The sequence below is a fragment of the Tractidigestivibacter sp. genome (genome assembly GCF_050946515.1).
In the GTDB taxonomy this organism is placed as follows: domain Bacteria; phylum Actinomycetota; class Coriobacteriia; order Coriobacteriales; family Atopobiaceae; genus Tractidigestivibacter.
Window position 1 is genome coordinate 172292 of sequence record NZ_JBMNUX010000002.1, and the last position, 57671, is coordinate 229962.

General features: G+C 61.7%; 47 protein-coding genes and 1 riboswitch (2 of these 48 running past the window's edge). Of the genes, 7 read left to right on the forward strand and 40 right to left on the reverse strand.

Annotated features, from left to right (window positions below; translation table 11 throughout):
- The 8 genes from ileS to ACOYJL_RS02070 form a co-directional block, all read right to left on the reverse strand.
- Nucleotides 1–1268: the 5' portion of an isoleucine--tRNA ligase gene (gene ileS, locus ACOYJL_RS02035; protein WP_433568539.1), read on the reverse strand. It extends 1540 nt beyond the left edge of the window; only the first 1268 of its 2808 coding nucleotides appear in the window; its start codon is at nt 1266–1268; its stop codon lies beyond the left edge, outside the window.
- 391 nt (nt 1269–1659) lie between these two features.
- On the reverse strand, nt 1660–4926 hold the full coding sequence (locus ACOYJL_RS02040; RefSeq protein WP_433568540.1) for an RICIN domain-containing protein: 3267 nt from the start codon (nt 4924–4926) through the stop codon (nt 1660–1662).
- Between the two features lie 172 nt (nt 4927–5098).
- Nucleotides 5099–7003, reverse strand: coding sequence for an ATP-dependent zinc metalloprotease FtsH (gene ftsH / locus ACOYJL_RS02045; RefSeq protein ID WP_433568541.1), 1905 nt, complete (start codon nt 7001–7003; stop codon nt 5099–5101).
- Between the two features lie 106 nt (nt 7004–7109).
- Nucleotides 7110–9014 carry a fructose-1,6-bisphosphatase gene (locus ACOYJL_RS02050; protein WP_433568542.1) on the reverse strand — a complete coding sequence of 635 codons (1905 nt, stop codon included), beginning with the start codon at nt 9012–9014 and terminating at the stop codon, nt 7110–7112.
- A 127-nt stretch (nt 9015–9141) separates the two neighbouring features.
- Nucleotides 9142–10269 (reverse strand): GNAT family N-acetyltransferase, encoded by a 1128-nt coding sequence (locus ACOYJL_RS02055; RefSeq protein ID WP_433568543.1) that lies wholly within the window; start codon nt 10267–10269, stop codon nt 9142–9144.
- A 103-nt stretch (nt 10270–10372) separates the two neighbouring features.
- Nucleotides 10373–12139, reverse strand: a complete 1767-nt coding sequence (locus ACOYJL_RS02060; protein WP_433568544.1) for an ABC1 kinase family protein — start codon at nt 12137–12139, stop codon at nt 10373–10375.
- A 6-nt stretch (nt 12140–12145) separates the two neighbouring features.
- The gene (locus ACOYJL_RS02065) at nt 12146–12484 is read right to left on the reverse strand and encodes a phasin family protein (RefSeq protein WP_433568545.1); all 339 of its coding nucleotides are present in this window, start codon (nt 12482–12484) and stop codon (nt 12146–12148) included.
- A 180-nt stretch (nt 12485–12664) separates the two neighbouring features.
- A complete protein-coding gene (locus ACOYJL_RS02070) occupies nt 12665–13384 on the reverse strand; it encodes an HAD family hydrolase (RefSeq protein ID WP_433568546.1) in 720 nt (239 codons plus the stop codon).
- A gap of 130 nt (nt 13385–13514) precedes the next feature.
- On the opposite strand from ACOYJL_RS02070, the gene ACOYJL_RS02075 reads away from it, so the two are divergent.
- The 3 genes from ACOYJL_RS02075 to ACOYJL_RS02085 are packed head-to-tail and all read left to right on the forward strand — an operon-like array spanning nt 13515 to nt 17843.
- The gene (locus tag ACOYJL_RS02075) at nt 13515–14774 is read left to right on the forward strand and encodes a DUF1015 domain-containing protein (protein WP_433568547.1); all 1260 of its coding nucleotides are present in this window, start codon (nt 13515–13517) and stop codon (nt 14772–14774) included.
- Nucleotides 14775–14823: 49 nt separating this feature from the next.
- A complete protein-coding gene (locus ACOYJL_RS02080; RefSeq protein WP_433568548.1) occupies nt 14824–17148 on the forward strand; it encodes a tetratricopeptide repeat protein in 2325 nt (774 codons plus the stop codon).
- The gene (locus ACOYJL_RS02085; RefSeq protein WP_433568549.1) at nt 17145–17843 is read left to right on the forward strand and encodes an HAD family hydrolase; all 699 of its coding nucleotides are present in this window, start codon (nt 17145–17147) and stop codon (nt 17841–17843) included. The genes ACOYJL_RS02080 and ACOYJL_RS02085 overlap by 4 nt, the downstream gene beginning before the upstream one ends.
- Before the next feature lie 183 nt (nt 17844–18026).
- Here ACOYJL_RS02085 and ACOYJL_RS02090 read toward each other — a convergent pair whose 3' ends face one another.
- The 26 genes from ACOYJL_RS02090 to ACOYJL_RS02215 all read right to left on the reverse strand — a co-directional run bounded on the left by ACOYJL_RS02090 (nt 18027) and on the right by ACOYJL_RS02215 (nt 49419).
- Nucleotides 18027–18230 (reverse strand): cold-shock protein, encoded by a 204-nt coding sequence (locus tag ACOYJL_RS02090; RefSeq protein ID WP_433568550.1) that lies wholly within the window; start codon nt 18228–18230, stop codon nt 18027–18029.
- Between the two features lie 226 nt (nt 18231–18456).
- Entirely contained in the window at nt 18457–20235 is a 1779-nt protein-coding gene (locus ACOYJL_RS02095) for a DUF4012 domain-containing protein (protein WP_433568551.1), read from the reverse strand.
- Between the two features lie 340 nt (nt 20236–20575).
- Nucleotides 20576–21061: a PTS sugar transporter subunit IIA gene (locus tag ACOYJL_RS02100; RefSeq protein ID WP_433568552.1), complete on the reverse strand. Its 486-nt coding sequence runs from the start codon at nt 21059–21061 to the stop codon at nt 20576–20578.
- A 60-nt stretch (nt 21062–21121) separates the two neighbouring features.
- Nucleotides 21122–22009 carry a class II fructose-bisphosphate aldolase gene (locus tag ACOYJL_RS02105; protein ID WP_433568553.1) on the reverse strand — a complete coding sequence of 296 codons (888 nt, stop codon included), beginning with the start codon at nt 22007–22009 and terminating at the stop codon, nt 21122–21124.
- Nucleotides 22010–22057: 48 nt separating this feature from the next.
- Complete coding sequence (locus ACOYJL_RS02110; protein WP_433568554.1) at nt 22058–22576, reverse strand: hypothetical protein; 519 nt, start codon at nt 22574–22576, stop codon at nt 22058–22060.
- Nucleotides 22577–22656: 80 nt separating this feature from the next.
- A complete protein-coding gene (locus tag ACOYJL_RS02115; protein ID WP_433568555.1) occupies nt 22657–24069 on the reverse strand; it encodes a PTS galactitol transporter subunit IIC in 1413 nt (470 codons plus the stop codon).
- A gap of 106 nt (nt 24070–24175) precedes the next feature.
- Nucleotides 24176–24463, reverse strand: a complete 288-nt coding sequence (locus ACOYJL_RS02120) for a PTS sugar transporter subunit IIB (RefSeq protein ID WP_433568556.1) — start codon at nt 24461–24463, stop codon at nt 24176–24178.
- A gap of 122 nt (nt 24464–24585) precedes the next feature.
- Nucleotides 24586–25107, reverse strand: a complete 522-nt coding sequence (locus ACOYJL_RS02125) for a YjbQ family protein (RefSeq protein WP_433568557.1) — start codon at nt 25105–25107, stop codon at nt 24586–24588.
- Nucleotides 25108–25109: 2 nt separating this feature from the next.
- The gene (locus tag ACOYJL_RS02130; RefSeq protein WP_433568558.1) at nt 25110–25814 is read right to left on the reverse strand and encodes a triose-phosphate isomerase; all 705 of its coding nucleotides are present in this window, start codon (nt 25812–25814) and stop codon (nt 25110–25112) included.
- Nucleotides 25815–25992: 178 nt separating this feature from the next.
- On the reverse strand, nt 25993–26778 hold the full coding sequence (locus ACOYJL_RS02135) for a GntR family transcriptional regulator (protein WP_433568559.1): 786 nt from the start codon (nt 26776–26778) through the stop codon (nt 25993–25995).
- Nucleotides 26779–26893: 115 nt separating this feature from the next.
- Nucleotides 26894–27913 (reverse strand): dTDP-glucose 4,6-dehydratase, encoded by a 1020-nt coding sequence (rfbB, locus tag ACOYJL_RS02140; protein ID WP_433568560.1) that lies wholly within the window; start codon nt 27911–27913, stop codon nt 26894–26896.
- A 60-nt stretch (nt 27914–27973) separates the two neighbouring features.
- Complete coding sequence (locus ACOYJL_RS02145; RefSeq protein WP_433568561.1) at nt 27974–28387, reverse strand: hypothetical protein; 414 nt, start codon at nt 28385–28387, stop codon at nt 27974–27976.
- 72 nt (nt 28388–28459) lie between these two features.
- Nucleotides 28460–29524, reverse strand: coding sequence for a Holliday junction branch migration DNA helicase RuvB (ruvB, locus tag ACOYJL_RS02150; RefSeq protein ID WP_433568562.1), 1065 nt, complete (start codon nt 29522–29524; stop codon nt 28460–28462).
- The gene (ruvA, locus tag ACOYJL_RS02155; protein ID WP_433568563.1) at nt 29524–30156 is read right to left on the reverse strand and encodes a Holliday junction branch migration protein RuvA; all 633 of its coding nucleotides are present in this window, start codon (nt 30154–30156) and stop codon (nt 29524–29526) included. Before ruvA ends, ruvB begins: the two co-directional genes overlap by 1 nt.
- On the reverse strand, nt 30153–30797 hold the full coding sequence (ruvC, locus tag ACOYJL_RS02160; protein ID WP_433568596.1) for a crossover junction endodeoxyribonuclease RuvC: 645 nt from the start codon (nt 30795–30797) through the stop codon (nt 30153–30155). The genes ruvA and ruvC overlap by 4 nt, the downstream gene beginning before the upstream one ends.
- Nucleotides 30798–30893: 96 nt before the next feature.
- Nucleotides 30894–32768, reverse strand: a complete 1875-nt coding sequence (locus ACOYJL_RS02165) for a nitrilase-related carbon-nitrogen hydrolase (RefSeq protein ID WP_433568564.1) — start codon at nt 32766–32768, stop codon at nt 30894–30896.
- A 132-nt stretch (nt 32769–32900) separates the two neighbouring features.
- Nucleotides 32901–33278, reverse strand: a complete 378-nt coding sequence (locus ACOYJL_RS02170) for a desulfoferrodoxin family protein (RefSeq protein ID WP_433568565.1) — start codon at nt 33276–33278, stop codon at nt 32901–32903.
- Nucleotides 33279–33434: 156 nt separating this feature from the next.
- Nucleotides 33435–37337 carry a DNA polymerase III subunit alpha gene (dnaE, locus tag ACOYJL_RS02175; protein ID WP_433568566.1) on the reverse strand — a complete coding sequence of 1301 codons (3903 nt, stop codon included), beginning with the start codon at nt 37335–37337 and terminating at the stop codon, nt 33435–33437.
- A 170-nt stretch (nt 37338–37507) separates the two neighbouring features.
- Nucleotides 37508–41005 (reverse strand): UvrD-helicase domain-containing protein, encoded by a 3498-nt coding sequence (locus tag ACOYJL_RS02180; RefSeq protein WP_433568567.1) that lies wholly within the window; start codon nt 41003–41005, stop codon nt 37508–37510.
- Complete coding sequence (locus tag ACOYJL_RS02185; RefSeq protein WP_433568568.1) at nt 41002–44259, reverse strand: PD-(D/E)XK nuclease family protein; 3258 nt, start codon at nt 44257–44259, stop codon at nt 41002–41004. Before ACOYJL_RS02185 ends, ACOYJL_RS02180 begins: the two co-directional genes overlap by 4 nt.
- Nucleotides 44260–44336: 77 nt before the next feature.
- Nucleotides 44337–44639, reverse strand: coding sequence for a YerC/YecD family TrpR-related protein (locus tag ACOYJL_RS02190; RefSeq protein WP_433568569.1), 303 nt, complete (start codon nt 44637–44639; stop codon nt 44337–44339).
- 152 nt (nt 44640–44791) lie between these two features.
- Nucleotides 44792–45619: an HAD family hydrolase gene (locus ACOYJL_RS02195; protein WP_433568570.1), complete on the reverse strand. Its 828-nt coding sequence runs from the start codon at nt 45617–45619 to the stop codon at nt 44792–44794.
- A 162-nt stretch (nt 45620–45781) separates the two neighbouring features.
- A complete protein-coding gene (gene dapD, locus ACOYJL_RS02200) occupies nt 45782–46489 on the reverse strand; it encodes a 2,3,4,5-tetrahydropyridine-2,6-dicarboxylate N-acetyltransferase (RefSeq protein WP_433568571.1) in 708 nt (235 codons plus the stop codon).
- Between the two features lie 10 nt (nt 46490–46499).
- Nucleotides 46500–47222, reverse strand: coding sequence for a 4-hydroxy-tetrahydrodipicolinate reductase (dapB, locus tag ACOYJL_RS02205; protein WP_433568572.1), 723 nt, complete (start codon nt 47220–47222; stop codon nt 46500–46502).
- Nucleotides 47215–48105 carry a 4-hydroxy-tetrahydrodipicolinate synthase gene (dapA, locus tag ACOYJL_RS02210; protein WP_433568573.1) on the reverse strand — a complete coding sequence of 297 codons (891 nt, stop codon included), beginning with the start codon at nt 48103–48105 and terminating at the stop codon, nt 47215–47217. Before dapA ends, dapB begins: the two co-directional genes overlap by 8 nt.
- Before the next feature lie 12 nt (nt 48106–48117).
- The gene (locus tag ACOYJL_RS02215; protein WP_433568574.1) at nt 48118–49419 is read right to left on the reverse strand and encodes a diaminopimelate decarboxylase; all 1302 of its coding nucleotides are present in this window, start codon (nt 49417–49419) and stop codon (nt 48118–48120) included.
- Nucleotides 49420–49487: 68 nt separating this feature from the next.
- A riboswitch (Lysine riboswitch) is annotated at nt 49488–49661 on the reverse strand.
- A gap of 124 nt (nt 49662–49785) precedes the next feature.
- Here ACOYJL_RS02215 and ACOYJL_RS02220 point away from each other — a divergent pair.
- Nucleotides 49786–50964 (forward strand): M20/M25/M40 family metallo-hydrolase, encoded by a 1179-nt coding sequence (locus ACOYJL_RS02220; RefSeq protein WP_433568575.1) that lies wholly within the window; start codon nt 49786–49788, stop codon nt 50962–50964.
- A 9-nt stretch (nt 50965–50973) separates the two neighbouring features.
- On the opposite strand, the gene ACOYJL_RS02225 is transcribed toward ACOYJL_RS02220, so the two are convergent.
- The 3 genes from ACOYJL_RS02225 to ACOYJL_RS02235 form a co-directional block, all read right to left on the reverse strand.
- Nucleotides 50974–52113, reverse strand: coding sequence for a pyridoxal phosphate-dependent aminotransferase (locus ACOYJL_RS02225; RefSeq protein ID WP_433568576.1), 1140 nt, complete (start codon nt 52111–52113; stop codon nt 50974–50976).
- A 220-nt stretch (nt 52114–52333) separates the two neighbouring features.
- On the reverse strand, nt 52334–52561 hold the full coding sequence (locus ACOYJL_RS02230) for a hypothetical protein (protein WP_433568577.1): 228 nt from the start codon (nt 52559–52561) through the stop codon (nt 52334–52336).
- Between the two features lie 128 nt (nt 52562–52689).
- Nucleotides 52690–53145, reverse strand: coding sequence for a hypothetical protein (locus ACOYJL_RS02235; RefSeq protein WP_433568578.1), 456 nt, complete (start codon nt 53143–53145; stop codon nt 52690–52692).
- A gap of 157 nt (nt 53146–53302) precedes the next feature.
- Here ACOYJL_RS02235 and ACOYJL_RS02240 point away from each other — a divergent pair, with 157 nt between their 5' ends.
- Nucleotides 53303–54175 (forward strand): LysR family transcriptional regulator, encoded by an 873-nt coding sequence (locus ACOYJL_RS02240; protein WP_433568579.1) that lies wholly within the window; start codon nt 53303–53305, stop codon nt 54173–54175.
- A gap of 9 nt (nt 54176–54184) precedes the next feature.
- On the opposite strand, the gene tatA is transcribed toward ACOYJL_RS02240, so the two are convergent.
- Entirely contained in the window at nt 54185–54445 is a 261-nt protein-coding gene (gene tatA, locus ACOYJL_RS02245) for a twin-arginine translocase TatA/TatE family subunit (RefSeq protein ID WP_433568580.1), read from the reverse strand.
- Between the two features lie 251 nt (nt 54446–54696).
- Here tatA and mtnA point away from each other — a divergent pair, with 251 nt between their 5' ends.
- Together mtnA and deoD are read left to right on the forward strand one after the other, a co-directional pair.
- Nucleotides 54697–55776: an S-methyl-5-thioribose-1-phosphate isomerase gene (gene mtnA, locus ACOYJL_RS02250; RefSeq protein ID WP_433568581.1), complete on the forward strand. Its 1080-nt coding sequence runs from the start codon at nt 54697–54699 to the stop codon at nt 55774–55776.
- Between the two features lie 37 nt (nt 55777–55813).
- The gene (gene deoD / locus ACOYJL_RS02255) at nt 55814–56545 is read left to right on the forward strand and encodes a purine-nucleoside phosphorylase (protein WP_433568582.1); all 732 of its coding nucleotides are present in this window, start codon (nt 55814–55816) and stop codon (nt 56543–56545) included.
- A 172-nt stretch (nt 56546–56717) separates the two neighbouring features.
- On the opposite strand, the gene ACOYJL_RS02260 is transcribed toward deoD, so the two are convergent.
- Nucleotides 56718–57146 (reverse strand): ACT domain-containing protein, encoded by a 429-nt coding sequence (locus tag ACOYJL_RS02260; RefSeq protein ID WP_433568583.1) that lies wholly within the window; start codon nt 57144–57146, stop codon nt 56718–56720.
- On the reverse strand, nt 57146–57671 hold the 3' end of the coding sequence (locus ACOYJL_RS02265; protein WP_433568584.1) for a phenylacetate--CoA ligase family protein. 794 nt of this gene lie beyond the right edge of the window; 526 of the gene's 1320 nt are visible here — the last part of the coding sequence; the start codon falls outside the window, past its right edge; its stop codon occupies nt 57146–57148. The genes ACOYJL_RS02260 and ACOYJL_RS02265 overlap by 1 nt, the downstream gene beginning before the upstream one ends.

Sequence of the window (57671 nt, forward strand, 5' to 3'; positions counted from 1 at the left end):
GGCTGCTTGCAGCGCCAGCAGTGCGGGTAGCTGTGCGTGATGTCCTCGTGCAGGATCAGCGTGCCGCGCTCGTCGAGCCACTCGATGATCTTGGGATTGGCGTCGTTCACGTTCATGCCGCTCCACGGGCCGCCGGTGCCCATGCCGTCGCCCTTGTAGAAGTTGCCGTCGTCGTCGACGGGCATCACGATGGGGATGTCGAAGCGCATGCCGGCGTTGTAGTCGTCCACGCCGTGGCCTGGGGCGGAGTGCACGATGCCCGTGCCGTCCTCAAGCGTGACGTAGTCGGCGTAGATGAACTCGCCCTCCACGCCCTGGTCGCCAAAGATCGGCTGCTTGTAGCGGTTATGGGCGAGCTCGACTCCCGTCATCGTCCAGACGGTGCCGTCCTGGCGGGTTACGAGCGTGGCGTCGTCCCAGCCAAACTTGGCCGCGCACTTCTCCCAGAGGGCCTCCGCAAAGATTGCGGCGCGGCCGTCGTGCACGACCGCGACGTAGTTGGCCTCGGGGTGCAGGATCACGGCGTCGTCAGCGGGAAGGGTCCACGGCGTCGTGGTCCAGATGGCCACGTCAAGCTTGCCTTCCCAGGCCTCGAGGCCCTCGGGGACGGTCGTCATCTCGAAGCGGACGAAGATTGCCGGCGAGACCTCGTCGCCGTACTCGATCTCTGCCTCGGCGAGAGCCGTGTGGCAGTGGGTGCACCAGTGCACGGGCTTGCGGCCGCGATAGATGGCGCCCTTGTCGAAGATGGCCTTGAAGATCTCGACGTCGGTGGCGTCGTAGTCGTGGGTGTAGGTGAGGTAGGGGTTGTCCCACTCGCCCAGCACGCCCAGGCGCTTGAAGCCCTGGCGCTGGGTGTCAACCTGCTCGACGGCCAGCTTGTTGCAGAGCTCGCGAATCTTGACCGTGGGAAGCTGGTTGAACTTCTCGGTGCCCAGCATCTCCTCGACCTTGTGCTCGATTGGCTGGCCATGGCAGTCCCAGCCGGGGACGTAGGGAGTCTGGTAGCCGCGCATCGACCAATAGCGGTTGATGATGTCTTTTGAGATCTTGTTCTGCGCATGGCCCAGGTGGATGGGGCCGTTGGCATAGGGAGGGCCGTCGTGAAGCACGAACTTGTCATGGCCCTCATTCTTCTTCAGGAGCTGACCGTAGAGGTCATTGTCCTCCCACATCTGCAGCCGCTTGGGCTCGTTTGCCGCAAGCGAGGCGCGCATGGGGAACCCCGTCTTGGGGAGGTTCATCGACTTCTTGTACTGGTTTGCCACAAAAGACCCCTTCTCTTCGTCCGGGCGCTCAAAAAGCAAGAGGCGCCCGCCCCACGTGCTGGGACGAAGCGCCTCACGTGCGTTTCGATTCAGACCACCCAGCGTGCGGATTTCCGCGTTACTCGGCTGGCCTGTGACGGCGGCCACTCCGTCGACGCCTACTGACGCGGCACGCACACGCCGCGCGTTGGGGCCGAGGCTCTGGGGTGATCTTGCGACGGACGCCAAGGCGGGCTCTCACCATCCCCGCTCGCTCTCCATGGCGCTGCCCGAGGCTACCTGTCCCCTTCACAGCCTTTCGGAGCTGCATGATAGCACGTCTGCGGTCTCAATTGACCCGCCCGGCGATTTCTCACCAAGGCTTTCAGACGAACCGGCAAGGGCTGGCCCCCTACCCAAGCACAACGCCGCCAATCCAGCCCCAGCGCGGCGTGTCGATCTTGCTGTAAAACGCGAGCCAGTCAGAGAGGGTCGATGTGCGAATGTAGCCCGCGTTGTCGCGAACCTTGCCGCCTCCGATGTAGATGGCGACGTGGCCGTAGATCCTGCCCAACGTCGTGGGCGACTTCTCGACCGCGACGATCATGCCGGGCTTCAGGTATGAACGGCTGGTGGAGTGGCACCAGGCGCGGCACATGTCGTTCGCGTTTCCGTAGTAGTAGCCATACCCGGCGCGCTGGAACACCTGAGAGACCCACATCGCGCAATATCCCGAGCCTGGGGAAGCGACCACCTCGGTGGCGTGGATAACGCGCTTCTGCGCGGCAGAGAAGGTCTCGGTAGTCGTGCGCTCAAACGAGAAGAGCTGGCCGGAGCGCTCCACGTTTTTCGAGACTGAGACGTTCGCGCCGTTTTTCGCAGATCCGTTATTGGCACCCATGACCAAGCCCGTGCCAACATTCTTGATGACCGTCTTGCCGCCGTCGCCAATCTGAAAGTCCCAAAGCTCGCTCTTCGAGCCAGACCAGGCCTCCTGGCGCACGTTGCCCGTCGAAGTGTCGACGTCGAGCACCTTTCCCGAGGCCGCACAAATAAGGACCGCGTGGCCCGACCTTGCCTTGACGGTGAACTTCTGCGCCGCAGAGTCGTTGGACTCCCAAAGCTGAAGGTTGGCGCCATCGCTAGCAGACGCGCCGCTGATGTCGAGGACCGTGCCTGCGCTCGACCTCACGACGTAGGGCTTGCCCAGCTCCACGAGAGAGGTCACGATGGGCACGAGGTGCTGAGCGGCGGACTTCGAAGCGCGAGAGACGACCATTGCCGCTCCCTGCCCCACCTTGCCGCCCTTCGGCGAGAGCACGCTGCCCGAGCCGACGTTCTTGAACGAGAGGTAGGTGCCGTTCCAGACGGGAAGCCACGTGTTGGAATCGCTTGCGGCAGTGGCATGGTTGCCAGACTGCACGACCGAGCCGTTCTTTACCGTAAGCCAGCCTCCCGACGAGGCCGTGCGGATGCGATAGGAGCCTTTGCCCGCAGAGACGAGCTCGAACTTCTGAGCTCTGGTGCCATTTGAGCCCCACAGCTGCACGGTGGCGCCATTCTCGACGGATGCGCCCGAGACGTCCAGCACCTTGCCCTCGTCGCTCATGGCGGCAAGGCTATAGAGGCCGTCCTCAAGAGGCGCGCATGCCTTGAGCAGCCACTTCTGTGCCGTGGTGCCATTCTGCTTCCAGGCCTTCACAGCGGCGCCATTGGCGTCGGTGGCCCCGCTGACGTCGAGAGCCAGCCCGTTTGCCCGGCACACGATCGTGATTGTTCCGTCGGCGTTTTTCTTGAGCGCCCAGAGCTGGTTTTCGGTGGGAGAGGTCGCAGACCACTGCTGGACCGTGGTGCCCGAGACGAGGTTTCCAAGGTCTGCGTCAAGGACCTTGCCCGTATGCATGGCAGAGATTCGATAGAAGCCCTTGGACGAGCTGCCGCTCTCCCACGAGAAGCGCCAGCGCTGGTTGTTGTCGCCGTTGCGACGGTAGATGACCGTAACGCCGCCGTTGGCCCGCGAGGCGCCGCTCACGTCGAGTGCGCGACCGGAGCCGAGAGCGGAGACGATGGTGTAGTAGCCGTCAGAGACGAGGCGCTCTCCCGCGACCGCGGAGGCCGAGGGCTTCGAGAGCGTCTCGAAGGCTTGGGCAGCAGTGCCGTTAGACGCCCACAGCTGGACGTTCGTGCAGTTGCCGTCGGTAGCTCCGCTCACGTCGAGGCAAAGCCCGCGGGCGCTTGCGGGAGAAAGGCGGACGAGGCCGTCGGACTGCTTGGTAACGGACCAGAGCTGCGTGGCGATGCCCATCTGCGGACGGAGGCAGACGTTGGTGCCCGAGGCGGGCTCGAGCGCGTCGGCCGTCAGGGCGCTGGAGGAGCCGACAATGCTCACCTTGTAGCAGCGCGAGCTCTTGTCATAGGCAAAGTGCCAGCGTTGGGCACCCGTCATGTTGCTCTCATAGGTCTGGACGTTGGTGCCGCTGGCCCGCGATCCCCCCTCGGCGTCGACCACCTGCGTGGTGGAGACGGAGGATCGCAGGACGTAGTCGCCGTCCTTTATGGTCTGGCCGGCACCGCCGGAGGCGTCCATGCGCACGAGGTCGAAGAGCTGCGCAGCCGAGCCGTTGCATCGGTAGAGCCATACGTTCGCGCCATTCTCTTTGCTCGCGCCAGAAACGTCGAGTGCCAGGTCCCCGTTTGAGAGGGGCGAGAAGACTAGCCCGCTCCCCCGACGCTTGATGCGCCAGAGCTGGGAGGCTGACTCCTTGTTCTTGGCAGCGAGGCAGACGTTGGTCTGGGCTGACGGGGCAGCCGAGGCTGCGGAGAGCACGACTCCGCTCTTCTTGGTCGAGATCCGATAGGCCTTTGAGGCCTTGTCGTAAGAAAGGCACCAGAGCTGTGCCGCCGTGGCGTTCCAGTCATAGGACTGCACGTTGGTGCCCTTTCTGAGGTTGCAGCCAGCAACGTCGAGAACCTTGTCGTCAGACACATGCGCCTTGATGGCGTAGGTGCCGTCTGCAAACTCCTGGCTAGAGAGGGTGGCAGAGGTCTTGGCCCTTACGGCAGAAAAGCTCTTGGCTGCGATGCCGTTGGCGGCCGCGGCGTTTGAAGCAGCCTCTTCTGTCTCGCTGCCGCCCTCAGCGACGGCGCTCTCGCTGGCAGCGGAAGCGCCGTCGTCGGCATTGTTGGCTGCGCTGGCAGCGTGGGAGGAGGAGTCTTTGGTGGAGATGGTTGAATTGCCGGAAGCATTCTTCGTGGCCACGGTCTCGGAGGCGTCAGACGCCGTCACTCCCGTGCCCTGCGTGGCAGCGTCTTCGCTGGTGGCGTCGGCGCCATCCGTGGCAGCGGCACTGCCTTCGCTTGCGGCGTCAGCGCCATCCGTGGCAGCGTCTTCGCTGGCGGCGTCGGCGCCATCCACGGCGGCAGCGCCTTCCGAAGCTGCGGCAGCGGCATCGTCGCTGGAGACTCCGACGCTTTCCACGGTCGCAGACTCCGCAGCCGTGCCAGAGGAGGCAGGCGCTTCGTCTTTCTCCTGGGCGAGGGTGTCGGCCTCTTCCACGACCGCAACTGCCTCGTCGGGCTCTGTCGAAGGCTCTGCAGCAAGCCCCACTCCAGGAGCCGCAGTGGCCATCCCTAGCGCGAGCGCGATCGAGATTGCAATGCGAGAATGCTTCCTATACATCTAATCGGCTTTCTTGTCAGGATTGCTTAAGACTCATGAATTATAGAGCACAATGCCTCAAGAAAGAGCCTCGCAGGACACAGGCCTCCTCGCGGCAAGCTCCTCCCTGCCAAAAAAAATCCCCGTTTCCGCAGGAGGCGGAAACGGGGACCTTCGAGATGCGCGGGAACGTCTACTGCTGCTGGCTCTGATACGTGGGGGCAAAGCCGTCGTCGCGGTTCAGCATGTTCATGAACTCCTCGCCCGTAATGGTCTCCTTCTTCTGGAGGTAGTGGGCGATCTCATGCAGCTTGAAGCGGTTCGCCTTCAGCGTGTTGAGCGCCTGCTGATGCCCTTCTTCCACAAGGCGCTGCACCTCCTCGTCCACCTCGCGGGCAGTGCCCTCGGAGCAGGTGAGCTCCTCCCCGCCGCCCAGGTAGCGGCTGCGCTGCTGACCAAGCGCGACCATGCCGAACTTGTCGGACATGCCGTACTGGGTGACCATGGCGCGGGCGACCTGCGTGGCCTTCTCGATGTCGTTGGAGGCTCCGGTGGTCATCTCGCCAAAGATGAGCTCCTCGGCCGCGCGTCCGCCGCAGAGGACCGCGATCTTGTCCTTGGCCTCCTTGCGGGTGGTCAGGAAGTGCTCGTCCTCCTCTACCTGCATCGTGAAGCCAAGGGCACCAGAGGTGCGCGGCACGATCGTGATCTTGGAGACGGGCGCCGAGCCCTTCTGGGTGGCAGCGACGATGGCATGGCCGGTCTCGTGGTAGGCAACGACTTCCTTCTCGTGCTCGGAAAGCACTGTCGACTTCTTCTTCTCGCCGGCGATGACGACGTCCACGGATTCGACGAGGTCTTCCTGTGAGACGCGCCGACGGCCGTTGCGGACGGCGCGAAGGGCGGCCTCGTTGATGATGTTGGCGAGGTCGGCGCCCGAGGCGCCAGGAGTCGAGCGGGCGATGACGCCGAGGTCGATGCCCGGCTCCATCTTGACGTCGTTGGCGTGAATCTTGAGGATTGCCTCGCGGCCGGCGAGGTCGGGGAGCTCGACAGGGATTCGGCGGTCGAAGCGGCCGGGACGGAGAAGCGCCGGGTCAAGCGTCTCGGGGCGGTTGGTCGCAGCGAGGACGACGATGCCCTTGTGGTTGTCAAAGCCGTCCATCTCGGCAAGCAGCTGGTTCAGGGTCTGCTCGCGCTCGTCGTTGGAGTTGATGGACATGTCGCGCTTCTTGCCGACGGCATCGATCTCGTCGATGAACACGATGCAGGGAGCCTTCTCGTTGGCCTGCTTGAAGAGGTCGCGAACCTTGGCAGCGCCTCGGCCGACGAACATCTCCACGAACTCGGAGCCGGAGATCTGGAAGAACGGGACGCCAGCCTCGCCTGCAACGGCCTTGGCCATGAGGGTCTTGCCCGTGCCCGGAGGGCCGACGAGCAGCGCGCCGCGCGGGCAGCGAGCGCCTATCTCGGTGTACTTCTCGGGGTGCTTGAGGAAGGAGACGATCTCTTGCAGCGACTCCTTGGCCTCGTCCTGGCCAGCAACGTCCTTGAAGGTTACGCCGGTCTCCTCGCCCTTGACCTCCTTGGCGTTGGACTTCCCAAGCCCGCCGCTGCCAAAGCCGCCAAAGCCGCCCCCGCCGAAGTTCATGGACGGCTCGTCGCCCATCTGCTTCTTCATCTGGCGGTTGACCCACCAGCCAAGCAGGAACAGAAGCAGAAGCGGCAGGCCGTAGGAGATCAGCATGTAGACCCACAGGTTGCCAGAGGTGTCGGGGATGGACGCCGTCATCTCGACGTCGTTCTCGCGCAGCGTCTCGACGAGGCTGTCGTCGTTGGGCCACTCGTTCGTCTCGTAGATCTTGGCGTCAGACCCCTCGCCTTCGACGAACTGAATCTTGCTCTCGCTGGTATCAAGCGTCACGGAGTCAACCTTGCCCGCCTCGACGTCGTCGAGGAACTGCGAGTAGCTGACTTCAGTGATCTGAGTGCTCACGAGGCTTGGATAGAGCGTCTGGCTCACCGCAAGGTACACGATGATTGCTATGAGCACGTAAATCAACATCGATCTACGTCTCTTGTTGTCATCCATATCCATAGATGGTCCCTCCGTTTGGGGTGCCTAAAAATCTAGGACTAACGTACCCCATTGTGGTGGAATTAACATCTTCATTGCTTATACAGAAACACAGTAAGCTGATCGATTATTTTTTGCTGGCGCGTTCGGGGAGCTCGCCGGTGCGATAGGCGTCGAGAAGGGCGCGCAGGTCCGAGAGCTGCGCGCGGATCTGCTTGCCCGTGTCCGTGTCGTTTATCGTGAGCGGGGTCACCCTCACCTCAAAGCGGTCGTCGTCGCTCGTGATGTCGGCGTTCAGGTCTAGGACGTCCTCGATGGAGCCAAACGGGCGGTGAGCCTTGATGCGCATGCCTCGCGGGTCCGAGATCAGCGTGTAGCCGGCGATGCCGGTGGTCTTGCGATACGCCTGGCAGAACCCGCCGTCGATCACGATGAGCTTGCCCCCGCTCTTGAGCGGGCTCTCCCCCTCTGAGGCATGCACGGGCGTGTGGCCGTTGATGATGTGGCCACGCTCGGGGTCAAGTCCAAACTCCACCAAGATGCGCTTGCAGACCTCGGGATCCTCGATCAGGCCGAAGTAGGGATCGCGCGGCTCGACCCAGGTTGACTTGTCTTCAAGGTAGGTGCGCTCGAAGGTCTTGACCGTGCGGCCAGAGAGGGGCGAGAAGCGCCCGCACCACAGGTACCACATCCAGTCAAGCGACATCTGGTCGTGCTCGTGCCAGGCGCGGCGGGCCAAGCGGTCGGCGTAGTCGTAGTAGTTCTTTCCAGACAACAGCTTGTCCTGGTGGCGGACGGTCCTGAAGGTGCCGTCCTCGTTCATGGGCATGCAGGCGTGAAAGAGAAGGTTTCCGTTGGAGACCAGATACGTCGAGCCCTTCTCGTAGAGGAACCCGATGTGGGAGCGGAACTTCTGCGAGGAGCGCACAGACTGCATGAGGCCGTTCATGATCTGGCGCTCTTCGTCGCTGAGGGCATAGGGGTCAGACGCGTCGAGCGTCGGGAATTCGCTCGTGCGCATCTTGTAGTCCTTCTCGCCGATGCGCACCGTGCCTCGCGAGGCGTCCACCTTGTCAAGAAGGAGCCTGTCTTCCATGTGCCAGTTGGGATGGCGCATGATGACCTGCCCCTCAAGCTTGAAGAGGATGACCGAGATGGCCTTCTCCAGCGGCGTCATGCCATCTTGCTGGACGTAGGTGGACTCGGCAAAAAGAGCCAGCTCGCGGAGGCTCACGCCATAGGCGCTCTCGAGGATGTTCAGGCTGTCGTAGTGGATGTTGTTGCGGATGACGGCCGCAAGGCAGGCCTCTGAGCCGGCGGCGGCGCCCATCCAGACGATGTCGTGGTTGCCCCATTGCAGGTCAAGCGAGTGGTACTCCATCAGCCGGTCGATGATCCTGTCCGCGTGGGGGCCACGGTCAAAGATGTCGCCGACGAAATGCAGGTGATCGACGGCCAGGCGCTTGATGAGCGACGCGAGCGAGCAGATGAAGTCGTCGGCGGAGCCAGTGTCGATGATGGTGTCGACGATCCGGCGGTGGTATGCCAGGCGCTCCTCGCGCTCGTCGGGCGAGATGTGCAGGAGCTCGTCAATGATGTAGGCGTATGCGACAGGCATCGCCTTGCGCACCTTGGAGCGGGTGTAGGAGTCAGAGAGCCGCCGCGCCAGGCGCACGAGGCGCATGAGCGTTATGGCATACCATTCCTCGGTGGCAACGCCCTGCTGGTGGAGGCGGCGGAGCTTTGCCTCTGGATAGTAGATCAGCGTGCAGAGGTCGGCCTTCTCCTCGCTCGTGAGCTCCATGCTGAAGACGTCGTCGACGCGCTCGCGAATGACGCCGGAGCAGTTGTTCAGGATGTGCTCGAACGCCTCGTACTCGCCATGGACGTCCGAGACAAAGTGCTCAGTTCCCTTCGGCAAATTGAGAATTGCCTCGAGATTGATGATTTCTGTATAGGCCGACTGCATCGTCGGGAACTTCTCGGAAAGAAGCTCGAGGTACTTGCGGTCGGTTGGGTCAAGTTGCTGCATCGCGGGGATGCCCTCCTTAGGTGCCAAAAGAGACAAGGCAGTTTAGTATGCATCCCCCTCGCATCGGAGCGCTCTCTCCATTCGGCGAGGAGACCATCTCGCCATACAAATGGCACCTCGCCCCGCCTTATGAGCGCGATGCGCCAGCCAAGATGGAAGAGACGATGCCCTTCGTGAGCGCATAGACCCCTGGCATCTTTGACTCGCGCGGTCCCGCAACGTTGAGCGTGATCCCCCTCATGCCAAGGTCTTTCAGCCACTTGAGCGCTCGGGCAGCGTCGTCTTGCACGTCTACCCCCTCGAGCACCAGCACGGGGCGCCTGAAGCGACGGGCGAAGAAGACCGTCATCTCCGTCCCGCTCTTTGGCTCAAGGCCGCCAGGCGAGACGATCAAGGTCGCGTGGCTGTCGCGCACGTTCCAAGCCGTGCGCTCCACGTACCCATCGGTCTTGCCCTCCTTGAGCTCGGGGTACAGCGTTAGGAGGCCGGGGGGCTCCGGCAGGTCTTCGGCAAGCCCTCCCGGCGGGCACCAGCCGCAGATGGGAACGCCGGCGGCGCGCGCGGCATCAAGGCCTCCCCTGTCAGCACCGGTCTGCCCGCCCGAGCGAACCTGGGATACGAGCGGCATTCCGTTGATCACGCGAATGGCCTCCGCCTGCTGCTGCGCGATGGTGCCGGAGTCGGTGGGGTCCGCGGAAAGGGCGAGCTCCCATTCCGCACGGGTGAGGCGCGTGACGTTCTCGGCGTGCTCGACGCCAAGGCTGTCGACGACGGAGGGGACGGTGTGGTGAGGCTTCATTCCCGCCTTCTCCTGGACGCGGCGGCTGCGCTCGTTTCCCCGGTAGTAGCCTGCCCAGACGGCGTTCAAGCCCAGCTCCATGAAGGCGTGACGGATGATGGCAGAGACCGCTTCGGTCATGTAGCCATCGTTCCAATAGGGCTCGGAGATCCAGTAGCCAATCTCGGCCTCGTCGTCGGGAAGCCCCAGCTTAGAGGAGGATCCGATTGAAAGGGCGATGGCGCCCACGGGCTCGCTGGGGCCGTTCGCGGACTTGATCGTGATGGCGTAGCACTCAGGCACCATGAGCACCTCATGGAGCGCCTTCTTGCTCTCCTCGAGCGACGAGTGGGCCTTCCAGCCAGCAGCCGGCCCTACGTCAGGGTTCTTTGCATGGCGATAGAGCGCCTGGGCGTCGTCCTCGCGCCAGGGCCGAAGGACAAGGCGGGCGGTGCGTATGGGGTGCGAGCAGGGCATGTATCTCCTCTCGGGGAACGGGGCAGCCGAAATCTTGTGCTCGGGCGCAAGGGTTGGGCGAGAAGGGCCGCCTGCTGCGACGGCAGGCGCTGCCTCTTAGGCGCTACTTCTTCCTGCGCCGATGACGGCTGTCTTTGATGATGTCATAGGCCACCCACACGCCCAGCACGAACGCCACGAGATACCCCACAAACCCAATCACGGGGATGCCAAATATGACAGGCTGGATGCGAGCGTAATAGACGACGGACGAGCCGATGAACAGGCCAGCGATGATGACGCTCATGGTGAGGCGGTCGGCAATGTGGGCCATGTCGTCCAGCGGGTCCTCGGTGCCTGCTATGTCCAGGTTCATGCGAAGCTGACCTCGAGTGAGCATCTTCATGGCGAGGTCTGCCTGCGAAGCGGCGCCCAGAAGGCCATGCGTCGCGTTTGTGCCCTCACGGCCTAGCCTCTTGAGCTCGCCTTTTGCAAAGGTGACGGGGTCAGAATGCGCCTTCATGTGCGAGCGGATGATCTCGATGATAGAGACGCCCGGCAAGAACTCGTCCACGACGCCCTCGAGCGTCACCAAGGCGCGCGCGAGCATGGTTACCGTGCCCGGAAGCTCGATGCCGTTCTTTCTCGCCATCGAGATAAGCGAGTTCACAAAGGCGCCGATGTTGAGGTCGGAGAGGTCTGACTCGCCGTAGTCGGCAACGATGAGGTCGAGGTCGTCCAGCAGGTGCGCATAGTCGACCTTGGAGGTGTCCGAGATCGAAAAGCGCATGAGGCCCTCGGCGAGACCAGCGGTGTTTTGCATGGCCACGGCCTCGACCATGTCCGACATTGCCTTCCTGTCATGGGACGAGAGGCGTCCCATGATGCCAAGGTCGATGTAGACGATCTTTCCTCCGCGAATGATGAGGTTTCCTGGATGAGGGTCTGCGTGGAAGAAGCCGTCGTCAAGCATCTGCGAGGTGTAGTTGTCGACGAGCTTGGTCCCGATCTCCTCGAGGTCGTAGCCCTCCGCAACGAGCTGCGCGGTCTTGTCGATGGGGATGCCCTCGATGTAGTCCATCACCACGACATGCCTTGTGCAGAGCTTTGGATAGGGCTTGGGGCAGTCGATGAACTTGCAGTCGGCGTTGTTTCGGCGGAACTCCTCAAGGTTTCTGGCCTCGACGAGGAAGTCGGTCTCTTCTCTGAACGACTGCCAGAGCTCGTCGATCACGGACTGGAGGTCGAGAAACTGGGTGTCGCCAACGTAGCGGTCCATATGACGCACGAGCGAGCGCATGATCGAGATGTCCTGCGCCATAGTCTCCTGCACGTGAGGGCGTTGCACCTTTATGGCGACCATCTCGCCGGTGATGAGGCGGGCCTTGTGAACCTGCGCCACCGAGGCGGAGCCCAGAGGAACGTCGTCGATTGCGTCGAAGATGTCTTCGATGGGGGTGTCATACTCTGCGCGCAGGGCGGACAGCACCGTCTCGCGGTCCATGGGTTCGACGTCCGTGCGCAGCTTGGTGAGCTCGCGGCAGAAGCTCTCTGGCAGAATCTCCGAGCGCATAGAGAGGATCTGGCCCGCCTTGACGAAAGTGGGTCCCAGCTCCTCAAGCATCTTGCGGAGGCTCTTGGGCGTAAGTCCGTGGAAGATGTCATAGCGACGAACGATGCCCAGAATCTCTCTCACGCGAGCCAGGCGGCTCTTGTTTGAGATCTCATAGCCGTCGGGCGTCTTGGCGCGGCCGCCAAACAGCCCAATCGTCTGGGTATCGTCCTCAAGGCCACCGGAGCTCACGCTTTTGTACCAAGCATCAAGGAGCTCGTCCCCCGACTGCGACGAGCTCCCCTTGCCTGTCTTGTCTTGCTGCGCGTCCGTGGGCACGAAAAGCTACTCCTTGTTGTCCGCGTCCTCGACAGAGTCGGGCTCGACGGCCTGCGCGTTGATGTCAGCTGCCATGTCGGCAACCTTCTTGGCATATTCCGCGCGCTCCTCTGGGGTCATGGACTCCATGCGGGCGCGAAGCGCTGCGTCGTTGGAATCGGAGACGGTCTCGCGGGCCTTGCGCTTAAGCTCCTCGTTGATGGCCTTGCCCTGCTCAACGGTCAGCTCGCCCTTCTTTACGAAGTCGTCGATGACCTGCTGAGACTTCTCGGACACCGTAGCCACGGCTCCGACGCTTGCCAAAAATGCCTTGCGGAAGCCGTCGCCAAGATCAAAGTCAGACATTGCAACTCCTTTCGGAAGCGTGAACGGCGAACCCGACCACGCGCGTACCTATGCATCATTTTTACCCCTCATCGCGAGGGAGATTGCGCGCGATGGCCGACAAGTTTGGAACTTGGGCCGTGAGCGGCAAGAATTTGTGAAGACGGACGACCGCTGGATGCACGCGGATAGCCGACCGGGCTAGCCAAGCAGAATCCGGCCGAGCCCCTCGGTCGTCTCGGCGATGGCGCAGGCGCCCGCGCCCACAAGCTCTTCGACCTCGCAGGTCTTCCCATAGTGAACGCCTACGCAAGGCACGTCGACCTCATGCGCCGCGTCGACGTCAAAGTGGCGGTCCCCCACCATCACGGCATCGTCGGAAGTAAGGCCCATGGCAGAAAGCGTCCGCTGGATGGCGTCGGCCTTCGTCTCGCGCCCGTCGGTAAGCTTGCCGGACACCACATCGAAATAGCGTCCAAGCCCGTTTTGCGAGATGGAGCGCTCGACCAGAGCCCGACGCTTTGACGAGGCGATGGCAAGCTTTTTGCCCTGCCCGCGAAGGCTCTGAAGGAGCTCGGGAATTCCTGGAAACGCCGGCCAGCCCTCGGGACCAAGCCCCTCGTAAATCTTTCGATAGCGTGCTGTGATCGTGCGGGCATCCTCCTCAGAGACGCCGTAGACCATCGTGAAGGCCTGGGGAAACGGCGGTCCCACGATGCGGCGCAGGTCTCCGATCTGCTCGTCTGTCATGCCCCAGTCGCGCAGCACGGTGCGTGCGGTTCTGATGATTCCCGGCATCGTGTTCGCAAGAGTGCCGTCAAAGTCAAAGATCACAAGCGGGGCGCTGCGCACCTGGTCTTGGACGGACTTGTCGAGCCATGTTCCGTCTTTTGGCTGCTCTTCCTGGCAGTACTTATCCATGCGCGCTCCTCTCTTTTTCCCTTCTGCAAAGTCACCTTGAGGTTACCAAGCCTTAACTCTAGCTGACGTCATGTGCTTGCGGGGTAGAATCGTTAAGACTACATCAGACACGACACAAGCAAGGAGAGCCATGCGCACCAAGCCGTTCATCTGCTACAGGCCAGCGCCCGAGAAGGCCGCCGGGTTTGCTTCGCTTCCTTATGACGTGTACACGCGCGAGTCCGCCGCCAAGGCAGTAGCCGAACGCCCAAAGTCGTTTCTCGCGATTGACCGAGCCGAGACCGCGTTTGGCCCCGACCAGGACATGCATGCTCCCGAAGTCTACGCGAAGGCCGCCTCGATCCTGAGCGACCGCGTCATGGACGCGACGCTCGTTCGAGACGGAACGCCCTGCTATTACCTGTATCGCCTTGATGACGGCGCCCACCAGCAGACCGGAATCGTCGCCGCCTGCGCCATTGACGACTACGAGACTGGCGTAATCAAGCGTCACGAGCTCACACGCCCGGCCGACGAGAAGGACCGCGTGGACCACATCACCGCGACAGGCTGCCAGACCGGTCCCGTGTTTTTGGCCTACCGCGACAACGAGGTGCTCTCGACAATCGTCGGCGCGGCGATGGGCTCCACGCCCCTCTATGACTTCACTGACGCGGAGGGCACGCATGAGACGGTCTGGAGAGTTGCTCGCGAGGCGGCGATTGGCGCTTTGCAAGCAATGCTTGAGCTCGTGCCCAGCGCCTATATAGCTGACGGGCACCACCGCGCCGCCGCGGCGGCAGCCGTGAGAAAGAACATGATCGCCGAGGGCAAGATTGCCGGAGACGGAACGGCCGAGGCAGACTACGTGCTTGCCGTGCTCTTCCCGGAAAGCCAGCTCAATACGCTCCCCTACGACCGCGTCGTGAGCGACCTTGGCGGCATGAGCCCAGAGGAATTCCTCTCGGCGATCAAAGACCATGGCTTTGTCGCAGGCGAGCCTTCGAGCGCGGCGGTACGCCCAAGCGAGCCCGGCCACTTTGGTCTTTACCTTGATGGCGCGTGGCGCGAGCTTTCCTTTGTCGGAAAGTGCGGCGAGAGCGCCGTCTCCAAGCTTGACGTGTCAATCCTTCAAGAAAACCTCCTCTCGCCAGTCCTCGGCATAGCAGATCCGCGAGAAGATCCTCGCATCGGCTTTGTGGGCGGCCACGACGATGCGGCTGACCTCGAGGCCCTTGTCCCCGAGGGCGGGCTTGCCCTTGCCATGCGAGCGACGCCGGTCTCCGACATGATGGCGGTGGCCGACGAAGGAGGGATTATGCCCCCAAAGTCCACGTGGTTTGAGCCAAAGCTCAGGAGCGGCCTTTTTATTCGACCGATTGGCGTCGCCGCTGAGAAGCAAACGGACTAAGCGGGTATAGGTAGAGCTGTTGAGAAAGATGCCTGGGAGGAGGCGCACGATGGAGAAAGACGAAGGCAAGAAGAGGCCCGAAGAGCCAAGGGACTTCCCGAATGACCTCGGAAGCCCATTTGGAAATGCGCCCGAAGACCTGGGCAGAAGAGACGAACCGAACCCGATGCCTCCTAGCATGGGCGCCCACGAGAGCATTGACCGACCCCCTCTCAAGGGCGGGCTTGGAGCGCGCTTTGCCGCAGCGGTTAGCACAAACCCGGATGGGAAGACGAGCTCCCTCGACATGGACGCGTTCTCGAAGCAGCTCATGAGCGCCTCGGACCCGCTTTCGACCCTGTATGACTTCATGGCCGACGTGCAGGCTCGCCAGGGAGGCCAGAAGGCAGGGACGCTTCCCCCATCAAATCTCGAGCTCTTCCTGCTGCAGGAGCTCGAGGACGCCGGAATTGGCCCAGGCTCCACGAGCGAAGTGCCTCTCCCGCGCTTCAAGGTGGTACGCCCGGTCACCTCGAGGATGTTCTATCTCAGGATCAGCGACCACGAGCTTCCGTATGCCTCAAAGCTAGCCATCTACAAGGTGGAGGCGGCGTTGAACGCAGCCCTTCTCGCCACCCTGTACTTTGACGACGCGAACAGCGAGCCGGTCGAGGAGCTGACGAGGCTGAAGGGGCGTGTCATGGCCTCCATCACCTCGCAGCTGCCCTCAATCGACGAGCGGCTAAGCCTTGAGGACGAGCTTAGGCGGGACAGCGAGTGGACGGTCCGAAAGACCATCTCGATTGGCGTCGAGTGCGCACAGCTCCCCTATCGCCTGCAGACAACCTACCGCACGAACGTTGCATGGGGAAACGTGGCCTTCGTCTGCGAGCTCATGCCCGCGCAGGTCATGCCCGAACATTCATGGGTGGCCGGGGCTGGGGTCGTTCCCACAACCTTCGACATGCGCAATCGTATGGCAGCGGACTACGCGCTCAGGATTGGCCTGTTTCTGGCAGCGTGCGCCTTCCGCTCGAGCGAGAAGATAAAGCGCGTCTGGGTTGCCGGCATCATCGACACAGCGCAGTCCCACACCTGCTACTACTCCGTCTGCTTCGACCGCGAGCGCTTTGGGAAGATCCCCCTCTCTGGCGCATATGACCCCGTCGAGGTCTATCGCAGGTTTGGCGCGGAGCTTGACGAGCACGCGGGAGCGCTTCATCCAGTAACCCAGAGCTTCTCTCTTGAGGACGAGAGGTTCTGTCCTGCTCGCCGCTACGACCCCATTGAGCTTTCTGACCGCGAGCTTGATGAGCCCGCCTCCATGGCACTGGGAGTTCCTTACGTCCGCAACCTCGGCTGCGACGAAAGCCGTCGGCGCGCTGACGTCGCCACGAAAATCGTGAGGCAGCTGGGAGACTCCACCGAGCAGAACGTTCGCACGATTCTCTCGATTGCCGGCGATGACCCTGACCCCACGGTCCAGAGGGCCGCAAAGCGCTGCGTGAGCGAGCTTATCGATGGGACCCTGGACGACAACGACCCATTGGCGCTTGAGAACGAGTTCGTCTCGGGGGACAAGCTCTCCAAGGCGCTGGACCAATCGGAGAAGCTCCTTGCGGCATATAGGGAAAACGACGCTTTCGACACCCTAGAAGCTGCGCTAGACCCGATAGAGAAAAGCGGCAAGTACCTTGACTATGGGCTTACCGAATGGCGGTCCTTTGAGAACTATGTGGACCGCGCGCTCTACAACCGGCTGCTGTGGAGCGGCACCTCCGAGATCAAGCTTGCGCCGACGGGGTATCTCGATGCCCTATTGATGTCTTCGTCGCTTGCGGCCATGAGCGGAGACGCAGAGCTCGCCATCAGGAGGGCAAGGCGCGCCGTAGAGGTTGCCCCCATGAGCTCAAACAGCCGCGTTCAGCTGGCGAGGATGCTCTACATGTATCAGGACGCCAGTGGCGCGAGAGACACTTTGAACGAGATGCTTCTGCTGGCTCACAGCGCCGAGGGACTCGCATACGGCTACTACGGCATGGCGCTGCTGTCGTTGAACGAGTCCGACCTCCAGGCAGCACGCGCGTGCTACCAGAAGGCTTCGGGATTCGTTCCGCTGGTCGTCTCGCCCACATCCCCTAACGCTCAGCAGATAAGGGAGCTGGGAGACAGCCGCATGTCAGCGAGCGAGATTTCGGCAACGCTTTCGTCGAGAGGCATCGTTGAGGCGCCTACCCAACAGGTGAGCCGCGTCTTCGAGGAGTGCATGCGCGCCGCGATGGACGCCGAGCTCTTTCCCATCGCACGGCAATTTGTCAAGATGTTCGACGAGGTCACGCGAGACGACGTGACGTTTTCGATTCTTCGCTCGATCGAGGATGCCCCGGATCGATGAGCAGGACGAAGAGGGTTGACATGCTATGGCCTCCCTCGTTTGAGGCGGCCATCTTTGACTTTGACGACACGCTCGCGCTGACGCACGACTTGTGGAGACGCGTCGACGTGACGTTTCTGAGCTCTCGCGGCATTCAGTACACGCCGGACTTGGCGCAAACACTCTCCACGCTTGGCTTTGAGGGCGGCGCGCAGTACTGCATCAGCCGCTATGGGCTCAAGGACACGCCAGAGGAAATTTGCGAGGAATGGCGCTCGATGGGGCGCGCGTTTTACGCCTCCGACGTGAATCTGCGCCCGGGGGCGGAGCGCTACATCAGGGCGCTTCGGTCGCGCGGGATTCTCGTTGGGCTTGCTACGACAAATGAGCGGGACGTCCTCGAGGCGATTGGCAGAAGGATTGACTTCGACGGACTTTTTGACGCGATTGCTTGCGCAACAGACGTGTCGTGCGGAAAAGACCAGCCAGACATCTACCTAGAGGCCGCGCGCAGGATGGGGATTGATCCCAACGCGGCCGGAGGAGCTAGAAGCTGCATGGTCTACGAGGACCTGCTGATGGGCGTCACGACGGCAAAGCGAGCGGGCTTCAGGACGTGTGCCGTCTTGAGCGACAACCCTAACCAGAATCCGCTCGAGATGGAACGAGCGGCCGACTGCCTGATATCCGACTGGCGGGACATACCCATTCTCTAGCGCAGCAAAGCGAGCTGTCGCCGCGCAGCGCCAGCGATAGGACTTAGCTGCCAAGTCGTGTGGGGCTCGTGCCATGCTGCGGGAATCTTCAGTCGCACGCGATACGCTCTGGACGCACGCGGCGGCAACAAAAAAGGGACCGCCCTACGGGCAGCCCCTCTCGAGTCACTATCAAAGCTTGAACTAGATCTTGCGGACGTTGGAAGCCTGGAGCTTGCCGTTCTTGCCAGTGGTGATATCGAACTCAACAGCCTGGCCCTCGTCCAGGGTCTTGAAGCCATCCATCTGAATCTCGGAGTAATGGACGAACAGATCGTCGCCATCCTCACGAGAGATGAAGCCATAGCCCTTGTCGGGGTTGAACCACTTAACAGTACCCTGTGCCATAACGTGCCTTTCTTTCTTGCCCCGCAGGGCAAACACTGCGCTTTCGCGCGATACCTATGACCCCTTGAGGTCACGGGGTACATGATACTTCAAACGACGCCCATCCGAAACGGCAATCTCCAAGCGGTTGCGATGTGCTTGCTAAGAGCAAGTCCAGAAGCGCGCGAAATAAGGGGAGGCGCCTCGAAAAAAAGAGCCCTTCTCGCGAAGGGCTCCTCTCCTATTCCTACCAGCTGCTCATCAACGACTCTTGCGCGAGCGGCGTCATGCGCACTTGTAGGTCGGCCGCCCCCGCAGCGCATGTGACCTCATAGGTGTAGCTCACAGTCTGCTGCGGCTCCAGGTGAATGATGAAGTTGCGCGTGTCAAGCCCATACAACGTACCAACCTTGGCGCCGTTCTCCAAGCCAGAGATGCTGCCGCCCGCAGGAGCCATGATCGTAGGGATCAAGATCATGTCGCCCGTGTCGTTCTTCTCCGTGCTATAGCCGCTCACATACTGGGGCGCGCTGGCGGCCTCCTCCTCGGTCAGCGTGTTGGTGAAGCTTGTGGTCACGGTATAGGTCTTGGTGCCGTCCTCGTTCGTCACGACGCCGTCGATGGTCGAACTCACCTGCAGGTACCAGTCAATCTTCGCAATCGTGTTGTCATTCAGATAGATGCCGAGCACGGGCTGGGAGGAATCATCCGAAATGGAGCCAGAAAGCCCAAGCTTCCTCATGACCTCTTCCTCTTGGTCATCGGCCATCCAAACCTGCAGACGATAGTCGCCAGCAGAGGTGGTAATCACGTCAAGGAGATCTTGGATGTCGACCTCGCCCAGCGAGCTCATGAGCTTGTCGAACGCAAGCCCCGCAACCTCTGCAAAGACCTCGTCCTGCAAATCGCCGCTGCTTCCATACTCCCAGTAGATGTCGCTCATGAGCACCTCGGCGGCGTTGGTCCCGTCGACCGTCGTGCCATCGGAGGTGGTGATGCCGCCAGTCAAAGCAAGCAGCCGCTGCAGGAAAACGGGATCGACCGCTATGACGCCGTCGACTGCTTCGTATCCGGCCTGCTCCCATCCCTGCGCAACGAGCTCGCCCGCTCGCTCGAAGTTGGGCGTGTAGGTGCTCCAAGCCGCCGACACGCCGCCGGCAGTGCCAAGCATCTCCGTCTCGTCGTCTTGCAGCGCCAGGTCAACGGTAGAGCCGGTGGAAAGCGAGACGGACTCGCCCAGCTCGAGATGGCCGTCAGTGACAGAAAGGGTCATGCGCGACCCAGGAAGGCCTCCGGCGGCACGCAGCTCAGAGTTGTTCTGCGCAACCAAGAGGTAGGTTCGGGTCTCGCCGTTCGCGCCAAAGAGGGCCGGGATCGAGGGCGCCACCTCGGCCAAGCCCTGCACGCCGCCGTTCACGGAGTCAAGCTGGGTCTTCACCTTGGAGATGACCTCGTTGACCTGCTCGATGTTGCCATCTTGGAGCGCATCCGCGCGCGTGGTCGCATCGTCTATCTCAGGAGCAACCTCCGAGATCGCATCGGCCAGCGACTGCAGGCTCTCGACGTCAATGTGGCCGTCAGAGATAAGCGAGTTCAGCGAGAAGCCCGAGAGGCTTGAGGAGAGCGGCCGCAAGGCATTGTTGCAAAGATCGTAGGAAATATCCGAGAGCTCGATAACGTTGCTCACGTCTTGCCCCACGTACGGCAGATGGGACGCTATAGCCCAAAGGTTGTTGCTGGTCTCGGCATGCATCTCTTCAGCCGCGGTAACGATCGTGTCCGTGCTCGACTTGAGGGTGCTCGTGTCTCCACTCTCCAGAGAGCTCACGAGCGAGGATGTGGTCGACTGGATGGTTGAGGCATCGTTCGCAACTATTTTCGCAGAGTGATAGAGCGCATAGCCAAATGCCCCGACGAGCGCCACGATTACAAGCACGATGATAAGGATGACCCGGCCGGCATGATGACGCTTCGGCGGTTTCTCTTGAGGAAGATAGACCGGCTGCTTCACTGAGCGAGCAGCCATGGCTTGATTCTCGGAACTATTGCTATTGGAGCGCCTGGCAGCGCTTTCATTGGTAGACTTCTTTGGCTTGTCTTCCGAGCCTGACGACGCAAAATGCGCGCCGCCATGAGAAGAGTTTGTCGCCATGCTAATTCTCCCGACTATTGGATCTAGACGCATCAACTTTGATAGACACCGTTTATACGCTAGCATACCAGCCGAACAAGCGGGACGTCCTAGACATAAAAGCGTTGCCCGAAATTCACCTTTGAAAGATTGCTGCAGAAAGGCAGGGGGCGAGCTGACTGATGAAGCACGTCCGCTCGCCCTCCTCAACGTACAAGCGCTCCCGCGGCAGCCGCTACGCTACCTCATTGCAGCGCTTGACGATTGTGTTGACCATGCCCTCGCCCGTCGTCTGAGCAAGTATGTCCTCGCAGGCTGCCTTGTCCATGAATACGTTCATGAGCGTCTGCAGGACGGCGACTTGGTCCTCGTCGTGCGCGAGAAGACCGAGGTTGATCACAAGCTGCGCCTGAACGGGATGGTCAACCATCGCGGCCATGGGCTGGAAGGCCACGGGCCTTACAGGCTTTGCGACGGCAATGTAGGGCTTCTCGATGTTCTCTGGTTCGACGTGCGGAATAGCGACGGAAATGTTCTCGAGCTCAAGACCGGTGGGATAGTTGGTCTCACGCGTCCTGATGGCGTCGAGCCAAGTGTCCTTGAGATAGCCCTTGGGGGCAAGGCGGTCGTGCAGCTTGCCAAAGAAGTCGATGCTATCTGTGGCCTCGATATCAAAGAAGACGAGGTCAGGACTGAAAAGCGATGTGTCGAGCGTTCCCATGAAATCCTCTCCGTTTTATGCGATAGCTGATAATGGTGCGAGATGGTCCGCGGCAGGCGCCTAGGCAAGCGGCTGCGCGCCGTTGGCAAAGACCTTCACAACGTGCGTGAAGTCCTCGACGAGGCGGTCGTAGGCAGCGGACGTGAGGTCATGCCAGTAGACGATTGCGTCCGAGCTCTTGGCGCGCCTCTTGTCCATGAGGCCGCAGGCTGCCTCGCCGGCATACTTGACGCCGTATGTGTAGTAGTTGATTTTGCGGATGCCGGCGTCGATGGCCTTGGCGTAGTCCTCGTCCGAGACGCCCGAGCCGCCGTGCATGACCAAAGGCACGCTCACGCGGCTGCGAATGCCCGTGAGGACGTCGAAGTTGAGGTGCGGCTCGCCCTTGTAGATGCCGTGAACCGTTCCGAACGAGCAGGCAAGGATGTCGGTGCCGGTCGATGCCACGAACTCGGCCGCCTGGTCGGGGTCGGTGTAGATGGCGCCAGACTCCTCTGCGGTACCGCCCTCGTCGCGCTGACCGGCCTCGCGAGAGCCCATGGATCCCAGCTCGCACTCAAGGCCGCAGTCGAAACCCGCGCACATCTCGGCAGCGCGCTGGGAGTTTGCGACGTTCTCCTCATAAGGAAGGAACGACCCGTCGAACATCGCTCCCGTAAAGCCCAGCTCGAGCGCGCGGCGCATGTAGGAGAGGTGCTCGCAATGGTCAAGGTGAACGCAGAGCAGCGCGCTGGAGCGCTCGGCAAGCGCAACCATTGCGGGACCGATCTTGTCGAGTGGGGCGAAGGGCTCGTGGCCCTCGGCATGGGAGAGGATGACGGGATAGCCCGTCTGCTCGGCCACGTCGATTGCTGCGCGCAGGGCCTCGAAGCTCGGAACGTTGAAAGACGCGATGGCCATGTTGTTCTGCTCGGCCATAGCGCAGATGTCACGAAGGTTGACGATCAAAGTAATCCTCCTCCAATTGGGCAGGCGGACGGGCAGCTCCTTTTGGACCTATTTCCTCTTGCCCTTGCCGTACTTCTTCTTGCCCTGGTTGCCCTGGTCTGTCGGTATGCCGCCCCTGCGGGCCTTGACGCGCAAGCTGTCGGGGTTGATGCGCTCGTCGATAGCGCAGAGCTGCTTGTTGAGCTGCTTGCCGTCGGTAAACCACTCGCCTCGGATGAAATACCTCCCCGAGCGTTCGGGTGCCTTGATGCGAACGTATGCGCTGTCATACATCTGCTCGCGCAGCGAGAAGAACGTCACCTGGTCAAGGCGATAGGTGTCAGTACGGCCAAAGCTCTCAAAGGTGATGGCATCGTCGTCAATCGTGATGCGCTTGGGATAGGAGTGGGTAACGAAGGTGTTGACGAAGCCATACACGGCGACAACCGCGAGGACAACCATAAGAATCGGCACGATCGAGTAGGGAGGCAGCGCGAGCACGACGCAGGCGATGGCGATGAAGAGGCAGAACCATCCAGTAAACGTCACTTGGATGCGATATCTTCCCTCGTCGTAGTCATAGGTCATGGGTGCCTCCCGTTGGTCTTTCTGTCTAAAAAAGGCAGGCCGCCCCAAAGGAGCGACCCGCCTCAAAGCAAGAACGCCAATTACTTCTCGGCAGTTTCCGCGGTCTGGTGAGCAGCCTCGGCCTCTTTGATGATGCGCTTGCGGTTCCAGATTGCAAGACCGAGCGCGAAAGCACCAACAATGATGAGGCCAATGCCGTTGCCAAGGGCGCCAACGCGGGTGATGATCCAGGTCAGCGGGTTAGCGCCATCGCAGATCGAGGAAATGGCTGTGGCGCCGCCCATGTCGAAGTCCACGTTAGCAGCGGCGGTGGTGATGAGCGGCGAAAGGTCGGTGGCGATATAGAAGCCAATGATCAGGACGATGACGCCAACAAGCAGGCCACGGAAGCCGTTCTCATGGACGATCGGCGTAACCAGAACGAGCATGTAGGGCAGGCAAGCGAGGTCGGCAAGAGGCACGACCTTGTTGCCAGGGAGCACGAAGGCGATGAAGACTGCGGCGGGAACCAGGATCAGGGCCATGGTCAGGGTGACGGGGTGACCAGTGCCGACAGCGGAGTCAAGACCGATATAGATCTTGTCGCGGTCCTTGAAGTGGCTCTGAACGTAGGTGGATGCGGCATCAGAGATGGGGAGCAGGCCCTCCATCAGAAGCGATGCCATCTTCGGGATCAGGACCATGACGGCGGCCATGGAGACGGCGAGCGAGAGGACGGACGGGATGGTGCTGCCATCCTCGGCGGTGCCAGGAAGGATGCCGTAGCCAGCAAGGATGCCGATGAGCAGGCCGATGATGGCGCCGAGAAGGACGGGCTCGCCAAAGACGCCAAACTTCTTCTGCATGCTGCGGACGTCGATGTTGATCTTGTTGAGGCCCGGGATCTTGTCAATCAGCCAGTCGGCAGCCCAAGCAATCGGGGCATAGGCGCCGGAGAAGCCGTGAGGAATCGAGACGCCGGGCAGACCGAGGGACTTCTCAACCTGAGGAGCGGTGACATCGCCGATGACGAGGACGATGACCTCGTTGATGACGGCGGCGCAGAGACCAAGCGCGACGCTGTCGGTAACGATGGCGACAAGGGCGCCCGTGAAGGCAAAGTGCCAGTAGTTCCAGATGTCGACGTCAGCGGTCTGGGTCGTGTTGGTGAGCAGCATGATGACGTTGACCAAAAGGCCAAGCGGGATGATGACGATACCAACGACGGAGCCCATGGCGATGGCGGAGGCGGCAGGCCAGCCGACATCGATCACCGAAAGCTCCAGGCCAAAGCGGTCGACCATCGTGGTAACGGCACCAGCAAGGTCAGTGCCCATGAGCTGGTTGATGACGAGGTTCAGGCCGATGAAGCCAATGCCGACGGTAAGGCCAGCCTTGAGGCTCTTGCCGAAGCCGACACCAAAGCAGCAGCCAATGATCGTCAGCACGATGGGCATGACGACCGAGACGCCCAAGCTTTGAATGCCGGTAAAGAACCCGATTATTGCATCCATACGCTTTCCCTTCTATTAATCCGACACTTTGCCAAAAAAAGCGCCAATACGAGCCCGTCTCTCGCATGACGCAAGAGGCCAACGAACAATTTAATGTTGAAATATCCTAGTTTTGCTTCATAAAGTCAAGGACCTGCTGCTCTGCCTGAGCGCGGCCAATGCCCGTAAGGAACGGAATTCCCGAGATGAAGGGGCACTTCAGACCGTCGGGCTTGACGGTGGTCGCAATGACAAGATCCGCAGTTGCAGACGCGGGGACAGCCTCGGCGATGGAGCACTGCTTGATGTTGTAATCGCCTGCATAGCCGTTGCTGTCAAGAAGGTCCTTGATCTTAGCGGCAACAGCAGTGGAGGTAGCGATGCCCGAGCCGCACGCGAGGATGATCTGCTTCATGGTCTTTTCCTTTCCCCATGGGACCTGAGCCCCAAAGTTGCCGCACCACGCGGCACCGATAGAGTTCCTGGCAGACGCCGGAGGAACTTCATACACCTTACTCCAAGCGATCGAGGACTCCGCTACTCGCCCATTACGATGACGCGCAGACGGCGGGTGCGCTCGCGGGTGCGGTCGAAATCAACGAAGAAGATTGACGCAAGCCCGTTCATCTGGAGCTTTCCATCAGCAACCTCAAACGACTGGCTGCCACCGATAAGGACGGAGCGCAGGTGCGCGTCGCCGTTCCAAAGCAGCGTGCGGTCGCCGCCCGGAAGGTAGGCCTCGGCGTTCGGCCAGCTCTCGACCTCTTCGAAGTGCTTGAGGCCGGGGTAGCGATACGTGCTCCAGTCGTGCTGCTCGGGAAAGACCTTATCAAGCCCGTCGGAGAGGTCAGCCTGCATGAAGGTGTCTCCTGCGGGGGTCATGTCGTGGTCGAACTCCTGCGAGTAGACCGCACAGGTGGTATGGCAGGAGATGCAGGTGACGACGCCCTCCTTGATGCCGCTCTCTTCGACCAGGCGCGCAACCTCGTCAGTAACGTCAACGTAGGTGGGCTTTCCAGCCTCGGTCTCAACCGTGACCGTACCCTTATAGACTGCCATCGCTAGGCCTCCTTGCTGATGTCGGCACGGACGCGGTCCAGAGCCGCGAACATCTCCTCAAGCTTCGCCTCGGGGTCGTCGGCGCAGACGATGCCGGATGTGCCTCCCGTGGCATCGCCTCCGTAGTAGATGGCGTCATAGACGTCCTGGCCAGTGGAGATTCCCGCTGCCTGCAGAACCATTGTCTGAGGCGAGACGGACTTGACGGCCTCGGTAGAGGCTCGGATGTAGTCCTCCCCTGCGATATGGCCAGTGCCGATGAGGCTGTTGAGCTCGCAAGTCATGATGTCGGGGTGCAGCTCCGCAATAGCGCGGGCCTCCTCGACAGAGTCGGCGCAGACGCAGGTGAGAATGCCGACCTCGCGTGCGCGGACGATGGTTTTTGCAAGCTCACCGATCGTGAGGGGATTTTCCGCATGGTTCAAGAACGTGGCACGCACGCCGGCGGCGGCAAGCGCCTCGGGAAGGATGTGGCCCATTCCGCGACCGGGCTTCAGGCTCTCCATGTTCTGAGCGCACGGGATAAGGTGCGGGCAGTTGTCGGCAACCCACGCGAGATCAATCAGCTGCGCCGTGAAAAGCGACTGAAAGTCGTAGCGCTCGCAGAGCTCGTCGGTCTTGCGCGCAAGTTTGCGGAGTTTCTCGCCATACAGATACGACTTTGGGTTGACGACGAAAAACGGCCTCTTGAGAACGATCTTGTCCATCTGCTCCCTTTTCTCCCGTATCCAACAATCCCGGAAAGTGTTGAGATTGTCTTAAACTTGTTCATAATTAAATGTACAAGTTCTGACGACTCAAATTATCGGCTGGCTCCTAGCCATACATTGTGGAGATTACGTGAGCGGTACCAAATGATTCCGCGAACGGTAGAGGTAAATCGCTTTATCTGGGTTGAAATGCCTTTCCAACAATTGACTGACCAGGCGGGAGCCAGGTAAAGCTCCACTCGCAGATGTCGTTGTCTTCGAAGTGAACAATCTGCTCAAGGCGAAGGAGGGCGGACGACTCCTCGCACTGGAGGTATTCCGCGTGCTCTCGGCCAGCAACAAGCGCCTGATAGCTCATTACCGAATAGGAAATCTTCTTGTTGGAGCATTCCTGCACGGCATCGAAGAGCGACTCTTTGGTGAAGTCGAGCTTTTCAATGCCTGGGCATTCGCGAAGGTTTGTCCAGCTCTCTTGGCAGAGGACCGGAGTGCCGTCCACGCTGCGCACGCGGCGCATGAACATGGCGGGCTCGCCCTCTTCAATGTGAAGGTTGTCGGCAACGTCCTGATTGGCGGGAACGACCATCTTCGAGAGGACGTCAGTCTTGAATTTCTTCCCCTGCATGCGGAGCGACTCTGCAAAAGAAAGCGGTCGCACGCCCGCCTCATGGGAGAGCCCGGAGCGCGACACATAGGTGCCGCTGCCATGGCGCTGCACGAGCCAGCCTTCGTCCACAAGGACGCCTATCGCGCGCCTGACCGTCCCGCGCGAGACGCCAAAGCGTTCCATAAGCTCATGTTCGGAGGGAATCTTCTCCCCCCGCAGCCATTCGCGCGAGTAGATTTTCTCTCGAAGCGCGTCGGCAAGCTCAACAAAGAGATGCCTGGAGCCATGGCCCACGCGATCGGCAGGCGAGGTCTGGCCTGCCTGCCCTTGCGTGCCTTCCTCCTGTTGTGACATGACCGTTCCCCCTTATTGACCGGCGCCGGCAATCGTCTCTTTGACGCGGCTGCATGGAGATATGCGCAGCCCGCCCCTCCCGAAGGACGACGTCAAAGAGAGTGACGGCACCTCCCTACCTTCCTTGTCGTGCGTATCTCTCTTCGGTGGCCGCCTTGGCGGGGCGCCACCAGCTCTCGTTTTTCTCGTACCACGCTATCGTCTGTCTAAGACCCTCGATAAAGTTGGTGTGATCTGGCTTCCAGCCAAGCTCCGACTCAAGCTTTGAGGGGTCGATTGCATAGCGCCGGTCGTGGCCAGGTCGGTCCTCGACCCAATCGAAGCCATCTTCAGGCTGACCCATAAGCCGCAAGATTGCCCTCATGACATCGATGTTGGCACGCTCGCCGTTCGCGCCGACAAGGTAGGTCTGCCCGATGCGCCCGCGAACAAGGATGTCCCAAACGGCTCGAGAATGATCTTCAACGTGAATCCAGTCGCGGACGTTCTCCCCCGTGCCGTAGAGCTTGGGGCGAAGGCCACACAGAATGTTGGTTATCTGCCTGGGGATGAACTTTTCAACATGCTGGTAAGGACCGTAGTTGTTGGAGCAATTCGAGATGGTAGCGCGAACGCCATAGGTGCGAGCCCAGGCACGCACGAGCAGGTCGGAAGACGCCTTGGTGGAAGAATAGGGACTCGACGGTCGGTAGGGGTCGTCAGGCTCAAAGCGCCTTGGCTCGTCAAAGTCCAGGTCTCCATAGACTTCGTCGGTGCTCACGTGGTGATAGCGAACGTCGTACTTCCTCGCAGCCTGCAGCAGCCGATAGGTGCCAATGACATTGGTTCTGACAAACGGGTCTGGATCAAGAATCGAGTTGCCGTTATGAGACTCGGCCGCGAAGTGAACGATGGCATCGTGACCAGCAACGACGCGGTCCAAAAGGTCGGCTTCGCAGATATCCCCCACCACAAGCTCAACTTGGCTCTTTGGAAGGTCGCCAATATTCTTGGGGTCTCCCGCATAGGTCAGCTTGTCGATTACGGTCAGATGGGTCTCGGGATGATTCTTGGCAACCCAGCGGACAAAGTTGCTGCCGACGAAGCCGCACCCGCCAGTGACGAGGATATTTGTTGGCTCGAACGCATCGGCCATGAGCGCACCCAGCTTTCAGACGTGCAGGATAAATCTTTGGACTTCCTTTTCCCTCCTAATCTATGCCTGCCCGTCTGCCTTCCCAAAAACCTCATTGTCGAAATCCCTGAGTTCCTCAGGAGGCTCGGAGGGGTCGCACTCAAAGCTCTCCGCAACGGCCTTGGCCTGAAGGTGGCGAAGCCCCGAAAGATCTTCCTCGCCCATCTTGTCGTAGACAAGCGAAAGCCGATCCAGGGCGTAGCAAACATATGAGGCTACGGAGTCCCCCATGCCCGAAAGGATCATCATCGTTACCAGAGAGTCCGGTGCCAAAGACATGGCCGTGTCTGCGTCAAGGTCGAGAAGGTCGCCCACTTGCTGCTCGACCTTCTTGCACGCCTCTGGGTCGTTCTGCTGGTATGCCAGCTTGAGCGAGTTCGTGATAGCGGCTACGAACTGCGAGATCAGCTCAAGGATATAGTCACGTTGAAGCATAGGAGAACCCCTTTCGAGTGGGAAATGTGTCCATGGTACTCCCCCTTGCGATGCCCCGCTTTGAGGCCTGCGCTATTGCCGTGAAGGTGGAAGGGGCACTCCCAGGTGCTCGAACGCTGCGGGAGTGGCCTGGCGGCCCTGAGGCGTTCGTACGATGAGCCCTCGCTGCAGAAGGTAGGGCTCGTAGACGTCCTCGATCGTGGAGGGGTCTTCCCCTACCGCCGAGGCAATGGTAGTAAGGCCTACGGGACGGCCCCGGAAGGTCTCTGTAAGGGCCGTCAAGATCTTGGTGTCCATCCAGTCAAGCCCCATCTCGTCAATCTCGAAAAACGACAGCGCCTCGGCAGCGACGTCCCAGCTGATAGAGCCGCCGGCCTTGACCTGCGCATAGTCGCGGACTCGCTTGAGCAGCCTGTTTGCAAGGCGCGGAGTTCCCCTTGAGCGCGACGCTATTTCCGCAGCTCCCTGCTCGTCAATGTCGACGCCCAAGATACGCGCAGAGCGAAGCACGATCTGCGTGAGCTCGTCAACCGTGTAGTAGTCAAGGCGATACGAGATGCCAAAGCGATCGCGCAGAGGTCCCGTTAGGAGCCCCGTGCGCGTGGTGGCGCCAATGAGCGTGAAGTGAGGAACGTCGAGTCTGATGGAGCGGGCAGCGGGGCCCTTTCCAATCACGATGTCAAGGAAGAAGTCCTCCATAGCGGGGTAGAGGACCTCCTCGACCTGGTGGTTCAAGCGGTGAATCTCGTCGACAAAGAGGACGTCTCCCTCCTCGAGGTTGGTGAGAATGGCCGCGAGGTCTCCGGTGCGGGCGATGGCGGGACCCGACGTAGTCTTTATGCGCGCGCCCATCTCGTTTGCGACGACTGTCGCGAGCGTGGTCTTTCCAAGGCCTGGAGGACCAGAGAAGAGCACATGGTCAAGCGTCTCGTGGCGATCTTTGGCAGCGGCAATCAGCACGCGAAGGTTCTCGCGCACGCGCTCCTGCCCAAGGTAGTCGTCAAGCGTCTGCGGACGCAAGCTGCGGTCCACGTCGAGGTCATCGGCCGTAAGCTCGCCTGTGACAGGACGCCTGGAGCCGCTTGTGCGGTCCCTTCCGTCATCGGCAAAAAGGTCTTCCTCCTTCGCCTCCCACATTACAAGGACCCTCCAATCCGCTTGAGCGCATACTGGATGGCTCGCTCGACGGAGGCCGCGCTGTCAAAGTCAAACCCATCAAGCGCGAGGTCGGCCTCTTGCGGCGAGAAGCCCATGGAGAGAAGCGCGGAGGTTGCCTCCTGCTTGACTGAATCGGACGTCTCGGGCAGGCGCTGGGTCTTATCCTCAGGCTCGCTCATCCCAACGAGGCTTCTAAGCGTGGCGTCCTTTGCAAAGACGTCTTGCAGCTCAACGAGCAGGCGCTGCGCCTTCTTCTTGCCGACACCGGGAACCTGCGCCATGCGGTTAGTGTCCTGCGTGGCGACGACTGTGGCAAGGGATGCGGGCGAGAATGTCGAGAGCACAGACAGCGCAAGCTTGGGACCCACTCCCGAGATTGCGACGAGCTTGTCAAAAACGGCGCGCTCTTCTCGCGTAGCGAAGCCATAGAGGTCTATTGCGTTCTCACGCAAGACAAGCCTCGTGAGCACCGTCACACCAGCCTCGCCCGCGGGAGGCAGCGATGCCGCCGTTGTGGAAGAAACGCCAAGCTCATAGCCGACGCCTCCGACGTCGAGGACGATATGGGAAGACGTCACCTCCGTGAGCGTTCCCGTTAGCTGAACTATCACGAGGAATTCCTCCTGCTCTGTCTGGTGGGCTCCCAAGGCACGCGCTCTCCGCGTGAGCGAGCAACGCGCGCGGCCGTAGCGGCCGCCGTAACATCACGAGCTTCGGAGCGATCCTGCTCGGCTTGTGCAAGCTGCTGCTCATAGACCTGAACCGATGCGACGTCGCGCGCTATGCGCTGGGTGCGCGTAAGGTTTGCGTGGCAAATTGCGGCGGCAAGAGCATCGGCGCAGTGGTCAGGCCTCGGCTCGTGGTCAAGGGCGAGGATGTTTTGCACCATGTAGATGACTTGGCGCTTGTCTGCCGAGCCGGTTCCGACAACGGCTTGCTTTATCTGCATAGGAGTGTATTCGCCAAGCTCGAGGCCAGCCTCAGAGCACGCGACGAGCGCAGCTCCCCTTGCATGGGCTGTTGCAAGAGCCGAGCGAGTGTTCTCTCCGAAGAAGATCTTCTCGATGGCAAGCTGGCTAGGCGCGTAGCTCCTGATTGCCTGGGCAATTTCCTCGTAAATCATACCGAGACGGCGGTCGATAGAGTCAGACGCCTTTGTCGTTACGCAACCATAGGCACGGGCACGGCAAACAGGCCCTCGCGTCTCGATGACGCCCCATCCTGTATGCGCGAGGCCGGGGTCTATCCCCATGATGATCACGCTCTGCTCGCCCCCTTGCTTTTCGTTCGAACGTTCGTTCTAGTCTACCACAGGCTGAGAACGTGGCGGCGAGGAAGCGCTCTGCATCTAATTCTCAGAGAAGGTCCTCCAGAACGATCCATTGTTGGGACGATCGTCCGGTCCGTGCCTATCGGACGCGTCATGGCGCCCAGAGCCGCCACGACCATCCTCGAGCGCATCGTTCATGAGACCTCCCGTCATAGAGAGGTCGCGAAGATAGCCAAGAACCTCGTCAACATCAGGCTGGCGCGCGCTGGAATTCGTCTGGTCAGCCGCTGCGTCTGGAGAGACGCCCAGCTCTTCTAAGAAGTCGCGAAGGTCCTGTGCGGCATCCTCCTCAGAGCTCTTCATGCGCTCTTCCTGAGGACGGAAGCGGTCGCTCCACGCAAAGCCAAGCGGCTGGTTGAGCTCTTCAAGCGTCTTGGACGACGCCACAAGCGAAATGCCCGTTCCCCTGCGCGAAGGCTCGGTAGAGCCAAGCGCGGCGATAATGGCGCTGACGACCTCTTCGTGACCGCACTTGTCGACAACTTCCGAAAGCGGAAGTTCCCACTCGATGTAGCTTGCCAAGACATAGTCAAGAAATTTGATGCGCTCGGCCGCCGTTATGCCGCACTCCTCAAGACCAGCGACGGAAGGAGCCTCAAGAAGGGCGAATGCCCGCTGAGGGATGACTGGCGAAATGGTGTTTCTAAAGTGCGCAAGCTCGATGATGTCGGAGAAGTACACGTCCCCGAACGGCATCACGCCGCGAACCACGCCAGCGGCGCCTCCCTCGCCCAGAGCAAGGCTTGTCTTGTCAAGCGACGAGAGCACGATGGCGTCGTTCTCGCGAGCAAGCGACTTCAGATGGGCGCAGGCAAGGTCGCGCGCAAGCTCTGCGTCTGGAGAAAGCGCCGAGATGGGCAGCTCGCGCGTCGTGAGCCTGAGGTTTTGAGCGACGGTACGGCTGACCATGTCACGGCCATCTCCAAGACCGGTGAGCACAAGGCCGAAGACGTTGGTGGGCCCAAGGGCGTCGGTAGCCAAGGCTGCGACCGCGCAGGACGAAAGCGTTCCGTCGAGCAGAACGGCCGCCTTGTTGGTGCCAAGTTCCCCAGCAAGGCCAGCGAGACCAAAGCTCAGAGCATTCCAGCTCACGAGCATGCGGTCGGCGACCTCAGGTGAGATGGGCGCCATCAGCGGGCCCTCGAAGGAGGGGTCGATGTCGCACAGCATGACAGCTTGCTCAAACGATGGCGCCTGGGCCGCAATCTCGCCCCATGGGGTAACCGCGAAGCTCGATCCGGCGAAGACCTCGCATCCATAGGTGCCAAGAGACCCCACTCCCACGAGCCATGCGCCGAGGTCTTCCGCGTCGTCGAGGAAGGTGCCGTCGCCAAGCGAGGAGCCCATGACCGAGAGGTTGTCGTCCATCGCAAAAGACATGCTCGAGATGAACAGCAGCACGTCGACGCTTTCCTGCGAGGCGGCAAACTCGTCGATGCCGTCATAGTCAAAGGCCACGCCAAAGCTGACGCCGCCAAACCGGAACACAGGGAGCGCTGCCTGACCGCCGAAGGATGCTTCGTCCTGCTCGCCTTTGTTGGACACGTCGGCGGCAAAGCGACGAAGAGACGCCTCGAGAACCACGGCCTCGAGGTTCCCGTCGCTGATGAGGACCGCTTCTGGGAAAAAGCTCTCGCCCATTGAGATTGAGATAGGCACCAGGCAAGCGCATGCGGCGCGTGACGCAAGGTCATCGAGCGCCGACTCAATGTCGAGAAGGAAGCCCTCCTGGCTCGGCGTCGAAGTTGCCATCGCCCCAGTCAGAGCCGCAAAGGGAAAGACAACCAAGTCAGCGCCCTGCTCTTTTGCCTGCTTTGCCGCGTCGACCATACGGTCGACGGTGTCGGAAAGATCTCCGGCTGTGGTTCTCAGCTGCGCGACGGCAAGTCTCATCCGTCTCTCCCCTCTCTTGGCGCTTCGGCGCCACGTGATGCAATCCGCCCTCCGTCGCCAGATGCCCTTCTAGGGGCGGGGCGAACGGAGGGCGAGAAGCTCCAAAGCCGCAGAAGCGGCAAAAGTCAGACCTTAAAGCTCGGCCTTCCAGAGACCATGAAGGTTGCAGTATGCATAGACGCTAACCTTGCCGGCACCCTTGTGGAAGCGCGCCTCGGGCTTGTCCCCAGCCTTCAGGTAGCGAACGACGGTCTTCTCGTCGTCGGTGTAGAGAATCCACTCGATGAGGTGCTCGGCGGTCATGGGGTGATCGACCTCGCCCACATGGGCAACAACGGCATCCCCATCAACGGTAAGCACGGGGACGTGCTTCTCGACTGCCGCGTCGGTGGAGCCGGCAACTAGGAGCTCCATGGGCTCTCCACAGCAAACGGGATTGACTCCGCCGTCCTTCACGACAACCACGATGTTTCCGCAATGGTTGCAACGGTAGATCTTGATGTCTGCCATACCAGTTCCTCTCTCTTTCATCTAGGCACGACGCCGCTCGGCGTCCCTCGGCGGACGCAGCGCGCTCGCCTTCTTCTCTATTGTCCCCTTCGGGCGGTGCCTTCATACCGACAATATTGTTACTAATCCACTTTCATTTTCGAACGGAAGCAGCCCCTACGCCAGACGCACTTCACCCATGTTCCCGACAAAGTCGACGACCTCGGCCATCATGACCATGTTGTGCGCATCGACGTGCGTTGGAATCTCCATGCGCATGGTGGTGCCGCTTGACCCGTGAACGCGCAGCTCGACGTGGTCAAGACCTGGGTAGCGACCAAAGATCTCGCTCAGGCTGTTGATGCGACCTTGGGTCATGCGATTTGCGGGGAGGTTGATCTCGAGCACCGAAGGGCGGTTGGTCTTGTCGTTGAGCTCCATCGACTCTACGGACGAGCAGATGATCTGATCGCCACGATCGCCGCGCTCGAGCTTGCCCGTCACCTTGACAAAGATGTCGCCCGCGCTCTCGCCTGTCTCTTCATCGACCTCGCCGGCCAGAACTGAGGCGCACTCCTTGTAGGTCTTGGGGAACACCACGAGGCTGATTTCGCCTTCCATGTCCTCCAAGGTCGCAATTGCCATGGCGTCGCCATTTTTTGTCGTCTTCTTCTGAACCGAGGTGATCATTCCGGCAAGGCGGATGGTCTTCCCATCAGGAACCTTGTACGACTCAGTCGTCGCGCCCGTCTGCGCGTCAACGACCTCCTCGGAGACGGAGAGGTCGGAAATCGTGTAGTCACGAGCCTTCGAGAGCGCGTATTCGTAGGGCCGGAGCGGGTGGTCAGAGACGTACAGGCCAAGCACCTCGTGCTCTTGGGCAAGCTTGATGTGGCGGTCCCACTCCACTCCATCAGGAGCCGGCACCTCCTCTTGGAAGCCCGAGCCGTCGACGTCGCCAAACATGTCGAACATCGAGATCTGCCCCGTGGCTCGTTCGCGCTGGCGGCGTGCGGCGGAGTCGATGATGTTCTCGGGGTTGTTCTTGTCGACAAAGTGCATGAGCTGCATGCGCGTGTAGCCCGTCGAGTCGAAGGCGCCTGCCTTTATCAGGGCCTCGACGACGCGACGGTTGGCCTCGCTGGAATCGACGCGGTCGACAAAGTCGTGCAGCGTCGAGAAGGAGCCGCCCTTGGATCGCTCCTCCATGATGCACTCGCCCACGCCGGCGCCCACGCCTCGGATGCCGGCGAAGCCAAAGCGGATGCCGTCAGGGGTTGCCGTGAAGTCCTTGCCGGACTCGTTGATGTCAGGGGGAAGTACCTGGATGCCCTCGTGACGGCAGGCCGTGACGTAGTGGACGATCTTGTCGGTCTTGCCCATGTAGCTTGTGAGGACAGAGGCCATGTACTCCTTGGGGAAGTAGGCCTTGAGCCAAGCGGTCTGCATGACGAGGATGGCGTAGCCCGCGGAGTGCGACTTGTTGAACGCGTAGGACGCGAACTCGAGGACGTTCTCCCAGATTTCCTGCGCGACCTCGCGCTTGTAGCCGTTGGCGACAGCGCCGTTCATCCAGTGGTCATAGATGGTCTCGTCGGCACCCGTGGCCTCCCAGTGGAACACCTGGTCGGTCAGCATCTTGATCTTCTTCTTGGCCACCGGCTTTCTCATGCGCGAGTCGGACTCGCCGGCCGTGAATCCCGACATCTTCATCGAAATCTGCATGACCTGCTCCTGGTAGACCATGGTGCCGTAGGTCTCCTCCAGGATTGGCTTCAGGCGATCGTCGTAGTAGGTGATCTCTTCTTGCCCGTGCATGCGCCTTATGTAGCTGTCGACCATGCCGGCACCCAGAGGACCCGGGCGGTAGAGGGCGATAAGAGCGACGATCTGCTTGTACTCGGTAGGCTGCATGTTCTTGATCGTTGCCGTCATGCCTGCGGACTCAACCTGGAAGACACCAGCGGTGTGCCCCTTGCCCAACAGCTCGTAAATCTTGGGGTCAGAGAAGTCAATCTTGTCAACGTCAATGTCAACGCAGGTGGCGCCAGGCTTGATGCACTTCTTTACCTGCTCTGGCATGCGGTCGATGTCCGCAACGCTTGGATAGGAGTTGCGGATGTTGGCAAGCGCCTTGTTGATTACCGTAAGGGTGCGCAAGCCCAGAAAGTCCATCTTGAGCAGGCCCATGTCTGCGACCGAATGGCCCTCGTACTGGGTGATGGTGACGTTGCCCTTGGTGTCGAGCTTGGTGGGCACGTGGTCGGTGACCGGCGTGGGCGCGATCAGCGTGGCGCAGGCGTGCACTCCCTCGCCGCGCATGTAGCCCTCTATGGAGAGGGCAGCATCGATGATGCGGCGGGCATCAGGGTCTTTGTTGTAGGCCTCCTCGAAGTCGGGCGAGTACTGGTCGGGGTGCTTGTCATTCTTGTGGAGAGCATTCGAAAGCGACAGCTTTGGGTCGTTGGAGAGCATCTTCGAGAGCTTCTGGCCCATGTAGACCGGGAAGCCCAGAACGCGGTTTGCGTCGTTTATCGCCTGCTTGGCCTTGATTGTGGAGTACGTGATGACCTTGCAGACGTGGTCCTCGCCGTAGACGTCGCGCACGTGCTGCAGGACGTCCTGAAGGTGCTCGTCGTCGAAGTCCATGTCGATATCGGGCATCTCCGAGCGCTGCGGGGAGAGGAAGCGCTCGAACATCAGGCCGTTCTCGAGCGGGTCGAAGTTGGTGATGTTCATGGCATAGGCCACGATGGCGCCGGCAGCCGATCCGCGGCCCGGGCCCACGCCGATGCCGTTGTCCTTTGCCCACTGAACATAGTCCTGAACGATCAGGAAGTAGTTCGCAAAGCCCTTCTCGGTGATGATCTTGTACTCGTGCTCGAAGCGCTCCTGAACGTTGATGCCATTGATGGTGACGTTTTTCCAATCGTCGCCATAGCGTTTGGCCAGGCCCTTCTCGCACTCCTCGCGGAAGCGCTCGTCGGCCGTCTCGCCCGGGCGAAGGCCAGGGTATTCGGGCAGGTACATGCTCGTCCAGTCAAGCTCGTAGTCGCACTTGTCGGCAACTTCGAGGGTGTTGTCGCAAGCCTCGGGGCACCACGAGAAGAGCTCGCGCATCTCCTCCTCGCTCTTCATGTAGAACTCGGTGCCCTCCATGCGCATGCGGTTGGGGTCATCGAGCGTCGTGCCCTTGCCGATGCAAGAGAGGATGTCCTGCGTGGTGGCGTCGTCGCGCGTGAGGTAGTGGATGTCGTTGGTGGCGACCACCTTGATGCCCATCTCGTGGGCCATCTTGACCAGGTACTCGTCGAGCTTGCGGTCATCCCAGCCATTGCGGAACGTCAGGCCGTGGTCCTGGATCTCAAGATAGAAGTCGTCGCCAAAGATGTCGTGGAACTGCTCGGCCCAGTCGCGCGCTTGGTCGAACTCGCCGTCCAAGATGCACTGCTGGATGATGCCCTGCACGCAGGCGCTCTGGCAGATGAGGCCCTCGTGGTACTGGCGCAGCATGTTGATGGTGGTATGGGGCTTGCCGTAGTACATCATCTCGTGACCGGCGGCCTCGGACATGCACTTGACGAGGTTGTGGTAGCCCGTGGAGTTCTTGGCGAGAAGGATCAGGTGGTAGCGCTTCTCGCGCTTGCCACGCTCGACGTGGTCTCCGGGAATGAAATATGCCTCGCAGCCAAAGATGGGCTTGATCTTGAGTCGCGGTCTGTTTGCGGCCACCTCTTTGAGGTCGTGGCCACTCTCTTCCCACACGTTGACGTCCGAGGCCCACTGGTCGTGCACGCGATCGAAGTAGTCAGCGTCATCCGGATCGGGATCGGGCTCTTCAAGATCCCAGTCCTTCCTAAAGCACTCCATGTCGTGACGCCACTGCTTCATGTTCTTCTGCGCGTCATTGTACTTGCGGCATTCCAGGTCAAGGTCAGGGATGCCAAACATGTATCCGTGGTCCGTCAGGGCGACGGCAGGCATGTTGAGGTCAATGGCGCGCTTGACGAGGTCGCTGATGCGCGTGGCGCCATCGAGGATCGAGTAGTCTGAGTGGTTGTGAAGGTGTACGAATGCCATGTCGCTGTCTCCAACCAGGGTGCGGCGAGAGCCGCTGAATGTTTATCGCTACTAGATTAGCCGATGAGACGGGCGTGGTCGATGACAAAAATTATGCCCGTGAGCTGCGAATTCTCGCATCTTCGCAGCTCACGGAAGCAAGGAATCTCCATCTGATGATGCCTTGCGCCTTACGCGTCAAAGGAGTAGCGCGCCACAAGCGGCTCCGAGCGCATAACGGGGTCCTCTCGCTCAACGCAGACGAAGGCGCAGTCCACATGCGCATAGCCCTCGTCCAGAAGCACGTGGGCATAGAACGACGCCTGCATCGCATGGCGTTCACGCACCTGCTGGACGCTGAGACCCGCATCGCCAGTCTTGTAGTCAACAACCAGGGCGCTCGTCGAACCGTCGTCTGTTGCGAGCAGGTCGATCGCCCCCTCAAGATACTCGCCGTGCGGAGAGCTGACCTTCTGAAAGAAGGGCACCTCCGCGCTCACGTGGTCATGAGAGAGTGCCTCGCGCCTGATTGATGACCCCTCCCAGCGCGAAAGAGCAGCACGCAGGCGTCCTGTCGCTCGCTCAGAGAGGTTCCAGAAGGAAGCCATCGAGCGAATGTGGTCGTCGGTTGGCGTGCTTCCGCTCTCGACCATGGACTGGGCGAGCTCATGAAACGCTGAGCCAAGGTTCGTGGCGCGGTCAGGATCGTCCGCGAAGGCGGAGCCTTCCTCCTCGGCCTTTCGCTCGCGGGGAACTAGGTCTTTGCTGCCCTCGCCAAGGCTCTCGGTGGCATGGACGCTCGAATAGCTGAAGACGCCCTCACGAGCTCTCCATGAGCCAACGAGACCGTCAAAGGCTGCCGGAAGCTCGTAGAGCTGAAACGGCTGAGGGCTCGTTTCGTCCTGGACTGGCTGCTCCGCGTTGCTCTCGTCTTCGTCGTCGTCATCAAGGGTCTTGATCTGCGTGCAGTTAAGGGTCGCAGCCTGGGGCTTGCCTGACTTTGACGTGCCATAGGCGAGCTTTGTTGTTCCTTCGAAGGCCGGGTCGATGCCAAGCGCGCCAAGGACGTCGCCAGCGAGCTTCGAGCGAAACTCTCCGCTCTTGTTTCGCCTGGCGTCAACGCAGAGCACGAGCGCCTCCTCGGCCCTGGTGAGCGCGACGTAGAGAAGGCGGGCCTTCTCGCGGGCATCAGCCTCTTTGGAGAGGTTGTACTTCTTGAGATAGCGGACGCAGAGCGGCAGTTTACGCGAGCGGTCGGCGCTTTCCTGAAGCTCTTCGGAGTCGATCTTCTTGAGGTCTTTGCCCAAGTCCTTGTAGGTCTTGTCCTTATCGGAGGAGGGCGGCTTCAGGACAAAGGGCACGGTGCCGGAAGCGTCGGGGTCAAGCACCTGGACGCCCGTCGAGTCAAAGCGCTCGCTCCAGCACTCTGCTACTGCGCAGACGTTGAACTGCAAGCCCTTCGAGGCGTGGATGGTCATGACCTCAATCATGCCTCCGTCTCCCTTGCTGGCATCCGCAAGGGTTGCCGGAGGGATCTTGGAGGAGTTGAGCCACCTCTCAAACTCGACGGCGGCGCGCGCCGGCCCCAGTCCGAGGCTCTCGGTGAGGTCACGGATGTAGCCCACTGCGGCAAGGACGTTTGCCGCGCGGGCGCGCCCAGAGGGCCCCTGCGTCTCAAGGCGAGAGAGCCAGCCAGAGTCTCGAACCACGTCAGAGCAAATGTCAGCAATGGGACGCTTTCCCACCTGGTCCAACGCCCGCGAGAGCACCTCGTTGGCACGCTTCAGTCGAGCGGATGGCTGGCGATTGCCATAGAACTCCATGCTCGCAAGGCCTCGGTCGATCCTGCGCTTTGTTGGCGCGTCGAGCACGTCTTGCTTGCGCGTGCCAAGGTCGCAGAAGTCGTTTGCGTCAAGGCCGAACATCTCGCTTGCCAGAAGCGGGAAGAGCCCCGACTGCGTGTCTGACGGGTTCGCGAGCGTGTAGAGCAGGTTGCACATGAGCTTGACCTCGCTCGACGAGGAGAACTTTGAGCCTCCCGTGACAACGCACTCCATTCCGCGGTCGCGAATGGCGTCAATGTAGATGTCGGAGTTTCCCGTGACGCCCAGAAGCAGCGCCATCTTTCCCGGGGAGACGCCATGGTCGCGATAGCGCGCGAGGGCGTCGGCCACTTGCGAAGCCATCGCAGCGGCCGCCCCCCTCCTGGTCTTCTGCGAAGGCCCTCCGACGACCTCGACGTCTATGCGAGGCAAATCCTTGGCCGCGTAGCCATCCTTTCTCGTGTCGGAGGGGTCAAGGTGCATGAACTCGTCCATCGTGCCGTGGCCGCCATCGCCGCCCGTCGAGACGCGCTCGACAAACGACAGGACGTCCTCGTGGCTGCGGAAGTTGATGTCAAGGCGATATGACTCGCCCTCCCCCTCCTTGACCTCACGCCCGCGGCGGCGAAAGACGCTCACGTCCGCTCCACGGAAGCGATAGATGGACTGTTGGGCGTCGCCTACGGTGCAGAGGTGGCTTGCATCCTCGCCCGCCAAGAGCTTGATGAGCGCCAGCTGCATCTCGTCGGTGTCTTGGAACTCGTCCACCATCACGAGCTTGAAGCGGCCGGCATAGTCTTGGCGCACCTCTTCGCTTCCTTGGACAGCGGAAAGCGCAAGGCGCACGAGGTCCTCGTAGTCAAGGACATTCTCCTGCCGCTTGAGCTGGTCGTAGTTGTCCTCGGCGAGAAGGGCAAGCTTTGCCAGGCTCTCCGCATACGGCGACACCTGCAAGAAGCACGCCTCGCACCTCGCGAGCGCGCGGGCTGACTTCGCCGCGACAAGCGCCTCCTTTGCGCCGGCGGCGATGTTTCCGGGAAGCGTGGGGGCAAGGGCGGAAAGCGCCTCCGCGGGCGTCCTCTTTGAGGGAGGAAGCTCGCCGAAGCCCTGGGCGGCCTCGATGGCCGCAGAGAGCTTCCCTTTGGCAGAGGCGCTCAGCTTGGGGACAGCCATGGTCTCCTCGAGGCGCGCGAGGTAATCGTTCATAGCCTCGCGGAGGGCAGAGCCATCAGGCTCTGCGGCCACAAGAGAGCTGACGCCACCGGGAAGGGCATGGCCCTTCTCGAGGAGCATCTTAATGAGGCCGAAGGCGCCGGAGTCGCCAAAGTTGCCCGAGCCTGACCTTCCTACGCCGTACTTCTCAAGGAAGGAAAGGTCAGCCGCCTGCCCTTCGTGCTTTACGGCATCGATGGCGGCGTCGACGGCAGCGTTGAGCATGTCCTCTGCGACGGACGGCTCCGCCATGCCAAAGCTCGGGTCGAGACCCAAGTCGAGCGCATGGCGATGCAGAATGCGAGAGCACATCGTATGGATCGTCGAGATCCAGGCGTCATCCACCTGAAGCGCAGCGTCATTCATGCCAGAGCTCCTGAGCTCATAGCGAACGCGCTCGCGAATCTCGCGGGCTGCGGCGTCGGTGAACGTGATGACAAGCACTTGATCGAGGCTGTCGAGGAAGGGCTTGCCGTCCTTGCCCGAGCCGGGGCTCAGCGCCCAGGCGACGCGCTTGGTAAGCGTGAATGTCTTGCCCGAGCCGGCGCCCGCCTCCACAAAGACGGGGCGATCGAGCGTCTTTGCAATGTCAGGCTGGCGACCTTTGAGAGTGCTCAGGTCAACGCGGCCAGCCGCTCTTGTTTTATCGCTCACTTTGCCCTCCTCTCGCAGTTGAGCACGGGGCAATACTCGCAGGCTTGCTTGTCAATGGGGCATGCGGCGACGTCGCCGGACATGAGCTCGGCGAGCCGCTGGGCAATCTGGCTTTCGCAGGCGTCGAGCAGGGCATCCATTCCCGCCTCGCCCTCAACGCCAAAGCTCGCGCTGCGCGGAACAGCCACGCGCGCCAGACGATTCGCAGATGCGGGATGCTGGTAGAACACCTTGTCGCACAGGTCTTCGTCTATGGCTCCGGCAAGCTCGTGGTTGCCCTTCGTGCACAGATAGACCGCGCCGCGCACCTTGAGGTTGGGGAATGCCCGCCGGACGATTTGGGCGTAGATGAGCGCTTGCACGCGGCGAGGCAATGCCAGCTCATTCGCGCACGCTCCGTCAGGACCAAAGGCGTCGTACTCATTGGAGAAGCCGGTGGTCGACTTGTGCTTGTAGTCGATCACGATGGCATTGCCATGAGCGTCCACGTCGATGCGGTCGACGGTTCCCCTAAAGCGAACCCCCGCGTACGCAAGGCCATCGTCCTCCTCTCCAAAGTCCCACTCAAAGAAGCGAGGCTCGAAGCCGGCAAAGAGCCCCGCCTCGTAGTCGAGAAGCGACTTCAGGTCTGCCTTAAGCTGGTCAATCTGGCCGCGCTCAAAGGCGTTGTGGGCAATGAGCGCCTGATATTCGGGACGGCCCCCTCGCTTGGGGATGAACTGGTGGGCAAGGTGGGCGTCAAACTCCTCGTCCAGAATCTGGAGCGCCTCGTCAAGCGCCTCGTCAGAAGCTCCAACAGAAGAGCCTGCGACGCTGGCTGCGGGGTCTGCCTGGGCAATCTCCAAGAGGTTCCCGACCTCGTCACGGTAGACGCGCTCTTGCATGGCATGCTCGTCTGCCTTGCGCATGCCAGCAAGCGTAGCGCCCCCGCGCTTGCGCTCAAGGGCGCGGGCGAGAAGCTCGCTATGCGTCACCTCGAGCACGCGATGGGCGAAGGTGCCAAGGTTTGCGCCGTTGAAGGGCTCGTCGGAGTCGCTCAGCTTAAGCCGCTTCAGGCTGAACCACTTGTAGGGGCACTCGAGGTAGACCTCGACCTGAGAGGCGGAAAGAAGCGGGACGCCAAGCTCCTCCGAGCCCTCGTTGGGAGGCATCACGAGCGCGCGGCGAGAGCTGTCGATGACTCCCGCGGGAGAGGGCGTCTCAGAGCCTGTGGGCAAGGGGTCCTTGCCGTCGCGCGACGCGTTGGGACCAACGCTCAGCTCGGAGCGGAGCGAGACGAAGCGCTCCCCAAACTGCTCGATGACCTTGGCGTCCTTTGTGCCCGGCACGATGCCGTAACAGGACAGGAGCTCGACGAGCATGACCGAGGGGTAGGTCTCTTTGTGGTCTTTCCCGTGTAGCAAGCGCTCGACAAGGACGCTCTTGCGAGGCACGGCAAGCGCGCGGGCAAAGGTGGCACGGGCCTCGCGCATGGCGTTCCCTTCAGGCTCGACCCCATAGGCAACGAGGAGAGCCGAGAGCACGTCGTCGCGCTTGGAGATCGCCGACTCCGAAGACGTCTGTCCCATAAGGACAAGGGCGTCGGACGAGCAGGGCTCAAGGCGCGCGGCAGCAGCCAGGCTCATGATGCGAGCCGTGCAGCCCGACCCCGAGACGTCCCTGCTCACGCGCAGCGAGACTCTGGTTTGGGAGAGAGCGCGAGAGGCCTGGTCAACGAGCCAGGAAAGCTCGACGTGGCCCTCGATCGACGGGTCAGCGGTGAAGCCGAGCTCCTTGAGGGCTCGCGCAACGTTCAGCACCGCCTGCAGGGCCGCTCTTGCCTCGGGCGCCGTCGGGGCGTTGGCAAGGGGTCCTTCGACGTAGGGAGCTAGGAGCTTTGATGCCGCAGAGCCAAGGCGTCCGCGCAGAAGCTCGCGCGTGGCGGCCGCCAGCTCTTGCGAGCCCTCCTTTGGAAGCTGGAGCATCTCGAGCACCTTTGCGGGAGTAAGGATCCTGTTAGAGCGCCATTCGCTGTCAAGGCGATGCGCGCGCTGGGGGCTCACGTGCGAGATGTCGGAGAGAAGGAAGTCGGTCAGCTGGCGCGGGGGCCACCATGACATGTCGCCCAACGTGACTGCTCGGACGCCCTCGACCATATGGTCTTCTGGCCAGGTCTCCGCAAGCTCCTTCAGCTGGGCGACGCTGCTTGCGTACTCGAGAAACGCCCTTCCCTGCTCCAGCTGGCTTACCGGGACCATGAGCTGCGCCCTGACGCAGACCCCCCTCTCAGCGAGCCTCTCGGAAAGCTGGTGCCATGCCGCATTCACGTCGGGCGTGGCGACCACGATGTCGGAAGCCCCTTCATGCGCGAGCTCGGCCACTTGGTCAGCCACGAGAGAGGCCTCGGCCGTGGGACCGGCGGGAAGAACCAGGCGAACGGCACCCGATGCAGAAAGCTCCTCGCCCTTTGGGACAGGCGAGAAGATCCTGCTCAGCACCCCGGACAGCTCGGCGCTTCTAGGCACGCCATCTGGAGAGGCGCCCTCGACGCGAGCGCATGGTGCGCCTACCCTGGCGCAGTCCTTCTCGAGCTGCTCCTCAAGCTGCCGCGTGAGGTTGTAGGCGGGACTCTCCCCCACCTGCACGACAAACGTGACCTGCCCTGTTTGGGCAAGGTCGGCGAGCATCTGGCGCGCGGGCAGGCCCATCTTGGTGAATCCGGAGACGATGAGCGGCGGAACTTCGACGTGGGCGGCCTTGAGCAGGCCGGGAAGCGCCACCTCGACCGAGCAGAGCTCGACGAGCGACTTCTCGTCGAGCATGTCGGCATAGGTCTTTACCAGCCTGACGACGGACTGCTCGGCGACCGTGACGCCCTTGGGGGCGCTGGCTCCCAAAAGCCACGGAAGCGCCTTGCGGGCAAGCTGCGCCAAGAGCTCTTCGGAGCCGGGCGTGTCGCTTAGGACCGACTTCGCCGCGCCCTCCTCTCGCTGGAGAATCTGCGAGCAGAGAATGGAGCGGGTGACGTCGTCGACCACGTGCCTGCCGTCGCCCCAGACCTCCCAGCGCTCGTTTGCCCAGGCGTCTGGCGTCGTCACCGTGACGCCCAAGGACAGGTTCCGCTCTGCAAGGGCCCGCTGCGCGTCAAGCGCCTGAGAGAAGGACGGGACGAGCAAGACGGCGCGCCCTCCCGCGCCGCGCGCGCGGGCGACGGCTCTCTGGACATCAACCCCCGCGATTCCTTCGCAGGAGGTCTGCACGAGCTGAAAGGCCATGTCACTCCTCATGCCGAGGTTACAACTGCTGAGAAAAATTTACTCTATGGGCCGGACACAAATTGACGGCCGTTCCGTCAGTCGGCCTTCTTGCCAAGACGGCCAAGCACAAGACGATAGCCCCCCTGGGGACCGTTCAGGCACTTTGAAACGCGAGAGACCGTGGTGGACGAGGCGCCAGTGGCATTTGAGACCCTGAGATATGATGCCCCCTCAGAGAGCATCTCGGCAACCTCGAGGCGCTGCGAGAGGTCCTCCACCTCGCGCGTCGTGCAAAGATCCGCCAAGAATGCGCGCGCCTCGTCGGGCGTCTGCAGCGAGCAGAGCGCGGCGCAGAGCCGCTCCGTCGCTTCCTCTTGTGGCCTCTGCACGTGTCCCATGCGCTGCGCCTCCGCCTTTGGTCTGCCCTGTGGACGCCTCTACAGCGCACTACTTTAGCGCATTAAAGTGCCATCGGCCCCACGACGTTACACGGCGTTATTCGACAGCCCAAGAGATCGGGAGTCGACGGCAGCGGCAGAGCACAAGGCCGCTAGCGCTGGGCGGCGAGGATGGCGTCGATTACCGCCAGCACGCCCTCGTCCTCGTTTGAGGGCGCAGAGAAGTCTGCATACTTCTCCATGCGGCGATCGGCGTTCTCAACGAGGAAGCTATGTCCGGCGCAGCTCAGCAGGGGCACGTCGTTGTCGGTGTCTCCGAAGGCGGCCACGTCTGCCAAATCGATGCCAAGCCATTCTGCCAGGCGCTTAAGCCCCGTGCCCTTCGTGACTCCCTTGTTCATCACGTCAATCCAATAGTCGCCGCCGCAGGTGACGGAGAGGAGGTCGCCAAAGCGAGGGTTGAAGTCCTGCTCGAATACCTCTCGGCTGTTGCCATTGGGAACAAAGACGGTGAACTTTGCCGTCTCGCCAAGGAGCTCGTCAGGGGACTCGACGTACTCGAGGTTGCGATAGAACTCGTGGATCACGTCGTCATAGGGGGCGGCCGAGCTCAACGCGCGCGCCCCCGTGATGCCGCAGACGATGGGAAGCAGGTCGTCGCGCTCGCATGAGTGCTCGACGAGCTCTCTCTGCACGCCCTCCTCGATGCGGCTCACGGAGATGGTCTTTCCCTGGTGGCTTACGACGCCGCCATTGTCCGCGATAAGGCCCATCGCAGAGGCGTCAGCTCCAAAGAGCTTCTCAAGCGTGTAGCTCGCACGACCGCTTGCCGCAGCAAAGCAGATTCCGGCGTCGGCCAGCGCGTGGATGCGCTCGAAGATGCCCGCAGGCATGCTCTTGTCGTTTTTGAGCAGCGTGAAGTCCATGTCGCTCACGACGAGCCTGATGTTTGAGAGGTCGTCCTCGGAGAAGTCTCTCATGTAGCCCCTTTCATTGCTTGACTGCGTCAGTCTATCGCGAGAAGGGCCGCGGCTTCTGCCGGCACGGCGGTCTTCACAAATGTCCCCGCGCCCTGGCGTCAAGGCCAAGGCGCGGGGAGGCGGCTACCGTGCAGCTCGAAGGGCGTGTCCGCTTGCAGCTGCCTAGTTGGAGAGGTTCCTGAGCGCGTCGACGAGCGCTGTCTTTGACTCGGTCTTCTCGTCCTTCATCTTGATGACGCGCGCGGGGCATCCCGCCACCACGGCGTTTTCCGGCACGTCCTTGGTGACCACGGCGCCTGCGGCCACGACGGCCCCCTTGCCCACGCGGCAGCCCTCGATCACGACGGCGTTCGCGCCGATGAGCACGTCATCCTCGATTGTGACGGGAGTGGCGCTCGCCGGCTCGACGACGCCCGCAAGCACGGTGCCAGCTCCGATGTGGCAGCGCTTGCCCACGATGGCGCGGCCGCCCAGCACGGCTCCCATGTCGATCATGGTGCCCTCCCCAATCACGGCGCCAATGTTGATCACGGCACCCATCATGATGACGGCGTTGTCACCAATCTCGACCTTCTCGCGGATGATGGCGCCGGGCTCGATGCGGGCGTTGATGCCCCGCAGATCAAGCAGGGGCACCCCGGAGTTGCGGCGGTCGTTTTCCACCACGACGTCGAGGACGCCGTCTCCCGCGGCCTGAAGCGCGGGGCCCACCTCGGACCAGTCGCCAAAGACGACCTTGTCGGTGTCACCAAAGGCGTGCGACGACGGGCCGAAGTCGACCTCTGTGCCCGGGGCAAGCTTCACGTACGCCTTGACCGGGGTCTTCTTTGGCGCGGTGGCAATGTAGTTGATGATCTCTTGGGCGTCCAAGGTGCCTCCCTTAGTCAAACATGAGCGTATCGAAGTCATAGAAGCCGGGCTCGCGCGTGACCAAACGCTTTGCCGCGGCTATGGCGCCGTTCACGAAGATCTGCCTGCTCGTGGCGCGGTGAGTGAGCGTGAGCTCCTCGTCTTGACCAAAGAAGCTCACGGTGTGCGTGCCGGCAACGGTGCCTCCGCGCAGGCTGTGCATGCCGATCTCGCCTTCGGGGCGCGGTCCCACGATGCCCTCGCGGCCATAGCAGACGGGACGCTCCCCGTCAGGGTCCACGGCCCGAAGCAGCATCTTTGCGGTACCGGAGGGGGCGTCGGCCTTTTTGTTGTGATGGCATTCCTCGATCTCGACGTCCCAGCCGGGCAGCGAGGCAGACGCCTCCGCAACAAGGTGGCGCAGCGTCGCCACGCCAAGCGAGTAGTTTCCGCTCCAGATGACGGGAGCCACGTCGCCAAGAGAGCGCAGGCAGGCAAGGTCGTCCTCGCTCACGCCGGTCGTTCCCGAGACGAGCGCCGCCTTGGTGCGACGGACGTAGGAGGCAACGTACGTAAGCGAGGCGGGCGCGGAGAAGTCGATGACGACGTCGGCCGCAGGCGCCACTTCGTCCAGCTGGTCTATGGTGTCGACGTCATAGCCTCCGACGAGCTCCATCCCCTCTTCTGCCGCGACGGCAGCCGAGACGAGGCTCCCCATGCGCCCCTTTGCTCCGACGACGATGACCCTAGTCAAGCAGACCAGCCCCCTTCATAGCAGCCGTGAGCTGCGCGTCGGCTGCGTCGGAGAGCTTCCAGAGCGGCTGGCGCAGCGTGGGGCCGATGAGGCCCATCTTGGCAAGCGCCGTCTTCACGGGAATCGGGTTAACCTCGGAGAAGAGCGCATGCACAAGGTCGAGGTTGTCAAGCTGGATCTTGAGCGCGCCCTCCGTGTCGCCGGCAAGCCAGCGCGTGCACATGTCATGGACCGCCGCCGGCGCGACGTCAGCCCAAACGGACACGACGCCCACGCCGCCGAGCGACAGTATGGGGACGACCATATCGTCGTTTCCGCTCATCATGTGGAAGTCATCCGAGAGGTAGCGCGCGACTCGCGTGGCATAGCCAATGTTGCCGGAAGCCTCCTTGATGCCCCAGGCGTTGGGGTGCTTTGCCAGGCGCGCCACGTTTCTCTCGCTGATCGAGCAGCCCGTACGACCGGGGATGTTATAGAGCAGGCAGGGCACGTCCACGCGATCGAGCACGTACTTGAAGTGCTGGTAGATGCCCTCCTCGTTCGACTTGTTGTAGTAGGGCGTAATCAGAAGCAGCCCGTCGACGCCGATCTTGATGAGCCCCTCGGACTTGCGCATCGACTCGGCGGTCGAGTTGGAGCCGGCGCCGCCAATGACGGGAATGCGGCCAGCCACGCGGTCGACGACGACCTTGGCGACGGCGAGGTCCTCCTCGTCGGTCATCGTTGACGACTCTCCCGTGGTGCCCAAAACCAGGATGCCGTCGGTCCCGTTTGCCAGATGGAAGTCGACCAGGCGCTCAAGGCCCTCGAAGTCGACAGAGCCGTCCTCCTTGAACGGCGTGACGAGCGCGACCACCGATCCGGTGAGACCAGTCATGTCCATAGAAATCCCCTCTCAGTTCTCTTGGCTGTCAGAAGAATGGGCGAGCGCCGAGAAGCGCGAGCCCGGGAAGTCGAACGTGGCAAAGTAGTCAGCCGGGGTCTCCGCGCGGCGGATGAGCTGGAAGGAGCCGTCTTCTCTCAAGAGCAGCTCGGCCGAGCGGAGCGTGCCGTTGTAGTTGTAGCCCATCGAAAAGCCATGGGCCCCGGCGTCGTGAATGAAGAGCAGGTCGCCAATTGAGACCTTGGGAAGCATGCGGTCATGCGCCAGCTGGTCGGAGTTCTCGCAGAGCCTCCCGACGACGTTGTAGCGGAACGTCGAAGGCTCTCCTTCATGCCCGAGGACGCTCACGTGGTGATAGGCGTCATAAATGGCGGGGCGCATGAGGTTTGACGAGCATGCGTCGACGCCCAGGTAGTCCTTGTAGGTGACCTTCTCATGAATCACGCGAGTGACGAGGGCGCCGGCAGGGGCTAGCAGCCAGCGGCCAAGCTCGGAGGCGAGGCGAACGTCGCCCATCCCAGCAGGAACGAGGACCTCGTCAAATACCGCATGGACGTCGGCGCCCACAGCGGCAATGTCAACGGGAACGTCCTCGGGGCGGTAGTCAACGCCGATGCCGCCCGAGAGGTCGACGAGAGCCACGTGCGCCCCAAGCTCTTGGCGCAGGCGCACCGCAAGCCCAAAGAGGACGCGCGCAAGGCGCGGATAGTAGTCCTCCACCTGCGTGTTTGACGCGAGAAACGCGTGCAGGCCAAGCGTGGTGACCCCGGCGTCGACAAGCTCGCGAGCTGCCTGGAAGAGCTGGTCTGTAGTCATGCCGAACTTGGAGTCGGCGGGCTCGCCGATGATGCCATTTGACGACTCGAAGCTTCCGCCAGGGTTGACGCGCAGGCAGACCATCTGGGGAAGCCTTCCCCCGAGGGCGCGCTTGAGCGAGGCCAGCTGGTCATAGGAGTCGAGGTTGATGATGGCGCCGAGCTTGTATGCCTGGCGGTAGTCCTCATCGGGGGTGTCGTTTGAGGAGAGCATCACCTTGCCGCCACGCACCCCGCAGGCGTCTGCCAGCGTAAGCTCGGTGCCCGTGGCGCAGTCGCAGCCGCAGCCCTCCTCGGCAAGAATCGAGACGATGGTGGGATTGGGCGTGGCCTTTACCGCAAAGTACTCGCAGAACCCCGGGTTCCACGAGAAGGCCGCATAAAGCGCCCGCGCACGTTCGCGAATCATGCGCTCGTCATAGACGTAGAACGGCGTTGGATACGTCGCCGCAGCACGCTCGAGCTGCTCCTTTGTTGCAAATGGTACCTTCTTGCCCATCGGGCCTCCCTGACGCCAGATCGCGCGAGATGCCATCGGGCGGCGGGTCCCACGAGGGGACGAACGCCACGGCGAATAGCGCTCCCGCGAGACTCCCTCTCCCGCAGACAGTCCCGGCAGTGTTCCCGCCGAGCCCACCGCCGTGCCATGCCTGGCTCGGCAGTTCGGCGGACCTCGCCTCTTCCGGATTCTTTGCCTGCCGGCTCCACCGGAACCATCGTGCCCGCTCCTCTATCGCAGCCCATAGGCTAACATCCACACGCGTGATGCACGAAAAACGAAACACAATGGCCATGCAACGGCAAAGGCCCGGCGCTCAAGGGGCCCAAGCGGGTATGCTTTCCCCTGAAGCGGGAGGACCATAGCATGAGTAACAAGGCTTTGACAGAGGCGCTCGCCTATGCGGCGTCGTGCAGGGACGAGGCGCTTGACATGCTGCGTGAGCTGGGGCGCATCCCCGCTCCAAGCGGCCATGAGGAGAAGCGCGCCGAGTACGTGGCCCGATGGCTCGCCCAGCAGGGGGCGACGGACGTGCGCGAGGACAGCGCCAAGAACGTCTCCTGCCTGGTGGGAAGATGCCCCATGCGAGAGATTGGCGACGAGCGCGACCTTGTGATCTTCTCCGCCCATACCGACGTCGTCTTCCCCGACACCGAAGAGCTCCCACTTGTGGAGAAGGACGGTCGCATTTTCGCCCCCGGCATCGGCGACGACACGGCATGCCTTGTCACGCTGCTCTTCGCGGCGCGGTGGTTCCTTCTCAGGCAGCCCGCCCTCGACTGCAACCTGCTTGTTGTTGCCAACTCGGCCGAGGAGGGGCTTGGCAACCTCGCCGGAACCAAGGCGCTCTTCTCTCGCTTGGCTCCACGCGTGCGCGAGTTCGTCGCGCTCGACGCGCATTTTCCCGAGGTCGTGACCACGGCCGTCGGCTCAGTGCGCTATCGCATCTCGGTAACCTGCCAAGGAGGCCACTCCTGGAAGAACTATGGGCGGCCGAACGCAATCAAAGAGCTCTGCGACCTGATCGAGGACCTCTACGCTCTCGAGCTTCCCTCGGGCGAAGGCGCCATTACCACACGAAACGTGGGGACCATCGAGGGCGGAACAACGGTGAACTCGATTCCCGCTGCGGCGTCGATGCTCTTCGAGTTCCGATCGACCTCCGAGCAATGCCTGGTCAAGGCAGACGAGCAGCTGAGGCGCCTCGTGGACGATCGCCGGCGCGATGATGCCAGGTTTGGGATTGAGGTCGTGGGGAGGCGACCGGCAGCAGGAGAGGTCGATGCGGCCGCGGAGGCCGACCTGATCGAGCGCTGCGACTCCGCCATGGAGGCGGTCCTTGGCAAGAAGAGCGTGCACAAGGCGTCATCCACGGACGCCAACGTGCCGCTCTCGCTGGGCATCCCCTCGGCAACCATAGGCACGGTTACCGGAGCGCTCCCCCACACAAGGGATGAGTGGGTAGAGGCGTCGAGCATCGAGCAGGGCATAGCGGTCGCGCTGCTGCTGATGATGGGGCATGTGATTGACGGGAGCCTCCAGTAAAAGGCGCTGCTAGCCAAGCGTGCTGACAAACCCAGAAAGCCGCTCGAGTCCAAGGCGGAGCGTGTCCTTGTCGCAGGCGTAGCTCAGGCGAGCAAAGCCCTCGGCTCCAAAGGCGGTGCCCGGGACCAGGGCGACTCCCGCCTCGCGAATGGCGCGCTCGCAGAAGTCCTCGCTCGAAAGGCCAAGCCCCCTGATGTCGGGAAACGCGTAGAAGGCGCCCTCGGGGCGCGTAACGGGAAGGCCCATCTCCTCAAGCGCCTTGAGCGTGACGTCGCGACGGCGCCGGTACGACTCGCGCATGGGCGTCGTGTCGGTTCTCAGGGCCTCGACGGCCGCATGCTGCAGAAACGCCGGCACGGACGAGACCGCGTACTGATGGACCTTCGCCATCGCGGAGATGAGCTCGGGCGTCGACTCTGCCCAGCCAAGGCGCCATCCGGTCATGGCCCACGGCTTCGAGAAGCTCTGGACCACCACCGCGCGCTCCCTGAGCTCAGGATGGGCGACGAGCAGCCGCCGGTAGCCGCTCTTATAGGCAAGCTCGCTATAGACGTCGTCGCAGATAACGTAGAGGTCATGCTCTATTGCGGCGTCAGCGAGGGCGTCCATGCTCTGGTCGTCGAGCACGCAGCCCGTGGGGTTGTTCGGCGAGGTCACCACAATGGCCTTGGTGGCGGGCGTAAGCGCCGCCTCAAGCCTGTCGCGGCGCACTTGGAAGCCGTCGGGGGTCGTGTCAAGCGCAACCGGCGTCGCGCGGTTGAGGCGCACGAGCGAGTCATACAGAAGAAATGCCGGGGTCGGGATGATTGCCTCGTCGCCGGGGTTGAGCACGATCGTCAACGCGCACATCAGCGCCTCGGTGGCGCCATCGGTCACGATCAGCTGGTCAGGGGCATACGAGAGCCCGCGCTTTGCCTCCCAGCCGCTGATGGCCTCCTTAAGGAACGGATAGCCGTTGTTGGGCGGGTAGTGCGTGAGATGCGCCGCAAGGTCCGCCCCGACATGGGCGCTCACGGCGTCAGGAGTGTTCTCTCCCGGCTCTCCCAGCGTCAGCGACACGCAGCCGGGGGTGCTCTTCGCAAGATCCGAGAAGCGCCTGATTGGCGAGAGGCGAAGCCCGTCGAGGGCGGTGTTGAGCGGACGCGTCATAAAGGCTCCCCTTCTCGATTTGTACTGGCGTCAAGCCCGGACGAGCTCAATTCTAGGACCGTGGCATATCCGCGATAATAAAATGACCCGCCGCCGCAATAATGCGAACGACGGGTCACATTGTCAGGCCGCACTGCTTGGTGCGGCAGCCCCTCCAAGATTTGTGGGCGAGGCTTCCCTCACCCAGCGCCGCATGAACAAGCGGCGGAAGTGCCCGGCCCTAAGCGACCTTGGTGCACTTCACCAGCAGATGAGAGTCGGCGTGGTGGGCGGCGTGCCCGAGGTACCAACGCTCGATCTCGCGGTACAGAAGCGGCTGGCTGTCCGCCATAAAGACGCGGCGGTGGTTGTCGAACATGGCGGTGTACTCGCCGCTCATGAACCAGCCATTGTGGCACGCTTCAAGCACCTTCCTCTGCAGGTCGTTCATGTCCTTGATTTTCATCATTTGAGCCTCCTTTCAAGGGCAACCTGTAGATCGCAAGATATTATCGCCAAAAGGTTGTTGCCAATCGGTAAACAACGCAAGTCATCACACGACGAGCAAGACAATGGAGGAACTGTGTAGTCGACTCGCTAGTGGCCCAGCAGGGCAAGGCAGCGCTTGACCGCCTTGGTCGCCTTCTCGACGCGGGAGCGGGCGTCCTCGATTCGCTTCTGCACGACGACGTCAGAGATGGGGCCATCGAAGACGAGGTCGGCAAATGACCAGAACCCCGTCATGACCTTAGGATCGATTCCGAGAGACTCGTCGACGTCGCCCAGCTCGCGCTGGAAGTCGCGCAGGGCATCGTCAGCCGCCGCAAGCGCGTCGTTTGCCTCAGAGACCTGGTATTGCTTGGCGACGCCCGTGATGAGCCCTCCGCCGAAGATGTCGAGAAGGCCAAGCCCCGATGCAGCGCGAAGCTTCTCGCTGGCCTTGTTGAGGCATGCTAGCGCACGCTCGCCGGCACGACGCGCCTCTTCTACCTCAGGATCGGTATCGAAGTCCTCGCCAGGAACTTCGTAGATGCCTTCGTCGTCGTGAGCCATGTCTCTCCTTCGCAAGCGTACTTCTCGTGATATACCCAACAAGGTTGGCGCTCTGTCTTCTCGTCCATCTTGGATACGCATACCATAAGGATTTGCCATACAACATTCGTATGGAGTTGGGCACCCACGCGGCGCCCCGCAGAAAGGGGACGCATCCATGAACTTGAAGCAGCTCGAGTACTTCGTTGCGATTGCCGACGAGCACCAGATCACGGCGGCGGCCAAGAAGCTGCACATCTCGCAGCCTCCCCTATCCTATGAGCTCGCCCAGCTTGAGCACGAGCTCGGCACCACGCTCGTGCGACGCGGGCCGCGCACGGCAACGCTCACCGATGCCGGAAAGCTTCTGTACCAGCGCGCGACGCGCATCCTCGCGTTGGCAAAGGCTACCGAGCGTGACGTCGCAAACGTCGGCAAGGGAATGAGCGGCACAGTCTCTCTGGGGCTTGCCTCCTCGTGCTCGGGAAGCGTTCCCGCCGAGCGCTTGGGAGAGCTCGCCGAGAGCTTTCCCGACATTGCGGTAGAGCTCCATGAGGGCTCAACCGACCAGGTGCTCGAGCTTCTCGAGGCAGGAGAGGTAGACGTGGGCGTTGTGCGCACGCCGTTCAAGAGCCAGGGGCTTCGCTGCCGCTATGCGACAAAGAGCGAGCACATGCTCGCAGTGATGCCGCCCCTCTTTGAGACCGGCACAGACATGGAGGTCACGCTCGCCCAGCTGGGAGACAAGCCCCTTATCGGCTGCCGCCGACTTGAGAGCGTCATTCGCCCAGCCTTCGACGAGGAGGGCATCGCTCCCTACGTGAGCTGCCTCACCGAAGACGAAAGGACCGCCTGCGCATGGGCACGAGGCGGTCTTGGAATTGCCTTGGTCCCCGAAACGCTTCTTCCCGTCACGGACACCGGCGAATGCTTCATTAAGATTGTTCGCTCGGAGGCGCTTTCAACCAGACAGGCGGTCGTCTGGAAGGCAGACCGCTATATGTCGCCCTTGGCAGAGCGCCTCATCAAGCTCATCGGAGAGGTGAGCTAGAAAGATGGCCTACTCGGTCGCAACCTCTTGAGCGTCGTCATCAGAGTCAGCCGACACGGTCTCGACCTCGGCCTTCTCGTCGGACTCCTTCGACTCGGAGACCTTCTTGTCATCCTTTTTGGAGGAATCGCCCTCCTCCATGCCCTCGCGCACGTTCCTGACGGTCTTGCCAATGGCGGTACCCATCTTTGGAAGGTTCTTCGGACCAAAGATGATGAGCACGACAAGAAGAATGATGAGCAGCTCGGGGACGCCCATTCCTAATACCATTTGAGTCCTCCAACGTCGATGTCGCGGCGCTGCCGTCGAGGGAAGGAGGCGTCGGCAGCGCCGCAATGACCATGAAATGATGGTATGTCACTGAATGTGATAGATAAAATACATTTTGAATGGACATGCCATCTAATTTCTATATGTATTTGCAACCAAGCGGTAAAGCGCTTCGGACTGGAGGCCCCAACAGGTGGCCGAGAACTACAATGGCGTGGTGCACTGCCGGATTCGAAAGCACAGGAGACAGAGTGGAAGACACAAAGAGCGCGGGCGTGACGAACATCGATGCCGTCGAGCTCGCTCCGGAGGGCGATGCCGTCATCATCATTGACCAGACGCTCCTGCCCAATGAAGTCAAGCACATCGAGCTGCGCGAGCGCCAGCAGATGTTCGACGCCATCAAGCTGCTGAAGGTTCGCGGGGCTCCCGCCATCGGGGTCTGCGCTGGCTATTGCTACTACGTACTGGCGCGCGGATATGCCGGCAAGGTTTCCAACGGCGCAGAGCTAGCCGGCGCCATGCATGAGGACAAGGAGTTCTTGAACTCCTCTCGCCCCACGGCCGTCAACCTCTCATGGGCGCTGAACCGCATGGAGGAAGCTGCCAAGGCGCGTGCCGACGAGCCTGCGAGCGACGTGCTTGCCGCGCTTCGTGACGAGGCTGTCGCCATCCACCAGGAAGACCTCAAGATGAGCGAGGAGATCAGCCGCCTGGGCGCAAGCCTCATCAAGGACGGCGACGGCGTGCTCACGCACTGCAACGCCGGGCCCCTCGCCTGCCTGGGCTATGGCACCGGGCAAGGGCCGCTCTTCTACGCGCACGACCACGGCAAGGAGGTGCACGTCTTTGCTGACGAGACCCGCCCGCTTCTTCAGGGCGCTCGCCTCACGAGCTACGAGCTCTCCCGCGCAGGCATCGACGTCACGCTGATCTGCGACAACATGGCATCCATCGTGATGAAGAACGGCTGGGTGCAGGCGTGCATGGTCGGCTGCGACCGCGTGGCCATGAACGGCGACGCCGCCAACAAGATTGGCACCTCGGGCGTGGCAATTCTCGCGAAGCACTACGGCATCCCGTTCTACGTGCTTGGTCCCACCTCAACGATTGACCGCAACTGCCCCACCGGCGACGACATCACGATCGAGCTACGCGACCCTGACGAGATTCGCACCATGTGGTACGCCAAGCCCATGGCGCTTCCCGAGGTCAAGTGCTACAACCCTTCCTTCGATGTGACCGACCATACGCTCATCTCGGCCATCGTGACCGAGAAGGGCATTTGCTACCCGCCCTTTGAGCAGAGCCTCGCTGCGCTCTTTGAGTAACGTTTTTTCGCAAACGCAAACGAGAAAGGAAAGCACCATGGCACAGTTTGAGTCAGCCTCCGCCTGCATCCGCTGCAACAAGGAGGACGTCGCCAACGTGGTCCTCATGCCCGGCGACCCCCTGCGCGCAAAGTTCATCGCAGAGACCTACCTCGAGAACCCCGTCCTGTTCAACGACGTGCGCAACATGCTCGGCTACACGGGCACCTACAAGGGCAAGCGCATCTCCGTCATGGGCTCTGGCATGGGCATCCCCAGCATGTGCCTCTATGCCCATGAGCTCTATACGCAGATTGGCGTCGACGCGATCATCCGCGTTGGCACCACCGGCGGCCTTCCCGAGGACCTGCACACCGGAGACATCGTGATTGCCATGTCCGCCGCCACCAACTCCAACATCGCGGCCCTCTACGACTCGCCCGTCAAGCTCGCCCCGACGGCCGATTGGGGCATGCTCAAAGACGCGGTCAACAGCTGCGAGGAGCTTGGCTATAGCTATCGCGTAGGGCAGGTCGTCTCCTCCGACGTCTTCTACAACCCCCGCGAGGACGCGCCCGTGCGCTACAAGGACCTCGGGCTTCTCTGCGTCGAGATGGAGACCGCCGGCCTCTACATCGAGGCGCAGACTTCCCACAAGAAGGCCGTCTCGGTTCTCTCCGTCTCTGATACCTTCTTCACAGGCGAGTCGCTTACCGCCGAGGAGCGCGAGAAGAGCTTCACGCAGATGATGGAGGTCTCGCTCGAGACCGCTTGGAAGAACGCCGAGTAGCTCTGGCTTTCCCGATTGGCACAATTGGAAGATGCCCCGCGCGGCTAAGGCCGTGCGGGGCTTTTTCATGCCACGGCAGCGAGGCCTTCAGCCGCGCCCGCGAAAAGCAAGGGCGCCCCCGCACACGCGAGGGCGCCCAGGACAGACGCTTAAGAGCAATCGGCAAGGGCAGCTAGTCAAGCTCGCCTTGGCTCATGACCTTGAACCCAGCTTGCTCGAGCTTGAAGACGGCCGAGGCGGCCTTGCCAGGGTCGGCTACCTTGAGGGCAAACACGGCATTGCCGTCTTGGTGTGAGAAGCAGTATCCGTACTCGATGTCGATGTCAGCGTCATCGAGCGTCTCGAGCAGCTCCGCAAGGCCGCCCGGTCGGTTGGGGACGCCAATGGCTGCCACCTTCGTGATCGTGGAGGTGTAGCCAGCTTTGTCGAGCGCGGCCTTTGCGTCCTCGGCCTCGTTGCAGATGATGCGCACCAGGCCGTAGTCGGTGGTGTCGGCAATGGAGAGAGCGCTCATGTTGATGCCCGCGTCGGCCAGGCAGCGGCAAAGCGACGCCAGCCGGCCGCGGTCGTTCTCCAGAAAGACGGTGATCTGATTAATCATTACTTGATCGTCCTCCTCTTGTCTATGACGCGCTTTGCCTTGCCGGTGCTCCTCTGGATTGACTTGGGCTCGACGAGGCGAACCTTGATTCCAACAGAGAGCTCCGTCTTCATGCGAGCAGAGATCTGGCGCTGCAGGCGCTCGATGGCGCCCGTAGAGTCGATGTCAAAGCCGGGGTTGACCTCGGCCTTCAGCGTCACGATGTCAAGCGAGCGCTCGTCGGTGTCGACCTCGATCTGGTACCAGCTGGACACCTGGTTGAAGGTCTTCATGACGTCTTCGATCTGGGACGGGAACACGTTGACGCCACGGATGATCAGCATGTCGTCGGTGCGCCCGTGCAGGCGGTCGATGCGACGGTGCGTGCAGCCGCACGCGCAGTCGCCCGGGATGATGCGCGTGATGTCACGCGTGCGGTAGCGCACGACGGGGCAGGCCTCGCGGTCGACGGTCGTAATGACGAGCTCGCCCCACTCGCCTTCGGGAAGGACCTCCCCCGTCGAAGGGTCGATGATCTCGGCAAAG

What these genes read in the sequence shown, in the direction of transcription:
- ACOYJL_RS02075 (WP_433568547.1), top strand. Translation starts at nt 13,515, where the DNA reads ATGCGCACCAAGCCGTTCATCTGCTACAGGCCAGCGCCCGAGAAGGCC.
- rfbB (WP_433568560.1), bottom strand. Translation starts at nt 27,913, where the DNA reads ATGGCCGATGCGTTCGAGCCAACAAATATCCTCGTCACTGGCGGGTGC.
- ACOYJL_RS02070 (WP_433568546.1), bottom strand. Translation starts at nt 13,384, where the DNA reads ATGGATAAGTACTGCCAGGAAGAGCAGCCAAAAGACGGAACATGGCTC.
- ACOYJL_RS02125 (WP_433568557.1), bottom strand. Translation starts at nt 25,107, where the DNA reads ATGGCAGTCTATAAGGGTACGGTCACGGTTGAGACCGAGGCTGGAAAG.
- ACOYJL_RS02235 (WP_433568578.1), bottom strand. Translation starts at nt 53,145, where the DNA reads ATGGCTCACGACGACGAAGGCATCTACGAAGTTCCTGGCGAGGACTTC.
- ACOYJL_RS02090 (WP_433568550.1), bottom strand. Translation starts at nt 18,230, where the DNA reads ATGGCACAGGGTACTGTTAAGTGGTTCAACCCCGACAAGGGCTATGGC.
- ACOYJL_RS02165 (WP_433568564.1), bottom strand. Translation starts at nt 32,768, where the DNA reads ATGAGACTTGCCGTCGCGCAGCTGAGAACCACAGCCGGAGATCTTTCC.
- ACOYJL_RS02230 (WP_433568577.1), bottom strand. Translation starts at nt 52,561, where the DNA reads ATGATGAAAATCAAGGACATGAACGACCTGCAGAGGAAGGTGCTTGAA.
- ACOYJL_RS02215 (WP_433568574.1), bottom strand. Translation starts at nt 49,419, where the DNA reads ATGGGCAAGAAGGTACCATTTGCAACAAAGGAGCAGCTCGAGCGTGCT.
- ruvB (WP_433568562.1), bottom strand. Translation starts at nt 29,524, where the DNA reads ATGTGGGAGGCGAAGGAGGAAGACCTTTTTGCCGATGACGGAAGGGAC.
- ACOYJL_RS02135 (WP_433568559.1), bottom strand. Translation starts at nt 26,778, where the DNA reads ATGTCACAACAGGAGGAAGGCACGCAAGGGCAGGCAGGCCAGACCTCG.
- tatA (WP_433568580.1), bottom strand. Translation starts at nt 54,445, where the DNA reads ATGGTATTAGGAATGGGCGTCCCCGAGCTGCTCATCATTCTTCTTGTC.
- ACOYJL_RS02170 (WP_433568565.1), bottom strand. Translation starts at nt 33,278, where the DNA reads ATGGCAGACATCAAGATCTACCGTTGCAACCATTGCGGAAACATCGTG.
- ACOYJL_RS02195 (WP_433568570.1), bottom strand. Translation starts at nt 45,619, where the DNA reads ATGAGAGACTTCTCCGAGGACGACCTCTCAAACATCAGGCTCGTCGTG.
- dapA (WP_433568573.1), bottom strand. Translation starts at nt 48,105, where the DNA reads ATGGACATGACTGGTCTCACCGGATCGGTGGTCGCGCTCGTCACGCCG.
- ftsH (WP_433568541.1), bottom strand. Translation starts at nt 7,003, where the DNA reads ATGGATATGGATGACAACAAGAGACGTAGATCGATGTTGATTTACGTG.
- ACOYJL_RS02260 (WP_433568583.1), bottom strand. Translation starts at nt 57,146, where the DNA reads ATGATTAATCAGATCACCGTCTTTCTGGAGAACGACCGCGGCCGGCTG.
- ACOYJL_RS02050 (WP_433568542.1), bottom strand. Translation starts at nt 9,014, where the DNA reads ATGCAGCAACTTGACCCAACCGACCGCAAGTACCTCGAGCTTCTTTCC.
- ACOYJL_RS02120 (WP_433568556.1), bottom strand. Translation starts at nt 24,463, where the DNA reads ATGAAGCAGATCATCCTCGCGTGCGGCTCGGGCATCGCTACCTCCACT.
- ACOYJL_RS02225 (WP_433568576.1), bottom strand. Translation starts at nt 52,113, where the DNA reads ATGACGCGTCCGCTCAACACCGCCCTCGACGGGCTTCGCCTCTCGCCA.
- ACOYJL_RS02055 (WP_433568543.1), bottom strand. Translation starts at nt 10,269, where the DNA reads ATGCCCTGCTCGCACCCCATACGCACCGCCCGCCTTGTCCTTCGGCCC.
- dnaE (WP_433568566.1), bottom strand. Translation starts at nt 37,337, where the DNA reads ATGGCATTCGTACACCTTCACAACCACTCAGACTACTCGATCCTCGAT.
- deoD (WP_433568582.1), top strand. Translation starts at nt 55,814, where the DNA reads ATGGCACAGTTTGAGTCAGCCTCCGCCTGCATCCGCTGCAACAAGGAG.
- ACOYJL_RS02085 (WP_433568549.1), top strand. Translation starts at nt 17,145, where the DNA reads ATGAGCAGGACGAAGAGGGTTGACATGCTATGGCCTCCCTCGTTTGAG.
- ACOYJL_RS02185 (WP_433568568.1), bottom strand. Translation starts at nt 44,259, where the DNA reads ATGGCCTTTCAGCTCGTGCAGACCTCCTGCGAAGGAATCGCGGGGGTT.
- ACOYJL_RS02110 (WP_433568554.1), bottom strand. Translation starts at nt 22,576, where the DNA reads ATGACCTATGACTACGACGAGGGAAGATATCGCATCCAAGTGACGTTT.
- ACOYJL_RS02040 (WP_433568540.1), bottom strand. Translation starts at nt 4,926, where the DNA reads ATGTATAGGAAGCATTCTCGCATTGCAATCTCGATCGCGCTCGCGCTA.
- ACOYJL_RS02115 (WP_433568555.1), bottom strand. Translation starts at nt 24,069, where the DNA reads ATGGATGCAATAATCGGGTTCTTTACCGGCATTCAAAGCTTGGGCGTC.
- ACOYJL_RS02080 (WP_433568548.1), top strand. Translation starts at nt 14,824, where the DNA reads ATGGAGAAAGACGAAGGCAAGAAGAGGCCCGAAGAGCCAAGGGACTTC.
- ruvC (WP_433568596.1), bottom strand. Translation starts at nt 30,797, where the DNA reads ATGGGGATAGACCCCGGCCTCGCGCATACAGGATGGGGCGTCATCGAG.
- ACOYJL_RS02095 (WP_433568551.1), bottom strand. Translation starts at nt 20,235, where the DNA reads ATGGCTGCTCGCTCAGTGAAGCAGCCGGTCTATCTTCCTCAAGAGAAA.
- ACOYJL_RS02100 (WP_433568552.1), bottom strand. Translation starts at nt 21,061, where the DNA reads ATGGGAACGCTCGACACATCGCTTTTCAGTCCTGACCTCGTCTTCTTT.
- ACOYJL_RS02145 (WP_433568561.1), bottom strand. Translation starts at nt 28,387, where the DNA reads ATGCTTCAACGTGACTATATCCTTGAGCTGATCTCGCAGTTCGTAGCC.
- ACOYJL_RS02240 (WP_433568579.1), top strand. Translation starts at nt 53,303, where the DNA reads ATGAACTTGAAGCAGCTCGAGTACTTCGTTGCGATTGCCGACGAGCAC.
- ACOYJL_RS02065 (WP_433568545.1), bottom strand. Translation starts at nt 12,484, where the DNA reads ATGTCTGACTTTGATCTTGGCGACGGCTTCCGCAAGGCATTTTTGGCA.
- ACOYJL_RS02190 (WP_433568569.1), bottom strand. Translation starts at nt 44,639, where the DNA reads ATGGGACACGTGCAGAGGCCACAAGAGGAAGCGACGGAGCGGCTCTGC.
- ACOYJL_RS02130 (WP_433568558.1), bottom strand. Translation starts at nt 25,814, where the DNA reads ATGGACAAGATCGTTCTCAAGAGGCCGTTTTTCGTCGTCAACCCAAAG.
- ACOYJL_RS02220 (WP_433568575.1), top strand. Translation starts at nt 49,786, where the DNA reads ATGAGTAACAAGGCTTTGACAGAGGCGCTCGCCTATGCGGCGTCGTGC.